The organism is Bradyrhizobium sp. UFLA05-112, assembly GCF_053572325.1.
In genome coordinates this window covers 1-57,068 of sequence record NZ_JBANBK010000012.1, presented here as the reverse complement: position 1 = coordinate 57,068, position 57,068 = coordinate 1, and the positions used below count along the sequence as shown (strand labels likewise).

At 62.6% G+C, this 57,068-nt stretch carries 54 protein-coding genes and 2 pseudogenes; 26 read left to right on the top strand and 30 right to left on the bottom strand.

The window, feature by feature from the left end; translation table 11 throughout:
- Nucleotides 1–11 precede the first annotated feature (11 nt).
- From SO180_RS09550 to SO180_RS09540, 3 genes are all read left to right on the top strand, one after another.
- Nucleotides 12–1,514 carry a leucyl aminopeptidase gene (locus SO180_RS09550; RefSeq protein WP_449378553.1) on the top strand — a complete coding sequence of 501 codons (1,503 nt, stop codon included), beginning with the start codon at nt 12–14 and terminating at the stop codon, nt 1,512–1,514.
- Nucleotides 1,511–1,963, top strand: coding sequence for a DNA polymerase III subunit chi (locus SO180_RS09545; RefSeq protein ID WP_449378552.1), 453 nt, complete (start codon nt 1,511–1,513; stop codon nt 1,961–1,963). Before SO180_RS09550 ends, SO180_RS09545 begins: the two co-directional genes overlap by 4 nt.
- A 170-nt stretch (nt 1,964–2,133) precedes the next feature.
- Nucleotides 2,134–2,628 (top strand): hypothetical protein, encoded by a 495-nt coding sequence (locus SO180_RS09540; protein ID WP_449378629.1) that lies wholly within the window; start codon nt 2,134–2,136, stop codon nt 2,626–2,628.
- A 9-nt stretch (nt 2,629–2,637) separates the two neighbouring features.
- On the opposite strand, the gene SO180_RS09535 is transcribed toward SO180_RS09540, so the two are convergent.
- A complete protein-coding gene (locus SO180_RS09535; protein WP_449378551.1) occupies nt 2,638–3,288 on the bottom strand; it encodes a glutathione S-transferase family protein in 651 nt (216 codons plus the stop codon).
- Between the two features lie 187 nt (nt 3,289–3,475).
- Nucleotides 3,476–3,844 carry an antibiotic biosynthesis monooxygenase family protein gene (locus SO180_RS09530; RefSeq protein ID WP_449378550.1) on the bottom strand — a complete coding sequence of 123 codons (369 nt, stop codon included), beginning with the start codon at nt 3,842–3,844 and terminating at the stop codon, nt 3,476–3,478.
- Nucleotides 3,845–3,934: 90 nt separating this feature from the next.
- Here SO180_RS09530 and SO180_RS09525 point away from each other — a divergent pair, with 90 nt between their 5' ends.
- Nucleotides 3,935–4,411 carry a MarR family winged helix-turn-helix transcriptional regulator gene (locus SO180_RS09525; protein ID WP_449378549.1) on the top strand — a complete coding sequence of 159 codons (477 nt, stop codon included), beginning with the start codon at nt 3,935–3,937 and terminating at the stop codon, nt 4,409–4,411.
- A gap of 162 nt (nt 4,412–4,573) precedes the next feature.
- Here the strand turns inward: SO180_RS09525 and SO180_RS09520 are convergent, their stop codons facing one another.
- From SO180_RS09520 to SO180_RS09510, 3 genes are all read right to left on the bottom strand, one after another.
- Complete coding sequence (locus tag SO180_RS09520; protein ID WP_449378548.1) at nt 4,574–5,332, bottom strand: sulfite exporter TauE/SafE family protein; 759 nt, start codon at nt 5,330–5,332, stop codon at nt 4,574–4,576.
- A 306-nt stretch (nt 5,333–5,638) separates the two neighbouring features.
- Nucleotides 5,639–6,322, bottom strand: a complete 684-nt coding sequence (locus SO180_RS09515; protein WP_449378547.1) for a response regulator — start codon at nt 6,320–6,322, stop codon at nt 5,639–5,641.
- A complete protein-coding gene (locus tag SO180_RS09510; protein WP_449378546.1) occupies nt 6,319–7,848 on the bottom strand; it encodes a HAMP domain-containing sensor histidine kinase in 1,530 nt (509 codons plus the stop codon). Before SO180_RS09510 ends, SO180_RS09515 begins: the two co-directional genes overlap by 4 nt.
- A 152-nt stretch (nt 7,849–8,000) precedes the next feature.
- On the opposite strand from SO180_RS09510, the gene SO180_RS09505 reads away from it, so the two are divergent.
- The 6 genes from SO180_RS09505 to SO180_RS09480 all read left to right on the top strand — a co-directional run bounded on the left by SO180_RS09505 (nt 8,001) and on the right by SO180_RS09480 (nt 14,036).
- Nucleotides 8,001–8,357 (top strand): hypothetical protein, encoded by a 357-nt coding sequence (locus tag SO180_RS09505; RefSeq protein WP_449378545.1) that lies wholly within the window; start codon nt 8,001–8,003, stop codon nt 8,355–8,357.
- 89 nt (nt 8,358–8,446) lie between these two features.
- Nucleotides 8,447–8,800 carry a hypothetical protein gene (locus tag SO180_RS09500; RefSeq protein WP_449378544.1) on the top strand — a complete coding sequence of 118 codons (354 nt, stop codon included), beginning with the start codon at nt 8,447–8,449 and terminating at the stop codon, nt 8,798–8,800.
- Between the two features lie 160 nt (nt 8,801–8,960).
- Entirely contained in the window at nt 8,961–10,208 is a 1,248-nt protein-coding gene (locus tag SO180_RS09495) for a serine hydrolase domain-containing protein (protein ID WP_449378543.1), read from the top strand.
- Nucleotides 10,209–10,327: 119 nt separating this feature from the next.
- Nucleotides 10,328–11,584, top strand: a complete 1,257-nt coding sequence (locus SO180_RS09490) for a tetratricopeptide repeat protein (RefSeq protein WP_449378542.1) — start codon at nt 10,328–10,330, stop codon at nt 11,582–11,584.
- Nucleotides 11,585–12,636: 1,052 nt separating this feature from the next.
- Nucleotides 12,637–13,116 carry a hypothetical protein gene (locus SO180_RS09485; RefSeq protein WP_449378541.1) on the top strand — a complete coding sequence of 160 codons (480 nt, stop codon included), beginning with the start codon at nt 12,637–12,639 and terminating at the stop codon, nt 13,114–13,116.
- A gap of 167 nt (nt 13,117–13,283) precedes the next feature.
- Complete coding sequence (locus tag SO180_RS09480) at nt 13,284–14,036, top strand: hotdog family protein (protein WP_449378540.1); 753 nt, start codon at nt 13,284–13,286, stop codon at nt 14,034–14,036.
- A gap of 102 nt (nt 14,037–14,138) precedes the next feature.
- On the opposite strand, the gene SO180_RS09475 is transcribed toward SO180_RS09480, so the two are convergent.
- The gene (locus tag SO180_RS09475) at nt 14,139–14,993 is read right to left on the bottom strand and encodes an arylamine N-acetyltransferase family protein (protein ID WP_449378539.1); all 855 of its coding nucleotides are present in this window, start codon (nt 14,991–14,993) and stop codon (nt 14,139–14,141) included.
- Nucleotides 14,994–15,401: 408 nt separating this feature from the next.
- Here SO180_RS09475 and SO180_RS09470 point away from each other — a divergent pair, with 408 nt between their 5' ends.
- Complete coding sequence (locus SO180_RS09470) at nt 15,402–15,980, top strand: cysteine dioxygenase family protein (RefSeq protein WP_449378538.1); 579 nt, start codon at nt 15,402–15,404, stop codon at nt 15,978–15,980.
- 102 nt (nt 15,981–16,082) lie between these two features.
- Here the strand turns inward: SO180_RS09470 and SO180_RS09465 are convergent, their stop codons facing one another.
- A complete protein-coding gene (locus tag SO180_RS09465; protein WP_449378537.1) occupies nt 16,083–16,589 on the bottom strand; it encodes a winged helix-turn-helix transcriptional regulator in 507 nt (168 codons plus the stop codon).
- 114 nt (nt 16,590–16,703) lie between these two features.
- Here SO180_RS09465 and SO180_RS09460 point away from each other — a divergent pair, with 114 nt between their 5' ends.
- The 3 genes and pseudogenes from SO180_RS09460 to SO180_RS09450 all read left to right on the top strand — a co-directional run bounded on the left by SO180_RS09460 (nt 16,704) and on the right by SO180_RS09450 (nt 19,372).
- A complete protein-coding gene (locus tag SO180_RS09460; RefSeq protein WP_449378536.1) occupies nt 16,704–17,312 on the top strand; it encodes a VOC family protein in 609 nt (202 codons plus the stop codon).
- Nucleotides 17,313–17,352: 40 nt separating this feature from the next.
- A complete protein-coding gene (locus SO180_RS09455) occupies nt 17,353–18,003 on the top strand; it encodes a cysteine hydrolase family protein (RefSeq protein ID WP_449378535.1) in 651 nt (216 codons plus the stop codon).
- Nucleotides 18,000–19,372 (top strand): annotated as a pseudogene (locus tag SO180_RS09450) (epoxide hydrolase family protein). The gene SO180_RS09455 and the pseudogene SO180_RS09450 overlap by 4 nt, the downstream one beginning before the upstream one ends.
- A gap of 19 nt (nt 19,373–19,391) precedes the next feature.
- Here SO180_RS09450 and SO180_RS09445 read toward each other — a convergent pair.
- The 11 genes from SO180_RS09445 to SO180_RS09395 all read right to left on the bottom strand — a co-directional run bounded on the left by SO180_RS09445 (nt 19,392) and on the right by SO180_RS09395 (nt 31,558).
- Nucleotides 19,392–21,476 carry an adenylate/guanylate cyclase domain-containing protein gene (locus tag SO180_RS09445; protein WP_449378534.1) on the bottom strand — a complete coding sequence of 695 codons (2,085 nt, stop codon included), beginning with the start codon at nt 21,474–21,476 and terminating at the stop codon, nt 19,392–19,394.
- Nucleotides 21,477–21,500: 24 nt separating this feature from the next.
- Nucleotides 21,501–21,890, bottom strand: a complete 390-nt coding sequence (locus SO180_RS09440; protein ID WP_449378533.1) for a cyclic nucleotide-binding domain-containing protein — start codon at nt 21,888–21,890, stop codon at nt 21,501–21,503.
- Between the two features lie 79 nt (nt 21,891–21,969).
- Entirely contained in the window at nt 21,970–23,001 is a 1,032-nt protein-coding gene (locus SO180_RS09435) for an HAD family hydrolase (protein ID WP_449378532.1), read from the bottom strand.
- A gap of 75 nt (nt 23,002–23,076) precedes the next feature.
- Nucleotides 23,077–24,720, bottom strand: a complete 1,644-nt coding sequence (locus tag SO180_RS09430; protein ID WP_449378531.1) for an arylsulfatase — start codon at nt 24,718–24,720, stop codon at nt 23,077–23,079.
- Between the two features lie 29 nt (nt 24,721–24,749).
- Nucleotides 24,750–25,697 carry a formylglycine-generating enzyme family protein gene (locus SO180_RS09425; RefSeq protein ID WP_449378530.1) on the bottom strand — a complete coding sequence of 316 codons (948 nt, stop codon included), beginning with the start codon at nt 25,695–25,697 and terminating at the stop codon, nt 24,750–24,752.
- Nucleotides 25,698–25,885: 188 nt separating this feature from the next.
- Complete coding sequence (locus SO180_RS09420; RefSeq protein WP_449378529.1) at nt 25,886–26,305, bottom strand: response regulator; 420 nt, start codon at nt 26,303–26,305, stop codon at nt 25,886–25,888.
- A 133-nt stretch (nt 26,306–26,438) separates the two neighbouring features.
- Nucleotides 26,439–27,056 carry a response regulator gene (locus SO180_RS09415; RefSeq protein ID WP_449378528.1) on the bottom strand — a complete coding sequence of 206 codons (618 nt, stop codon included), beginning with the start codon at nt 27,054–27,056 and terminating at the stop codon, nt 26,439–26,441.
- Nucleotides 27,057–27,064: 8 nt separating this feature from the next.
- Complete coding sequence (locus SO180_RS09410) at nt 27,065–28,168, bottom strand: sensor histidine kinase (protein ID WP_449378527.1); 1,104 nt, start codon at nt 28,166–28,168, stop codon at nt 27,065–27,067.
- 853 nt (nt 28,169–29,021) lie between these two features.
- A complete protein-coding gene (locus SO180_RS09405; RefSeq protein WP_449378526.1) occupies nt 29,022–30,884 on the bottom strand; it encodes an ABC-F family ATP-binding cassette domain-containing protein in 1,863 nt (620 codons plus the stop codon).
- A 48-nt stretch (nt 30,885–30,932) separates the two neighbouring features.
- Nucleotides 30,933–31,115, bottom strand: coding sequence for a hypothetical protein (locus tag SO180_RS09400; RefSeq protein WP_254094860.1), 183 nt, complete (start codon nt 31,113–31,115; stop codon nt 30,933–30,935).
- A gap of 194 nt (nt 31,116–31,309) precedes the next feature.
- Nucleotides 31,310–31,558 (bottom strand): sulfur globule protein precursor, encoded by a 249-nt coding sequence (locus SO180_RS09395; RefSeq protein WP_449378525.1) that lies wholly within the window; start codon nt 31,556–31,558, stop codon nt 31,310–31,312.
- Nucleotides 31,559–31,854: 296 nt separating this feature from the next.
- On the opposite strand from SO180_RS09395, the gene ndk reads away from it, so the two are divergent.
- Both ndk and SO180_RS09385 read left to right on the top strand, forming a co-directional pair.
- The gene (gene ndk, locus SO180_RS09390; RefSeq protein ID WP_027522612.1) at nt 31,855–32,277 is read left to right on the top strand and encodes a nucleoside-diphosphate kinase; all 423 of its coding nucleotides are present in this window, start codon (nt 31,855–31,857) and stop codon (nt 32,275–32,277) included.
- Nucleotides 32,278–32,292: 15 nt separating this feature from the next.
- The gene (locus tag SO180_RS09385; RefSeq protein ID WP_449378524.1) at nt 32,293–33,153 is read left to right on the top strand and encodes a TerC family protein; all 861 of its coding nucleotides are present in this window, start codon (nt 32,293–32,295) and stop codon (nt 33,151–33,153) included.
- Nucleotides 33,154–33,246: 93 nt separating this feature from the next.
- On the opposite strand, the gene ppx is transcribed toward SO180_RS09385, so the two are convergent.
- The 4 genes from ppx to SO180_RS09365 form a co-directional block, all read right to left on the bottom strand.
- Nucleotides 33,247–34,749, bottom strand: a complete 1,503-nt coding sequence (gene ppx / locus SO180_RS09380; RefSeq protein WP_449378523.1) for an exopolyphosphatase — start codon at nt 34,747–34,749, stop codon at nt 33,247–33,249.
- 15 nt (nt 34,750–34,764) lie between these two features.
- Entirely contained in the window at nt 34,765–36,954 is a 2,190-nt protein-coding gene (locus SO180_RS09375) for an RNA degradosome polyphosphate kinase (protein WP_449378628.1), read from the bottom strand.
- A gap of 161 nt (nt 36,955–37,115) precedes the next feature.
- Entirely contained in the window at nt 37,116–37,793 is a 678-nt protein-coding gene (locus SO180_RS09370; protein WP_449378522.1) for a P-loop NTPase family protein, read from the bottom strand.
- 92 nt (nt 37,794–37,885) lie between these two features.
- Entirely contained in the window at nt 37,886–38,428 is a 543-nt protein-coding gene (locus SO180_RS09365; protein WP_449378521.1) for a CDP-alcohol phosphatidyltransferase family protein, read from the bottom strand.
- A gap of 153 nt (nt 38,429–38,581) precedes the next feature.
- Between SO180_RS09365 and purM the strand changes: the two genes are divergently transcribed.
- Together purM and purN are read left to right on the top strand one after the other, a co-directional pair.
- Entirely contained in the window at nt 38,582–39,655 is a 1,074-nt protein-coding gene (gene purM, locus SO180_RS09360; RefSeq protein WP_449378520.1) for a phosphoribosylformylglycinamidine cyclo-ligase, read from the top strand.
- Nucleotides 39,656–39,660: 5 nt separating this feature from the next.
- The gene (gene purN, locus SO180_RS09355; protein WP_449378519.1) at nt 39,661–40,314 is read left to right on the top strand and encodes a phosphoribosylglycinamide formyltransferase; all 654 of its coding nucleotides are present in this window, start codon (nt 39,661–39,663) and stop codon (nt 40,312–40,314) included.
- Between the two features lie 87 nt (nt 40,315–40,401).
- Here purN and SO180_RS09350 read toward each other — a convergent pair whose 3' ends face one another.
- Nucleotides 40,402–40,605: a cold-shock protein gene (locus SO180_RS09350; RefSeq protein WP_027523877.1), complete on the bottom strand. Its 204-nt coding sequence runs from the start codon at nt 40,603–40,605 to the stop codon at nt 40,402–40,404.
- Between the two features lie 324 nt (nt 40,606–40,929).
- On the opposite strand from SO180_RS09350, the pseudogene SO180_RS09345 reads away from it, so the two are divergent.
- Nucleotides 40,930–42,160, top strand: a pseudogene (locus tag SO180_RS09345) (autotransporter outer membrane beta-barrel domain-containing protein).
- A 9-nt stretch (nt 42,161–42,169) separates the two neighbouring features.
- Here SO180_RS09345 and SO180_RS09340 read toward each other — a convergent pair.
- Complete coding sequence (locus SO180_RS09340; RefSeq protein ID WP_449378518.1) at nt 42,170–43,213, bottom strand: LysR family transcriptional regulator; 1,044 nt, start codon at nt 43,211–43,213, stop codon at nt 42,170–42,172.
- 65 nt (nt 43,214–43,278) lie between these two features.
- On the opposite strand from SO180_RS09340, the gene SO180_RS09335 reads away from it, so the two are divergent.
- The 5 genes from SO180_RS09335 (at nt 43,279) to SO180_RS09315 (ending at nt 46,831) form a co-directional block, all read left to right on the top strand.
- Entirely contained in the window at nt 43,279–43,896 is a 618-nt protein-coding gene (locus tag SO180_RS09335; protein ID WP_449378517.1) for a hypothetical protein, read from the top strand.
- Nucleotides 43,883–44,503, top strand: coding sequence for a GNAT family N-acetyltransferase (locus tag SO180_RS09330; protein WP_449378516.1), 621 nt, complete (start codon nt 43,883–43,885; stop codon nt 44,501–44,503). Before SO180_RS09335 ends, SO180_RS09330 begins: the two co-directional genes overlap by 14 nt.
- Before the next feature lie 26 nt (nt 44,504–44,529).
- The gene (locus SO180_RS09325; protein ID WP_449378515.1) at nt 44,530–45,093 is read left to right on the top strand and encodes a cysteine hydrolase family protein; all 564 of its coding nucleotides are present in this window, start codon (nt 44,530–44,532) and stop codon (nt 45,091–45,093) included.
- 26 nt (nt 45,094–45,119) lie between these two features.
- Nucleotides 45,120–45,302 (top strand): hypothetical protein, encoded by a 183-nt coding sequence (locus SO180_RS09320; protein WP_449378636.1) that lies wholly within the window; start codon nt 45,120–45,122, stop codon nt 45,300–45,302.
- Nucleotides 45,303–45,448: 146 nt separating this feature from the next.
- Nucleotides 45,449–46,831, top strand: a complete 1,383-nt coding sequence (locus SO180_RS09315; protein WP_449378514.1) for an aspartate aminotransferase family protein — start codon at nt 45,449–45,451, stop codon at nt 46,829–46,831.
- Between the two features lie 166 nt (nt 46,832–46,997).
- Here the strand turns inward: SO180_RS09315 and rnd are convergent, their stop codons facing one another.
- The 5 genes from rnd to SO180_RS09290 all read right to left on the bottom strand — a co-directional run bounded on the left by rnd (nt 46,998) and on the right by SO180_RS09290 (nt 52,543).
- A complete protein-coding gene (rnd, locus tag SO180_RS09310; protein WP_449378513.1) occupies nt 46,998–48,146 on the bottom strand; it encodes a ribonuclease D in 1,149 nt (382 codons plus the stop codon).
- Nucleotides 48,147–48,543: 397 nt separating this feature from the next.
- Nucleotides 48,544–49,863 (bottom strand): ABC transporter substrate-binding protein, encoded by a 1,320-nt coding sequence (locus SO180_RS09305; protein WP_449378512.1) that lies wholly within the window; start codon nt 49,861–49,863, stop codon nt 48,544–48,546.
- A gap of 10 nt (nt 49,864–49,873) precedes the next feature.
- Nucleotides 49,874–50,743: a carbohydrate ABC transporter permease gene (locus tag SO180_RS09300; protein WP_449378511.1), complete on the bottom strand. Its 870-nt coding sequence runs from the start codon at nt 50,741–50,743 to the stop codon at nt 49,874–49,876.
- Entirely contained in the window at nt 50,740–51,690 is a 951-nt protein-coding gene (locus SO180_RS09295; protein WP_449378510.1) for a carbohydrate ABC transporter permease, read from the bottom strand. Before SO180_RS09295 ends, SO180_RS09300 begins: the two co-directional genes overlap by 4 nt.
- Nucleotide 51,691: 1 nt before the next feature.
- The gene (locus SO180_RS09290; protein WP_449378509.1) at nt 51,692–52,543 is read right to left on the bottom strand and encodes a phosphodiesterase; all 852 of its coding nucleotides are present in this window, start codon (nt 52,541–52,543) and stop codon (nt 51,692–51,694) included.
- Nucleotides 52,544–52,791: 248 nt separating this feature from the next.
- On the opposite strand from SO180_RS09290, the gene SO180_RS09285 reads away from it, so the two are divergent.
- Nucleotides 52,792–53,301, top strand: coding sequence for an REP-associated tyrosine transposase (locus SO180_RS09285; RefSeq protein ID WP_449378508.1), 510 nt, complete (start codon nt 52,792–52,794; stop codon nt 53,299–53,301).
- A 122-nt stretch (nt 53,302–53,423) separates the two neighbouring features.
- Here SO180_RS09285 and SO180_RS09280 read toward each other — a convergent pair whose 3' ends face one another.
- Nucleotides 53,424–54,902 (bottom strand): protein adenylyltransferase SelO, encoded by a 1,479-nt coding sequence (locus tag SO180_RS09280; protein ID WP_449378507.1) that lies wholly within the window; start codon nt 54,900–54,902, stop codon nt 53,424–53,426.
- A 194-nt stretch (nt 54,903–55,096) separates the two neighbouring features.
- On the opposite strand from SO180_RS09280, the gene aspS reads away from it, so the two are divergent.
- Nucleotides 55,097–56,869 (top strand): aspartate--tRNA ligase, encoded by a 1,773-nt coding sequence (aspS, locus tag SO180_RS09275; protein ID WP_449378506.1) that lies wholly within the window; start codon nt 55,097–55,099, stop codon nt 56,867–56,869.
- Nucleotides 56,870–57,068 lie beyond the last annotated feature (199 nt).

Genomic DNA, 57,068 nt, shown 5'->3' with positions numbered 1-57,068 from the left:
AGGAGTTATCCATGTCCGACGCCGTCAAGGTCGGCTTCGTTCCGTTTTCCGCCGCCCCGCGCGGCACGCTGGTGGCATTTTGCGACGACGGCCTGCGATTCGGCCCAGCAACCGCCAAGGCGCTCGGATCGCCAGCGGACCTGGTGAAGCGGGCCGCCGAGGCGAGCCAGTTCAAGGGCAAGACGGGCGCCGCGCTCGACATCCTGGCTCCCGAGGGGCTGAAGGCCGACCGCCTGATTGTGATCGGCGCTGGCAAGGCTTCGGCCCTCAAGCTCAACGATTTTCTGAAGTTCGGTGGTGTGACGGCCGGCAAGCTGAAGGCTGGCGCGAGCGCCATGACCATCATGGCCGAACTGCCTGACGGCTCCATGACCGCGGAACAGACGGTCGCGATCGCCTCGGGCCTCCGGCTGCGCGCCTATAAGTTCGATCGTTACAAGACGAAGAAGAAGGACGGCGAGGAGGGCGGTGCTTTGCGCGCCGACGTCGCGTTCGCCGTCGCTGACCTGGCTGCTGCGAAAAAGGCCTTCACGCCGGCGGGCCATGTCGTCGACGGCGTGATCATCGCGCGCGATCTTGTCAACGAGCCGCCGAACGTGCTCTTCCCGGAGGAGTTCGCGCGGCGTGCGAGCCAGCTCCGCAAGCTCGGCGTCAAGGTGGAGGTGCTCGACGTCAAGGCGATGCACAAGCTCGGCATGGGCGCGCTGCTCGGCGTCGGACAGGGCTCGGCGCGGCCGAGCCGCACCGTGATCATGCGCTGGGACGGCGGGAAGAAGGGCGAGGCTCCGGTCGCCTTCGTCGGCAAGGGCGTCTGCTTCGACACCGGCGGCATCTCGATCAAGCCGGCCGGCAGCATGGAGGACATGAAGGGCGACATGGGGGGAGCGGCCTGCGTCGTCGGCCTGATGCACGCGCTCGCGGCGCGCAAGGCAAAGGTCAACGCGGTCGGCGCCATCGGTCTCGTCGAGAACATGCCCGACGGCAACGCGCAGCGTCCCGGCGACATCGTCACCTCGATGTCGGGCCAGACCATCGAGATCATCAACACGGACGCCGAGGGACGCCTCGTGCTGGCCGACGTGCTCTGGTACGTCGCCAAGAGAGTGAAGCCGAAATTCATGGTGGATCTCGCCACGCTCACCGGCGCGATCATGGTCGCGCTCGGCACCGAGCATGCCGGCATGTTCTCCAACAATGACGAGCTCGCCGAACGCCTCCTGACGGCCGGCATCGAGAGCGGCGAAAAAGTCTGGCGCATGCCGCTCGGGCCCGAATACGACAAGCTGATTGATTCACAGTTCGCCGACATGAAGAATACCGGCGGTCGCCACGGCGGCTCGATCACCGCCGCGCAGTTTCTGCAGCGCTTCGTCGACGGCACGCCCTGGGCGCATCTCGACATCGCCGGCACCGCCATGGGCGCGCCGAAAACCGACATCAACCAGAGCTGGGGCTCCGGCTACGGGGTGCGGCTCCTGGACCGTCTGGTCGCCGACCACTATGAGCGCAAATGACCGAAGTGCTCTTCTACCATCTGCAAAACATGACGGTGGAGAACGTGTTGCCGCCGCTGATCGAGAAATCACTCGAGCGCGGCTGGCGCGTCGTGGTGCAGTCGACCTCGGAGGAACGCGCCGATGCGCTCGACGCGCATTTATGGACCTATCGCGACGATTCCTTCCTGCCGCACGCGACATGGCGAGTCGGCGACGCCGCCGAGCAACCGATCGTGCTGGCGGTCGAAGAGGGCAATCCCAACGGCGCCAATGTCCGCTTCCTGATCGACAACGCCGCGCTGCCTCAGGATTCGGAACGCTATGAGCGCATGGTGCTCCTGTTCAATGGCGACGATCCCGATGCGCTCGCGCTTGCGCGCAGCGCCTGGACGGATTGCAAGACGCGCGGATTTGATGTCACCTATTGGCAGGCTGACGAGCGGGGCCGGTGGCAGCGGCGCAATTAGCGGTTGGCTGTCAAATTAATGATAATTTGCGGCTTTTGGGGTAATGCTGACCTCTAGCCACGGTCGTGCCGCAAAGTGATGTTGGGACAATCGTTTAGGGCTGGCCCTTAACGCGGGGATTCGAGTTTATCGTGCGACATCAAAAGCTTCCTTCGACGCTTGTGTTGGCGTTGTGCGCCGTTGCGCCGCTGATGGCGGCCTGCTCGAGCAGCTCGGAACTGCTGTCGAAGGATGCCGAGTGGTTCAACAAGCCGGCCCGGCTCTTCATCAAGAACATCTCGATCGAATCGCCGCCGCTGACCCCCGACAAGCCCGTGACGGCGGAGGATCTGGTCAGCGCAGATGGTGCTTGCCCGGGCATGGCGCCCGCGGGTGCGCCCACCGACGCCAATGCCTCGACCGCGCCTTCGGCGCAGCCGGGCGGCACAGTCGCGCTCGGTCACACCGAATGCGATGTGGTGCGCGGCATCGGGGCGCCGTCGGGCGTCAATCTCTCCAATGATGCCGCCGGCAGGCGCGTTGCCGTGATCACCTGGGCGACCGGTCCACGTGCCGGCATCTACACGTTTACCGCTGGCCGCCTGTCTTCGATCGAGGGCAGCCCAGAGCCGGCGCCGATGCCGAAGGCGGCCAAGCCGAAGCCGAAGAAGAAGCAGGCAGCCTGAGCGGCCTCATCAGCCAGTCGATGCGGCGTTGAACACCGCCAATTGAGCATCGAAAGCACGCCCGAAGGCCGGACGCGCTTCGCCGCGGGCCACATAGGCGGAGAGGTTCGGATATTCGTCCAGAATGTCCGATCCATTCAACCGGCGCAGCACGGTCACCATCAGAAGGTCGCCGGCGCTGAATGCACCATCGAGCCAATCGGAATTCCCCAGGCGACCGGAAAGTTCGGCAAGCCGGACACGGATGCGATCCTCGACGATAGGCAAGCGCTGCTCGTACCAGGTCTCGCCGCGCTCCACGAGTATGGTAATTGCCCGATCAACGATCGGCGGCTCCAGCGTGTTAAGCGCGGCAAACATCCATGTGATCGCGCGCGCTCGGCCATGCGCATCGTCTGGCAGCAGTCCACCATGGCGCTCCGCGATATGGAGCACGATCGCCCCCGACTCGAACAGGGCAAGACCGCCTTCTTCGTAGGTTGGAATCTGCCCGAACGGATGAAGCGCACGATGCACGGTCTCCTTCATCTCGCTGAACGAGACGAGACGAACGTCGTAAGGTTGGCCCACTTCTTCGAGCGCCCACCGAACACGCATGTCGCGTGCTTGTCCTCTGCCGCGGTCGGGTGACCTTTCGAAGGCGGTAATGACAGGGATCACGGGAAGTCTCCGTGCAATTGCGTGAAGCCGACGACAAGTTTCCGGTTCCTGCACTTTGTGGCCAGAGGACGAACGGGCGGGGCAGTTCCCGACACATACTTCTCTTCTTTGGAGGAGCTTCGCAGTGCGACTCCTCAGCCGTTCTTGAATCAAGGGGTCGTGGGCCTTCAGGCGTTTGCCGGGCGAGCTACGCGACGCAGATGCCGGGCACCGCGACCTTCTGGAACAGGTGCGGAGAAGCTACGGCGGAAGAGGGATAGGCCGAGATCTTGGATCGGAACTCGGGATGCGTGAAGGCAGCCCGGAAGTGGGCGGTCGATTCCCAGACGGCGTAGTTCAGATAGGTCGGGCTTTCACCGATCGCGCGATGAAGCTGGGTGGCGATGAAACCCGGCTGCCGCTTCATGAAGGCAGCATCGTCTTGCCAGACCTGGAGGAATGTTTCCTCATCGGCTTTGTCGAGCGTGAACAGATTCACGAGCACGACAGGGCTGGTATCGATGCCGAGCTGACGTTCAATCGGAAACGCGGGATCCAGTGTGCGCAGGTGCGACATGAAAGGTCTCCGTTCTGTGGTCGCATGATGCGGTATTGTACTTAGAGTGCTAATTTGGCATTATGATGTCAATAAAGATTATGGTGACGGATGTTGAGATCCCGACGAACGCCTGCTGGCGATGCCCTGAGCAACCTCATGCTTGACCTGTTCCGGCTGAATAGCCTGGTCCTGACCGCAGGTGACCGCCTGGTCGCCTCACTCGGGCTCACGAGTGCCCGTTGGCAGATCCTCGGCGCCATCGTGCACGCGGAGCGAGCGCAGCCGGTCGCATGGCTCGCCCGCGACCTCGGTGCCAACAGGCAAAACGTGCAGCGGATCGTCAACGATCTTCACGCTGAAGGGCTTTTGGCATTCGAGGCCAACCCGCATCACCGGCGCGCACAACTTGTGGTCCTGACTGACAAGGGAAGGCGCACTTTCGAGGCCGCGATGGCTTTGCAGGCCCCGTGGATCAACGACCTCTCGGAAGGGCTTTCGGTCAAGGACCTGCAAACGGTCCACCGCCTCGTCACGGCGCTGCGCAAGAAGCTCGAGGGCAATGACGAAACTGAAGATCGGACGTAGCGTCGGCGCCAGTGTCTTTGCACTCTGATCCTGACGCTGCTCGTCCACGATCCGCGGTCGGTCATTTTCGACTGCGCCAAATCCCGGCTAACCGGACGTCGAGGCCGCAAGCGGCTACAACGGGCCACCTCGATGATTCCGGGTTGAACGTCCTCTCTCGATTTACGCGAGATAGCCGGACACTCCGTCCCACAGCAGCTTCAATGCCGTGACGAGCAGCAATCCGTAGCAGGCCCGGTAAATTTGCTGCTGGTCCAGCTTGCCGTGGAGGCGCCAGCCCAGCCAGACGCCGCTGGGAATGGCGAGCAGGCATGCCGCCATCACGATCCAGACGTTGCCGCTCGGCCTTACCAGGAGCAGCCACGGCACTGCCTTGGTTGCGTTGCCAACCGTGAAGAAGAGGCTCGTCGTTCCGGCGTAGACTTCCTTGGTGAGGCCGAGCGGCAGCAGATACATCGCAAGCGGCGGACCGCCGGAATGCGCGACCATGGTGGTGACACCCGAGGCGAGACCGGCAGCAACCGCCTTCGGCGACGAACGAGGTTGACCAGTCACCTTCGACGCACTCAAAAGCCATAGGCCGACAAAGACCAAAGTCACGACCGCCATCACAATCGCGACGGCACGATGGTCCAGCACGCGGAACAGCAGATAGCCGAGCCCGATGCCCGTCACGAGGCCGGGTAGCAAAAGCGCAAGGTCCGGCTTCGACCAGGTCGAAGGTTTCCAGTAGCGAAGCGCGAACAAATCCATCGCGATGAACAGCGGTGCGAGTAGGCCTCCGGCGGTGACCGGGTCCATCACGAACGACAACAGCGGAATGCCCACGATGGAGAACCCGCCGCCGAAGGCGCCCTTCATGAAGCAGATCAGGAACACGCCGGCAAACGCGACGAGAAATGTAGTGACCGTCAGATCCATGTGCTCGTCTCCGCGATCGCCGTGTCATTGGCGCGTCCGGGCGACCGCAGGCCAATTGCAACGTGCAATCGAGTTTGTGTCGCTAGATTGATCCGAATAATGTCTCGGTGCAATAGTAACATTGTTCTCGGTGCAATTACATCGAGAGCCTGTGCAGCAAGAGTAGCCGCGCTGGCTGCGGTCCGCACGGGCATAGCTAAGCCTCAGTGCGCCACTGTTTCTTCAGTTTGGAGATTTCCGGAAAGGGATCATTCGCTGACGCCTGCGTGGCGTCTCTCATGAGTCTAAAACAGCGGCCATCCGCGGTTAGGCAGATCGGAAATTGTCCTCGTGCTCGCGTTCCTCGACTTGCGTTATCAATCCGCCTCGCAGGCCAAAAAGCACGAGCTCGACATCGGAAGAGACGCTGAGCTTCGATTTGATGGCGTAGTGGTAATTCGAGACGGTTTTCGGACTGAGATTGAATGCGGCGGCTATTTCCTCGGCCGACCGGCCGGCGAGCAGCATGCGCAGGATCTCGAATTCACGTGGGGACAAGGTATCAATGAGGCTTGCATCGTCCTGCAAGCGGCTTCTCGCCAGGGCTTCGCTGACCTCGGGGCAGATTGTCATACGGCCGGCAGCCGCGTCACGTACTGCGCTGACGAGCAACTCGGGCGGGCTGCTCTTTGTGACAAAGCCCTTTGCACCGGCCCTGAAGGCCTGGAGAGCGAATGTCGCGCTCAAATGCATGGTGAAAACCAGCAGGCGCGCTGCTGGATCCCACTGACGTATCTGGCGAATAGCATCGATACCGCCGCGACCTGGCAGCGACACGTCCATCACCACGACATCGGGCTTGCTGCTCTTGTAGGCTTGATAGGCGCTCGCCGCATCGGCGGCCTCGGCGACGACGGTAATGCCTTCATGCTTCTCGAGAAGCCGACGGTATCCCTCACGCACGACCGCGTGGTCATCGACGAGCAGGACACTGATGCTTCGCGGCGTCATGATGCTGCACCCTCGGTAGTCGCAACAGGAATGATGGCACTGAGGATGAGGCCCTTCTCGGGCCTCGACACGACTTTCATCTGCCCGCCCAGCGCGAGCGTTCTCTCGCGAATCCCGATCAGCCCGAGGCCAAAACCAGTCTCTCTCCTGATCTCAGGCGCTAATCCAGCACCGTCGTCTTCAACCGTAGCCTCGACTATGCCAGCGTCGGACCTTGGCGCACCGACTTGCGCAAGGTCGATGCGCACCACGGCGCGCACGTTGGCCGCCTGCGCATGCTTCGCCGCGTTTGTGAGACCCTCCTGAACGATATAGAAGACGTGAACGGTGATCGCCGGGGGGAGCGCATCGAGGTCGCCGTGCGTCTCGAGAGAGAATCGGGTCTTCCCGCAACCGCGGCGATTATGATCGCCGATTAGCCCTTCAAGGCTCGTGAGCAGGCCGACGTCGTCGATCTCCTGCAGTCTCAACTCCTGCACGGTCCTGCGAAGCCCCTTCATGATGTTGCCAGCAGTTTCCGTCAGGGCCTGAGCTTCGGCAACGAGAGATGGACAGTCAGTCGTGGCCGTGAACTTGATCGAGGCTGCCGTCGCACTCATGGCACTGAGGCTCTGGGCCAGCTCGTCATGAAGCACCCGTGCGAGGTGACGCCTTTCCTGCTCGCGGGCTTCCACCAGACGTCGCGCAAGCTCGGCGCGCTCGGAGGTCGCGACTTCCAGAGTGTTCGCCAGATCGTTGAAGACGCCGCGTATTCTTTGCAGCTCGGCAAGTCGAAATGGCGGGAGACGGCACTTCAGATCACCCGCAGCCAACCTGTTGAGGCCGCTAACGACATCTCTCGTCGGCCGCAGTGCGCGCTCGACGACGAAATACACCAGAATGCCAAGTGCGCCGATCGTCGCTGCGGAGAGGCCGAGCATTCGCGAGATATCGGACCAGGCACGCGCTGTCACGACTGATGGGTCCGAGCTGACGACGACCGTGCCAAGTACGGGACCCTGCTGCGCGACAGGACGGCTGTAAGTCATACGGCTGCCGACCGCCCACTGATAGACGGCCGAAAACCATGCCGGTGCCGCGCCCACCTGAGTCTGAAACCCCAGACAGCTGGAGATGACATCCTTCCCAACTTCCTTGAACTGTACGCACTGACCCGGGCTCATCGCCTGATCCAGAAAGCCATCCATGAAACGAAAGCGCTTTTGCAGATCAAGGCGTGTTCCGAAGAGAGTCCGCCGCTCGCGCTGGGCTAGAATCGGTACTTCCAGATATTTGCCAAGGGCATCGCCGACAGCCTGATTGGTCTTCAACGTCTCTTCTGCTGCTCGGTAGACGGAGATCGCCGCTCCGCCAAGAAAACAGAGTAGCGCCACAGCCGCTACTTGCCTCAATAGCGACCACTTGAGATCGATGACCGGCCGGCGCCGAAGAATCCTCATCTTCCGCATGGCGAGGGGTCCGTACTGCTTTCCGCAGATTACAGCATCCGGCTGCTGCTCGATACCGTTTGGTTCGACGTCGGGCAAATTTCCCAGGATCTCGCATGGAGTCCGCCGTTTCCCTGAATGACGGCGTATCAGATGCTGCGTCCGCGGCCCCATGAAGGGCCGGCGAATTGAACCAAGTCGATTTGGAAATCGTGGTGCGAATATCTCTGCTATCCAGGAGGGATGTCATCATGAAAAATCTATTTGTAATCACGATTGCCGTCGCCGCCATCGGAGGCGCATGGACCAACAAGGCTGGCGCGTGCAACTTGAACCTTCCGACTTTCGAACTCATGGGCTTTCCGATCTCCCCGCACCAGGTCGCGGTGATGGGATCGGCCCATGTCGAGGAGAGCTCAGCGACACCGAAGCTCGTGTTGGCCGGTATGCCCGCTTCGCCTCACCAGATTGCGGTGCTCACTCAGCGATCGAAGACTATGAAAATGGCTCAGGCAACGGTCGCTATTCGAGAACCAGCCACCGTTGGCTTAACGCCGCCCAGCTTGCCAACAGGCGCGACTGGCGCGGAGCTTTGCACCGCCGACTGAGCGCATGCGAGATCGAGCACACCACTTCAGGGCCACTCTATGGCCTCGAAGTCTTCCGTTGAGCCGAGACAGATCGCGGAGGCGAAGACATGCTGGCGATGAGGCGGACGACTGCTCCGATCTGTGTGCTGCTGCTGCTCACGACCGCGGCGCTCGCGCGAGACGACGGCCGCTACGCGAATTCCCCGCTAAAGCCCTGGTTCGAGAGCCTGGAGAGCGAATTCGGGAAGTGTTGCGAGGACTCCGACGCTTACGTGGTCTCCGAACCGGATTGGGAGTCCGATCGCGGGCGATATCGCGTTCGCATCGATGGCGAATGGGTTCTGGTGCCAGACGGCGCTCTCATCACGCAACCCAACCTCGCCGGACGGACGATGGTCTGGAAGCACTACATCGACGGCCACCCCCGTGTCCGCTGTTTCATACCGGGCAGCATGGGCTGATGCGTCCAGCGCCGGACCGACGCGAAAAAGCGGTCCTTTCCGGCTGGTCGCATTTTGACAATCTCGTAAGTCGTGCTCTTGATGGAAGGGCTGCGCTAATGCAGCGCAACACGCGGAGGCGGCGATGAACAGGGCAACGGGGCGGGTTTCGATCATCGCGATGGTTGTGCTCGCGACCTTCGGCATCACAAATGCGCAAGAAGCCACCAAGCGTGCCGCTGCCGGACCGGTCTTGTCGAACACCGGTCATGATGCGGCCGCTTACGGCGCTGACGAGGGATATCCCCTTGGCACATTGTCGACCGGCGCAGAGATGCGGCATCTCGTGGCGACCTATAGTCGTTTCGACGAACTGACGCCGGCGCGCATCGTTGCACGTGCGGCCACATCCTGGTCGTTTCAGCGCGCCAACGAGCCCGAGATTTACTACAGCTTCGACGGCGAGCGCCGCACGATCGCGGATTATCTTGCCCGGCAGCCGACGACCGGACTGCTGATCGCCAGGGACGACACGATCTTGTACGAACATTATCAATATGCGCGATCGGACCACGATCGCTTTCTCTCCCAGTCGATGGCGAAGACCATTACTGCGATGCTGATCGGCATCGCTGTGGCCGATGGTGTCATCAAATCGATCGACGACGTCGCCGCGACCTATGTGCCCGGACTTGCAGGTACTGAGTACGGTAAGACGTCGATCCGTGCGCTGTTGCACATGTCCTCTGGTGTCAACTTCGAAGAGCGGTATGACGGGCAGGACGATATTGCGCGCCTCGGGCGCGATCTGTTCGGTCGGCCCGGCAAGGACCCTGTGGTCAGCATCGCGCAGTTCAATACCCGCGTGGCGCCGCCAGATACGCGATGGCATTACGCCAGTTCCGAGACCGAGATCCTTGGCCTCATCCTGCGCTCTGTGACCGGCGCTCCAGTCGCAGACTACCTTAGAGAGAAGATATGGCAGCGGATCGGCACCGAAGCCGATGCCTCATGGGCGATCGACGGAACCGGCCAGGAGGTGACCTTTTGCTGCTTTAACGCCGTGTTGCGCGACTACGCCCGGTTCGGACGCCTGCTGGCGCATGACGGCGTGTGGAATGGGCGTGAGGTCATTCCACACCAATGGCTGATTGATGCGACGACGGTGAGTTCAACCGACGTCCATCTCGCACCTGGTGTGGCCACAAAGTACTACGGCTATGGCTATCAGGTCTGGCTACTGCCCGGCGCCGAACGCCGGTTCGTGTTGCTCGGCATCCGCGGCCAGATGATCTTTGTGGATCCTGGGACCAAGCTGGTGATGGTACATACAGCCGTGCGTCCCGAAGCGGCCGACAGGACTTCGTCAGCAGAGACCATAGCACTATGGCTGGCCGTGGTGGATCAGCTTGGTCGCACCACGCGATAAGCGTCCATCTCGTGGGCCCATAGCGGACATCGGTTGCCGATGGCGGATAGCCCGCCGTTGGGGTTAAAGTCCTCACGTCGGGACGTGTCGCGCCGGCGCGCCTGACGGAGGAGAACAGCATGGCAGCGCGTGGATCAGGTGGACTGCTCCTTTGCGCGGCGCTCCTGCCTGCGATGCCCGTGCAGGCCGCGACGCCGGTCGATCGGGACGGGTGCGCCGCCAGCGCCGACAAGCCCGAGATCGGGGAAACGGCATGCAGCCGCATCATCGACGATGCAAGCGAGTCGATGGCGGCACGCCTCGAGGCCTTCAGGAACCGGGGACGCGGTGCGTTCAACAGGAAGGATTACGACCGCGCGGTTGCCGACTACGGCGAGGCCATCAAGCTCAGCCCGAGGGATGCCTGGGCCTTTGCGCACCGGTGTGAGGCTTACGAGAGCAAAGAGGACCACGACGCGGCCATCGCGGATTGCACCGAGGCGATCAGGATCGATCCGAAGTATGGCTGGGACTACAACAACCGTGGCGTCGCCTATTACGGTCTGCATGAATATGACGCAGCTCTGGCCGACCACGCCGAGGCGATCAGCGGCGATCCCAAAGACGCGTGGGCCTATGCCCGTCACGGCATGGCCTGGATGGAAAAGGGTGAATTCGACCAGGCAGTCGCCGATCTCACCAAAGCGGTGACCATCGATCCGAAATACGCCTTTGGTTTTGGCCAACGGGGTCAAGCGCTCTTCAGAAAAAGGTTGATCACGAAAAAAGGCGGATGGGAGCCCGCGATCGCGGACTACAGCGAGGCCATCAGGCTCGATCCAAATCTGGTTTGGCTCTACAGCTCGCGTGGCGTCGCCTACAGCAACAATTTCCAGTACGATTTGGCCGTTCCGGATTGCAGCGAGGCCATCAATCGCGAACCCGGCAATTCCGGGGGATACAATTGTCTCGGCGTCGCTTACGAAGGCGCGAAACAATATGGCCGTGCGATCGCCGCCTACAATCAGTCGATCAGCATCAATCCAAGGAATGGTGTGGCTTATTGGAACCGCGGCAATGCTAAAGTGGGACTGCGCAAGATCGATGACGCGATCGCCGACTATGACCAGGCGATCGCGATCAATCCCAAGGACTTCAACGCTTTCAACTCCCGAGGCAAAGCCTACGTTTTAAAGAGCGACCGCAACCACGCGATTGCCGATTATACGCAGGCGATCCAGCTCAATCCGTCCTATGTCGAGGCCTACAACAACCGCGGCCTCACCTATGAAGCACAGCAGCGCCGCACTGATGCGATCGCAGATTTTCGCAAGGCGCAGTCGATCGACCCGGTCGACCAGGTCAGCAAACAACAGCTCCGCATGCTCGGTTTCTGACCGCGTGCGGCGAAGCCGCCTGCAGGGAGAATGTCTGCAAGTGGGCCGTCCCAGAACTCCGGCTTAGTCCAAACGTCCGCTCGGCGCAAAGAGCGGCCCCCCGTGAGGTCGCGATTTGACCCTGAGCGCGCATTGCGCATGGCTCGAAATCCCTCGAGCCATGCTATCCTATGCCTTCGGGCGCAGCCGGCGAGCGGCGTGGACTATCGGGTGCCCAATTGCTTGATTTCGGCGACTTGCTTTTCGCCGGCCAACTTGCCCCCGACCAGCAGGCTGGTGCAAATCCACCGAGATTCTCTGGGTTGCGCGCCAAGGAAAGCCTTGGTCTCTACGCACTGTGCGTAAGTCTTGTAGCTGAGCGTGTCTGTGCACGTTGGTGAGAACATGCTGCCATCAACTCCTCCCTGGCCAGCAAGGCTACATCCAACCCAGGGGGCGTTGCCGACCCTGAAACTTGTCTCGCAACCACCGTTGCAGCTGCGGGCTTCTCTCTCCAGCTTGGCAAGCCTCCCCAATGTTGTATTCGGCGCGAACACTGGCGTTTGAGCGGTTGAGGTGCCGGTTGTCCTGCGGGATGTCCCCGTGTTTGACGACCCCCGTTGCGGATGATGGGGCCTTGCCGCCTGGTCCGGCGCATTGACCGTGACACCGGGGAGCGTGCTGGTGGCCGAGCCTTGCGACGATGCCGGGCCACACAGGAAAACAGTTGCGAATATAGCGAGGATCGAAGGAGCGACAGCACTTGAAGACAATTTCATGATGATGCCTTTCCAGGACGGACAGGCCGTCCATTGGTCAAAATAACCACGCGCAATTCGTAGCGTGAATTCTGCAACCTGCCTAGCGGGCAGCTCGCCGAAAAGTTGTGCACGTCGGCGTTGCGGGCCACGGATACGCCCGAGCACACAGCTGGTGCGGCGCAACAATCACGTTGGAAGAGTACGGGCACCAGTGCTGTCTTCCGCGCATGGGCCCGAGGCCGACTTCGTCCTAAAGCCCAAATGTCCACTTTGCGTCAAAGGGCCATACACTCCGGGATCGCATTTGGCCCCATGGCAGACGTTGCCGCGTGTGCGCTATACGACCATCCAGTTAAACGGGGCTCGCATTCGAAAATGTTGAACGTTGCGCTGGCGGCGGTGCTTGTTGTTGCATTCGGTGGGATTTTGTTCGGTGTGAGGTACATGCGGCGCGAGGCATATTTGCCGTATCACGCCGTCGTGGCTGGAAAGCCCTTCGCTGAACTCGATCCCGGAGTTCAGGCAATCATTCTCGGTATGCTAAAAATCATTGGGGGCGGCTTCGCTACCCTTGGTGTTACCTTGCTGTGGTTGTGTTTTGCGCTCCATGAGGGCGAGCGCTGGGCACCGTGGGCAATCCTGACCATCTCGGCTGCCGCGCTCGTCCCGATGCTGTATGTCGCCACCACCCTGCGGACGTTTCGACCCGGGGCGCCTACACCTGTGCGGCCGACACTGGTCATGATGATCTTGATTGCGATCGGTGTCGCGCTGTCTCTGCTGGCACGCTAGCGCCGAAGGCGATTCTCGACAGCAGGCCGTCATAGTCGAACTGACGCCGATCATGGAATGTGCAACCGAGGAGATTTGAACCTCCGGCCGGCCTTCATGGACCTACGTCTGGGATAATAGCCTGTGCCCAATAGGGGAGAGGCGTGGTCCGGGAAAGTCGGCATGGCATGCAGACGATGATGATCCCGCGTCGCTTTCGTGGTCCGCCGAATTCCGGCAACGGCGGCTATGTCTGTGGGATGCTGGCGCGCCAAATCACCGGTGCCGCGGAAGTGACCTTGCGCGCTCCGCCACCCCTGGAGACGGTGCTTGATTGTGTTGAGGTCGAGACGGGGGCGTGGGAGCTTCGCCAGGGCACGGCGACAATAGCGATCGGCCGAGCCGTAACGCTGGAGGTCAGCCGCCTCGAGAGGGCGACCTACGCCGAGGCGGTTGAGGCCGAGAGACGAACCCCAGTCAAGCCGCACGAGCATCTGCTGCCGATGTGCTTCGTTTGCGGGCCTGACCGCGCGCCGGGCGATGGGCTGCGGCTTTTCGCCGGACCACTGGTCCGACAAAACGGCAGCAAGGCTTTTGCTGTACCCTGGACGCCCGACGCCTCTCTCGCCGCCGCCGATGGCCTGGTTGCGCCTGAGTTCGTGTGGTCTGCGCTGGATTGTCCGACTGGCTATGTATCGCAGTGCGACCCCGAGACCGGAAACTTTAGTACTTTGCCGATCTTGCTCGGGCGCCTTTCCGTGCGCATCGACGGGCGACCACGTCCGGGCGAGCGATGCGTGGTGACGTCCTGGAAAATCGCCAGCGAAGGCCGTCGTCTCATCGCGGAAGCTGCGTTGTTCGGTGATGAGGAGAACCTGCTGGCAGTCGGCCGTGCCATCTGGATTGTCGTTGATCGGCAGGTACAGCTCGGAACGACGTAGAGAGCCGCGGCTGCCGGAGGCCAGATTACGGAAGGCGGAGGATTACATGCGCGGTGCTCGGAGACAGGTCGCGGCGTGACCCGTTGCCGACGTGGAAGTGACCTAGGCGAAAAACGGGTGCGGGGCGTCTCCAGTGCCCTTGGCCTTCATGACGGCCACGCAGTCTTCGATCTCCTGATCGGACATGTCGAGCCCGAATTCTCCGCGCAGCACCTCTTTGAATTCGCTCTCGCTTGCGAGCCAGCGTTTCTCAGCGTGCCCATCCGCATCGCGTATCGTGACGCGTGTGTTGTACATCGTGATCCGGCTTCTGTTTGATCCCGGCTTTGCCACGATGATGTTGCCTTGGTAAGGCGTCTCCGGGTGCGTCGCCGTATACCAATTCGCGATCTCGTATTCGCCATCGTAGCGCGGGTAGGGGATCACGCGATAGATGTGCTGCCAGCCATCTTTGAGCCGTGCCTGGAGTGTCAGTTCGCCGTCAACATCGACAAACCGCATCAATTCGTGGGGTGTCTCTTGTTCGATCTGCGGTGCAAGCAGCAGCGCCGAGGTCGGCGCGAGATTTCCGAAGCCAACATCGGCAAGATAAGCTCCTTCGGGTAACTCTACTTTCAACAGCATATGAATTGCCGGGCGCGGCGCATCGATCGCCAGTCCACGTACGACGCGCCCCTGCAGACTCGTAATCCTGAATCCGAGCGACCGCAGTCCGGCCCGGAACAGCATGTTCTGTTCGAAGCAGTATCCGCCGCGCTTCTTGGCGATCATCTTTTGTTGGAGCGCAGGCACATCGAGCTTGGGCGGTCGTCCAAGCATGATATCCAATGTTTCGTAGGCGATTGAATGCGCGTGTGCGAAAATCAATCGATTGAGCGTTTCGAGCGTTGGTGTGACCGGCCCGGAATACCCAATACGCTGAAGCCAAGCGCTCTGATCGAATATGGTATCGGACATCTCGCCAAGCCCTCGCGAAGCTCAGTGTCGCAACAACGGCCAGACCGGGATATTCTACGAGCGCCGGATTTTGGGGGCAATCGGCAACGATACCTTGGTTCGAGCGATCGGTAGGCTGAAATTGTGACCATGCATTCACGCAATGCAAAACGCCGAATGCGCAATCGAAGCGCATGGCCGAACAGTTGCTGGTGATGTAAATTCCATCTCGCCGCGGTTGCGGAGTTGCGAATGCCGATCAAGCCGCCTTCTCCTGTTGCCTGCTACGAGGACCCGAAACGCGGTGACGACGTATCGAACGGGCGGGAGCCAATTACGGTCCACGAAGCATGAGCGAAGACGGCGCGCGCATACGCCGCGCGTTGGGCGATCCGGTTGACAGCCATTGGTCTCTAAAAGGAGATTGATATGTTCGAACCCGAGCAATTTATCGCCGACTGCCGCGCAGCTTTTGCGGCAGACCCCACCCACAAAGCAGTTCGCGAGGTTCTTGCGCGCGCGGTGTCTGAACCAGCGGCAGTCCTCAGGGGGCTTGGTGAGCCGAGGCGTCCCGAAAGCCGCAAGCTCTTCCATTCGGACACGCTAACGATCCTGAACGTGGTCTGGGCGCCAGGCATGATGGTGATGCCCCACGATCACCGCATGTGGGCCGTGATCGGGGTCTACTCGGGTCGAGAGGACAATATCTTCTGGCGGCGAATTCCAAGCACGCCCCATAAAGTCGAGGCCGCCGGCGCGAAGGCCCTATCGGAAAGAGACGCCGTGGCATTCGGCCCCGACATCATCCATTCGGTCATCAACCCGATCGATCGGCTGACCGGGGCAATCCACATCTACGGCGGCGATTTCTTCGCCGCCGAGCGCAGCGAATGGGACTCACTGACCCTCGACGAGCACCGCTTGGACCACGAGCAGAGGCGCCGCCTGTTCGAGGAGGCGAATGCACGTTACGAGGCGAGCCAACGTCAGCGCGAGCAGTCAAACTGACTCGACGGGTAACCACTCATGGCGAACCTTACGTGATGCTTCTTGTGAGTCCGAAGAGCGCGGGGCGGAATGACCGAACACCATCGCTCGGGTGCTGAATATCTAGCGGTTCGCCTTGAAAGCTTCCCACCGCGCCTCGCGCTCTCGTTGGTATTTGAGAGCCCGTTCGGCGACCAGATCCGCGCGATGAAGCGGCTTGCCGCAGGATTCGCAGGCCGGACCAAGGCCGGCCGGCTTGCCGCAGGTGAGATGCGTATAGCTCACTGCGCGGCCTTCCTTCGGCGACTTGCACCAGGTCTCTCCCCAGGCGCGTAACGCCAGGATCACGGGATAGAAGGCATCGCCTTTCTTCGTGAGTTGATATTCGTAACGCAGCGGCCGCTTGTTGTAGGCACGCCGCTTCACCATGCCGTCAGCTTCCAGCTTCTTCAGTCGCGCCGCGATCATTTGCGGTGTCGCGCCCGTCTGCGCCTGGATCTCCTCGAAGCGGTGCATCCGCATGAACAGCTCGCGTAGGATCAATACCGTCCAGCGATCGCCTACGACTGTCTCGGCGCGCGCCACGGGGCAGAGTGTTTGGTCAGCAGTATTGTCATTTACGGTCTTCATCACGTTTTCTTCATCGCGCTTGTGCCTATGACTTTCATAGCAAATATGGGGCGAGGTCGGTTCAAGTGCAACGGGCGGCCTTAGGCGCCCGGTTCGTCAACAGAGGAGCGAACCATGACTACCGAAAGGGAAGACCGGAAACCGGGCAAGGTCGACATGAAGCTGGAAGTCACGGTCATTCCCGTTTCCGACGTCGACCGCGCCAAGCGCTTTTATGAAAATCTGGGCTGGCGGCTCGATGCCGATTTCGTCAGGGCCGACGGATCCAGGGCTGTGCAATTCACCCCTCCGGGCTCGCCAGCCTCGATCCATCTCGGCTCCGGACCGGCGCTACCCCGCTTTCTCATCGTGAACGACATCGTGGCGGCCCGCGCCGAGCTCATCGCGCGCGGTATCGATGTGAGCGACGTGTTTCACCGCGGACCGCAAGGTCCTATCCCGGGTCCCGATCCGGAACGTCCCAGTTACGGCTCGTTGGCCACGTTCGACGATCCGGACGGGAATGTCTGGCTGCTTCAACAGGTCACGCAGCGTTTGCCGGGTCGCCTCAGCGGGGATCAGGCGACCTTCGCCTCGCCAGCCGATCTCGCCGCAGCCCTCCGTCGCGCGGCCCTCGCTCATGGCGAACACGAGAAGCGGGCAGGCGCACCCGATGCGAGCTGGCCGGACTGGTACGCCGAGTACATCGTCCGGGAGCAGACCGGCCAAAAGCTGCCCGACTGAACCCGATGCAACCGGCCGCACGCGGCCCGAGGAGGCGACAGTGACCGAGACCTTCTATTCACGCGGGAGAACCGCTCTGCTTTTCGTCGATCCCTACAATGATTTCTTGTCCGAGGGCGGAAAAGTCTATCCGCATATCAAGCCGATCGCCGATGAGGTCGGGCTGCTGGACAACCTGCGTCGGCTGGATGGCGCCGTCCGTACCGCGGGCGTTCAGGTCGTCATCGTTCCGCACCGACGGTGGGAGCCGGGCGACTATGAGCACTGGGACCATCCCAACCCCACGCAGCGGAAGGTCATGCATGTACACCACTTCGCGCGTGGCGAATGGGGCGGCGAGTGGCATCCTGACTTCGCGCCGAAACCAGGCGATATCGTCGCCAGCGAACATTGGGGTCAAAGCGGCTTCGCCAACACCAACCTGGATTTCCAGCTGAAGCAGAAGGGGATCACCCATGTGATCGTGGTCGGGTTGCTCGCCAACACCTGCATCGAGTCCACCGCCCGCTACGCCATGGAGCTCGGTTATCACGTCACGCTGGTGCGCGACGCCACGGCCGCTTTCACCCACGAAATGATGCATGCCGCTCACGAGCTGAACGGCCCAACCTACGCCCACTCGATCCTGACAACCAGCGACGTGATCGCGGCCTTGCCGGCCGTGTCCCATACTGAGGAGATCGTGAAATGACCACGCAATCTCGCAAGCCAATTGCAATCGCCGCAGTGCAGCCAAACCATGAGACTATCGATCATGAGAGGCGCAAGCTGCTCGTCGGAGCTGCCGCTGGACTTGCCGCTGCAGGCGTCGCCAACCTGTTTGCGATACGTTCGGCGCCGGCCGCAACGAATGACGAGATCCGTCCTTTCCACGTCGAAATTCCCGAAGCCGATCTCGTTGACCTACGCCGTCGCCTCGCGGCGACCCGGTGGCCTGAGAAAGAGACGGTCGACGACGACTCCCAGGGCGTGCCGCTCGCCATGCTGCAGGACCTCGTCCGCTACTGGCAAACCGATTACGACTGGCGAAAGGTCGAGGCGCGGCTCAATGCCCTGCCGCAGTTCATCACCGAGATCGATGGACTCGACATCCACTTCATTCACGTTCGTTCGAAACACGAAAACGCGTTGCCGATGATCGTGACGCATGGCTGGCCTGGTTCCGTCATCGAGCAGATGAAGATCATCGATCCGCTGACCGATCCGACCGCACACGGCGGTAGCGCTGAAGACGCCTTCCATCTGGTGATCCCTTCGATGCCGGGCTATGGGTTCTCCGGCAAGCCAACCGCGACCGGCTGGGATCCGCAGCGCATCGCGCGCGCGTGGGTCGTGCTGATGAAGCGGCTCGGCTACAAGAAGTTCGTCGCGCAGGGTGGCGACTGGGGCTCGCCCGTCTCCAACGAAATGGCAAAGCTGGGCGCGCCGGAGCTGCTCGCCATCCACGTCAACTTGCCCGGCGTGGTTCCGCCCGAGATATTCAAGGCGGTGGCATCGGGCAATCCTGCTCCGGACAATCTTGCTCCGGATGAGCAGCACGCCTTCGACCAGCTCAAGATTCAATTCGCGAAGCGGCGCGCCTATGCGCAGATCATGGGGACGCGTCCGCAAACGCTGGCAGCCCTGACGGATTCGCCGGCTGGCCTTGCGGCCTGGCTGCTCGACCACGGCGACGGCTTTGCGCAGCCGGCCTCGGCGATGCAATCGGCGGTGCTTGGGCGCGCCGTCAACGGACATTCCGCGGGCGCGCTGACCCGCGACGACGTGCTCGACAACATCACGCTGTACTGGGTGACCAACAGCGCGATTTCCTCGGCGCGGCTCTACTGGGAAAACAAGACAAATCTCTATTTGCCTGCCAACGTCTCGATCCCGGCCGCCGTGACGGCATTTCCCGGCGAGAGCTTCGTTGCGCCCCGGAGCTGGGCCGAGAAGGCCTATCACAAGCTGATTACTTCCATCAGGCCGAGGCCGGCGGTCACTTCGCCGCGTGGGAGCAACCTGGGATCTTCAGCAGGGAGGTCCGCAACGCGTTCCGGCCTCTTCGCAAGGCAACCTGAAGACTTCGGAGCCTGTCTCTTATACACATTCGAGGTAGATTCCAGCCAGCACGTCATCCGGACGCTCTCGGGCAAACGTATCCAGGGCCTCGAACGCGCGCATCCAGTCCCGGCTGGAGTATGCCTCGTAAGCATTGTGCCAATCGCCAGCGAGCCGCAGCATCGCTGGCGTGGCACGACAGTCCTCCGGACCTTCCAGGGCACCAAGTAGTTCGAACACATCAAACGAGTTTTCGGCTCCCTTCGGCTGAATCCTGTCGACGCGACGAAAGAGAAACTCGTCCGAGCAGGTTTCCGCGATTTGACCGCTCGCCAGAATTTCGGTCCCGTAATATTTGTTCAGTCCCTCGATTCGAGAGGCGACGTTCACTGTGTCGCCGATTGCAGTGTAGTCGATCCGGTCGGTCGAACCTACGTTGCCCAGAATCGCGTCACCCCCGTGAAGTCCGAAACGGGTGTGCCAGGGCACAAGGCCGAGTTCTTTCCAGCGCTCGCACAGGCGATGAGCGGCTGCTCGGCACCTGAGCGACGCGCGACAGGCCACATGCTGATGGCGAGCGACCGGCTGCGGTGCGTTCCAGAACGAGAAAATTGCGTCGCCTATGAACTTATCGACGGTGCCTTGCTCGCTGATGATCACGGAGGCGAGCTCTTCAAAATACGTCGATAGATTCATCATCAGATCCTTGGCGGGAGTGACGCCGGCCATCGACGTGAAATCCTGAACATCAGTGAACATGATGCTGATGTTGCGAGTCTCTCCGCCGACCGCGACCACGCTCTCGCTTTGCAGGATGTCCCTCACGAGTGCCTTCGGCACGAACTTCGACACCTCGCGGATCGTGCTCTTCATCCCGGACATCGACCTGATCAGGACGTTGATTTCGCGGACGCGCGAGTCGAACCCGATCGGATCGTCCAGCCTGAACGATCGGATCAGGTCGGCCTCGCCCGCCAGTCTCATGACGGGCCTTGAAATCGAATGCGCCAGATAGGCAATCGCCGGCAGAGATAGGACGAAAATGAGAAGCGCGGCAGGAATGCTTCGCGCAGCCGCACCTGCCAATGTTCCCAGGAAATCCGAAAGCGGAGCCGAATAGAGCACGAAGAACACACCTCCGTCGCGTGCAACCTGGCGAACGACGGTTGCGAGGTAGTCCGCACCGGCAGCACGGAAGCGAACCAGGGAATAGGGACCGTCCTGATCGAATATCCGCATAGCCTCCCGGACGACCGGATCGGAAAGATCTCCGACTCTGGCAACGTTGATCGCTTCGGCTTTCCCCGTGCCGGACGACCTGAACATCTGGCTGGGATCGGAATGAGCCAGGACCCGCTTCTCCTCGTCGAATGCCACGAAGCGATGTTGTTCATTGAGCGTGGCGGACCGGACGTAGGCCATCAATCGGTCAAGCGTGATGTCAACGCCGACCGCGCCGCCCTCAAAGGCCTTCGCGAGCGTCATTCCAGCTTGTGACGTGGTGGCGAAGATGTACGGCACATTCCGGATAATCTTCTGGGGATGCGCCCTGGCGTCGCGATACCAATCGCGACGGCGGGGATCGTAGTCGGCGTCGTTGCTCCGCGTGCCCAACTGATGCCGGCCGGCATCGAGAAATCGCCAAGTCTCCGTGCGCGTGCCCGCGACATTGTGACGGATTTCCTGTATCGCGAAGCGCGTCGCCGGCGGCCCGCCGATCCCGGCAACGAAAGCAACCTCCGTCTCCGAAATCGACAGGATCTGGAAGTAGTCTCCATCTTCGTAGCCGACGTAAGCTGCCGATATCTGCGGGTTCAGCGTCAAACTGGTCAGGATAAGGGCCTGAATCGAGGTCTTCAGCCCGTCAAACTCCTTGACGGATGGATCCTCGCTGAGCTGTGCCGCTATCAAAAAGGCAGGGGCAAAAAATCCCAACCGCCGCTCGTTGATCCGGTCGATCGTTGCCTTGAAGGTGTCCGTGGCTGCCTTGATGGCCGTTCTGCGCGTTTCGACGTAGTTGGTGATTGTCAGTGCAGTTCCGAGGAGCAGCGCTGCCAGCACAAACAACGTGAGCACCGTCACGAAGATCGGGATATGGGGGCTACGAGCTGATGCAGAGCGCATGGTTTTGAGCTCCACTCAGAACGACTACGTGGACAGATCAATGATGCGCTTAGACAGATAGTCGACCCAGTACCGGAGGAACGGATCGGCCTCCGCCAGTTTCTGCTTGAGCCGGCTCTCGCTGATGGCCAAGAGCTCGCATCCATTTCTTGTGTAGGCCGATGCGGCGCGCTGCGCTCCTGCCATCAATGCGTGCACGCCAAACATCTGGCCGGGCTTCAGCTCGGTCACGGCACGCTCCTGATCGGTTCCAAACCGGAGAAAAATGGTCACATCGCCCCGAAGCAAGACATACGCGATCGTTCCGGTTTCGCCTTCCGCGAAGATCGTCGAACCTCCAGGATAGGTCCTTCGAGCCAAGCCTTCCCGAATCGATGCGATCGGAGCGTCCGTCGTTTTGGGTTCGATGATCATGGCAGGCCACCCGTTTCTACCAAGCTCTAACGACAGGCCAACAGCGCTCGGAAGAGCATCCCGATTGAAGTTGGATCGTTTACTTCCCTGCGCCTTCCGCCGGAAAGATCTGCTTCCAGTCCTCCTTCATGTCGACGATGGTCCATCCTCGCCGCTTAGCCTCGTCCCATACCTCGTCGAGTTTTCCAACTTTGGATTGCCGGTCATAGGCGTACTCCCGCGCGCCGTCCGTGTGGTGCACGATGCCGGCAAAACGGGGACCTTGCCCGGCCATCGTCCATTGCAGCATTTGAAGATCACCGTCAGAGTTGCCGAAGGCGAGGATCGGCCGGTGGCCGATGAAGCGGTTGATACCGACCGGCTTTCCGGGGCCATCGTCGACGAATTCGACCTTGGGCTGCTTGATTAGCTCGGGAGTGCCGCTGGGTCCGAGTTGGAACTTCACCACGCCGGACGAACCGACGACCTGTTCGGGAGGAATACCGTAGGTCCGCTCGGCGAATACCCGCATGAACTCGACGCCACCGCCCGATACTATAAACGTCTTGAAGCCGTTTTGACGGAGGTAGGCGAGGAGCTCGAGCTGCGGCTGGTAGACCAGCTTGTCATAGGGCTGATTGAAACGCGGGTGGCGCGCCGTCGCTAACCAATCAGCAACCGTTCCGGAGAAGGCATCGGTTGTCATCTCAGCGTGGCTGACCGCCACGATTTCGAGCAGCCCCTTCTCGCCGGCGGCCTCCAGTCCCTTCGCGTCGTCCTCGATCGCCGCCTTGAATGGCTGCATGTCCTTCCATTCCGGATGCTGCGGCATCATCGCTTTGATGCGATCAAGTGCGAACGCGAGCTGAAAATAGACCGGCTGCTCAGACCAAAGCGTCCCATCATTATCGAAGACCGCGATGCGCTCGGCGGGGCGCACAAAATCCGCGCTGCCTGGCGTAACCACGCGTGCGACGAAATCGGTGATTGATCTCTTCGCCGCACCGTCGTGCCAGGACGGCAGCGGGTCGGATTGCGCTGACGCATCGTGGCTTGCAAGCAGGCAAGACGTGGCTCCAAGCAACGCGACGAGAATCAAGCGTCGGGTCGCTTGCTGCATGCTGGCGGTCATGGCGATCTCCCGTTGACCGGAATCCCTTGGAGCGCCGGCCAGCCTAAACGCAGGTCGGCGCTCCGTTTGCGGCTTTCAACCGCCGTGCGCGCTCTCCAATTGACTCATGATCTGATCGACGCTGAAGCTTGACGGCTTTTGCCGTGGCGGGAAGTCCTTGAATGTCGCGACAAACTGCGCCACGAAGGCTTGCGCCGGAACAAACAAGAATGCCCGCTGCATCGTCCAGTCGTAGTAGGTATTTGATGTGATATCCGCGCGCTCGTAGGGATCCGTTCGCAAGTTGAACAACTTGGGCAACCGCCGGCAGACAAACGGTTCTCCCCAAAGATCGAGGGTACCGGGCGTCTTCTGCTCACAGAACACGACCTTCCAGTTTTGATAACGTATCGCTACGAGCTCGGCGTCGTCGTTGATATAGAAGAACTCCTTGCGCTCGGATTTATCCTGCTGGCCAGTGAGGAACGGCAACTGATTGTAGCCGTCGAGATGGACCTTGAACGTCTTGCCCATCGAGCTGTAGCCGGTCAGCAACTTGCTCTTTATTTCGGGCTCGCCGACCGCGGCCAGCAACGTCGGGAACCAGTCGAGTGCGGCGAAGACTTCGTTGCTGACCTGTCCCGGCTTGATGCGGCCTGGCCAGCGGATCATCGCAGGAACGCGGTAGGCGCCCTCCCAGTTGGTGTTCTTCTCACTGCGGAACGGCGTCATCCCGCCGTCGGGCCACGAGTTCATGTGTACGCCGTTGTCCGTCCCATAAATCACGATAGTGTTGTTGCCGATGCCGAGATCGTCGAGTGCGTTGAGCAGGCTCCCGACGTCCCCATCGTGTTCGAGCATGCCGTCGATGTATTCACTCAGACCGCTGCGCCCCCTGTATTCCGGCCGCACATGCGTGTAGAGGTGCATGCGCGTGGCATTCCACCAGCAGAAAAACGGTTTGTTGGCCTGTACCTGCCGCTTGATGAAGTCGATCGCGGCGTTGGTCGTCTCGTCGTCGACCGTTTCCATTCGTTTCCTGGAAAGCGGGCCAGTGTCTTCGATGGTCTGCGTGCCGACCTTGCCGAACCGCGGATCGACGGTTGGGTCGTCGCGGTCGGTGGCCCTGCATTTGAGCACGCCGCGCGGACCGAATTTGGCCTTGAACGAGGGGTCCTTCGGATAGTCCTCGCGCTCGGGCTCTTCCTCGGCATTGAGATGATAGAGGTTGCCGAAGAATTCATCGAAGCCGTGCACTGTCGGCAGGAATTCGTTGCGATCGCCGAGGTGGTTCTTGCCGAATTGGCCGGTGGCGTAGCCGAACGGTTTGAGCGCCCCGGCAATGGTGATGTCCTCGGAACGCAGGCCGAGCGCGGCGCCAGGCAGGCCAACTTTGGTCATTCCGGTGCGCAGACCGGATTGGCCCGTGATAAACGATGCGCGTCCCGCAGTGCAGCTCTGCTCGGCGTAGTAGTCGGTGAACATCAAGCCTTCATGGGCGATACGGTCGATGTTCGGCGTCCTATATCCCATCAGGCCGAACGAATAGGCACTGACGTTGGCCAATCCGACATCGTCGCCCCAGATGACGAGGATATTCGGCCGCTGTCCGGACGGAGCGGGTTGTTGCGCCTGTGCCTCGCCCACCTGGAGCTGCCCGGCAGCGGCAAGCGCGGAGGTCGCTGCAAACGCGGTGCTACCCAGCAGAATGCGGCGTCGGTTCAGGGTTGCGTCCTTCATTTTGATTGCGTCTTGATCGCTATTCGCACTCATGCTTCGCTCCTTTTGCGGATGACACAACGAAAGCCGACGTGAGTCGTGGAGGTATCGACCGGCTCAGCGTGGCGAGCGGCCGGGCGGTAGCGGCGGCAGTAGTTCGGGGCGCAGAGGTGCGAGCCGCCCTTCAGAGCTTTTCGCGGGATCTTGATATTGGGCTGGCAGGGATCGTAGCTCTGCTGTTGACATCCACCGCGTGGGTTCTCTGGAACGCAACAGGCCTTCGGCGCATCGGCTTCGTGGCTTGGCGTGTACCAGTCGCTGGTCCATTCCCAGACGTTGCCGATCATGTCGTAGACGCCATAGGCGTTGGGCGGAAAAGCGATCACCGGCGAGGTGAGTGCGAAGCCATCATCGCAGCGATTCTGATGCGGGAAGCTGCCCTGCCAGGTGTTGGCCATGTGCTTGCCTCCTGGCGTGAGCTCGTCACCCCAGGCGAACTCCGCGCCATCCAGGCCCCCTCGCGCAGCGAATTCCCATTCAGCCTCGGTTGGTAGGTCTTTGTCGACCCAGTGCGCGTAAGCGAGCGCATCGGAGTAGGCGACGTGCACCACAGGATAATCGTCGAGATTGGCGATACTGCTCTTCGGACCGTAAGGGTGGCGCCAATCGGCACCTTTCATGAAGGTCCACCATTGGCTCCAGTCGTGGAGGTCAACCGGTCGCTGGGGAGGCACAAAAACAAGCGAGCCGGCATAGAGCATATGGGGCAATGCACCCGGATAGTCCTTCGGATCGGGCGGGATTTCAGCAAACGTGACGTGGCCCGTCGCCTTCACGAATGCCTTGAACTGACGGTTCGTGACCGGCGTACAGTCGATCCAGTACGGATCAATTGCGACACGGTGCACAGGAGCTTCCTCCGGATAGTGCTGGTTCGAACCCATTCTGAACGTGCCACCGGGGATAAGGGTCATGCCCTTGTGGTCAGTCGTCAACATCGGCGTTGTCCTCGCATCTCGAAGTGCCGGCTCCGGTGGCGGGCAACGGGGCTCGTGCGCGGTCATCCGGGCGAGACCGCGGAGCCGCGACCGTTGCAAAAAGGGAATTGATCATTCACCGTGCCTCTCGATCTGCTCCACCGCCTTATCGGCAGCCTTCTTTTTGTCGACTTGAATCTCTTTTGCTCTCAGTCGCTCCTCAGCCCGCCGCCGAGCGCGGTTCGCGCGGAAGATGAAACGTATTTCCCCCCTGCAAGAACGGTTTCGACCGCGTCCACCAACTCGTCGCCTGCATCGGATTTCACGACATAGCCCCGCGCACCTTCCGCGAGCGCTCGCAGGATGATTGCGGGTTCGTGCAGAACAGTCGCGAAGAGGATGAGGGACTGCGGACGCGTGTCCAGGATTCGGCGCGCTGCCGTCAATCCGCTGATGCCGGGCATCGCGATATCGCTGATGATGAGGTCGGGAGCCTCGAGACGCGCGGCCGCGATCAGGGCCTGTCCATCGGGCACGACGTGGACGTCGTAACGGGAGTCGAGCAGGGCTTGCAGGCGCTGAGCCATCTCGGGGTGATCCTCTGCCAAGATGACACGTATTCGCCTCATGTCCGTCTCGGCGGTTGGCGGTGCCTTGAGTTCGCGCCAAACCTACGCGTCCAAGCAAACGAACACATCGGGGAAAGTCGAAACTTCGAGCGTGGATATCACGGGGCAGGGGCACCCGGATTTCCCGGTCATCTCACTCGGGAATGAGACCTTGTTTGATGGCAAATTTTACCAAATCGGCAGTGCTCTTGACGCCGAGTGCTGCAAGTAACTGGCTCTTGTGATCTTCCACTGTTCTCACGGAGATCCCAAGCTGGGCGGCGATCTCTTTCATGCGATTGCCCTGCGCGATCAGCCGCAGCACTTCCAGCTGGCGCGACGAGAGCGAGGATCTACCGGCATCGGCGGAGCGTGACATCGTCTCCAGCACGTCCTTGGTGATATGTGGCGTTAGATAGATACGGTCTGCCATGACTGCTCGGATCGCGTCGAGCAATTCCTCTCCGGCGGCTGCCTTGAGAAGGTAACCGCATGCGCCGTCGCGTATCGCCTGCGTTGCGAGTTGTGGTTCGGTGTGAACCGTCAGGAAGATGAAACGAGCCTTCGAGCCTCCTGCCTTGAGCTGGCGAAGGGCCTCCAGTCCGCTCATGACGGGCATGGTGACATCGGACACGACGATGTCGGGTTTCAATCGCTGCACGGCCTCGACGAGCTGTTTTCCATTGTCGACTTGCGCAACGAGGTCGGCGACTTCGCCGACCAGCCGGCCGAGCCCTTCCGCGACCATCACATGGTCATCAGCGAGGATCACGCGCGGTCTCAATGCAATCCCCCGGCCGGAATGCAGATGGTGGCAACGGTGCCTGCCTTCGGTGCCGACTTGATCTCGAACGTGCCGCCCAGCATCCTCACGCGCTCGCGCATGCTCAGAAGCCCGAGGCCGCACTGGCTGCCGGAGGCGTCAGCGTCGAAACCGTCCCCGTCGTCGGCAATCCTCATCACGATTTGACCGTCCTCGCGCGCGACCGAAATACGCCCGGTCCGGGCATGGGCGTGCTTGGCGATGTTGCGCAGTGCTTCCTGCGCAACCCTGTACAGGCACAGCTTGACGTCGTCCCTGACCGCCGTACAGCCTTCGGCGACATCGAGATCGATCGATGTGTTCGAGTCACGGGCGATCTCTTCGCAGCGTTCGCGCAACGCCTCTGGCAAACCTGCATGTTCGAGCACACCCTGATGCAGACCATGCGAGAGGTCGCGCATATCTTCCGCCAGATCGACTGTCAGCCGCTGAAGCTGCGACAGTTCGGCCCTGATCGGCTCCTGCGATCCCGGGAGACGGCGTCTCAGGCTGCTCAATCCGATTGACAGCGAGGCGACGCGCTGGCCGACATCGTCGTGCAATTCTCGTGCGATCCTCCGACGCTCTTCGTCTTGCGCATGAATCAGTCGGCCGGCAAGGTAGCGCAGTTGCTCATAGCTGGTCCGCAGCGCGCTCTCCTTCGAGCGATTGTCTTGCTCCGCCGCCCAGCGGCGCGATCGCTGCGCGATGAGGGCGGCTATGAGGAGCGACTGGAGGACGATGAGGGAGCCCGCTCCGATGATGTAGCGATGATAGAGCTCCCAAGCGCCGGGCGCCTTGAAGAGAACCACCGAGCCGGGCGGAAGATTGCTCTCGCTCAGGCCCCAACGTTGCATGGCCTGGTAGTCGACCCGGTAAGCCGCTTCGGAGCTGGTTCGAGGAGGAATCGAGGTTGGGTCCTTGCCTGCAAGAATTTCGCGCGCGATGTCGCCAGCGGTGCGGCCCATTGCTTCGTAGCTTTCGCTGAACCCGCCGATAAAGCCTCTCACCGGATAGGGATAGGGTGCATAAATCGGTGCCGACGAAGACTTGATGAGCTGGGCCGCGACCTCGGACGGCATCAGTGCCCTCCCGGCGCCGTCGCGAAACATCGAAAGGAGAATGACGATCGAGTCGCTAGGGATCTCGGCGACCTTGGCGATGACTTCGTCGTAGCGCAGATCGAACAGATAGGTCGTCTCGAGCTTACGATCTCGCGCCTCGACGGCTCTCCGAGCGATCGGTTGCCATCGGCGGTCGACAAGACCGCTACCTGCAATGACGAAGAGGCGACGCGTATCCGGTTGAAGGCGCTCGGCCAGAGCGATGGTTCCATTCAGATTTGCGTCGAGGTCGACAATGTGGCCGGTCACGTCAGACGGCGGCTTTGCAGCCGAGTAGCCCTGCCGTGAGACACCGAGAAACACGACGGGAACATGAGGCGCGAAATCATCCCGGTGCTGTATGACAACTGTCTCTTATACACATTTCTGCGGCGACCGCTCCAGTATACGGCTGCGCGCGGCGTCTGAGGCCATGGACGTGGCTGGAAATGTGTAGTTGTAGGAATGCAAGATCAGAATGTGCTTCGCTGTCTCGTCCGCGTGGCTTGGCGATCCGAAATACAGCAAGCTGCACAGAAGAAGTCTTCTCGTTTTGTGGAGCCCAATAGGGGCACGCAAGCGCCAGAAACTGTGAGGCTTCGCGCGGCACATCGAGAAAACCTCGGCTTTCATCGATCCGGCAAGGCTATCGCGTAGCAAAGGCGGTGAGATGTGCGATCTGTGCCATCAACCAATTTGTCGCGGTCGATGACCGGCTCGGCGGATCAGATACTCATCGCCGACGGTTTTAGAGGTTGAGGTATTATTACACCTCTACTTTGCATGGGGTTGTTTTTCAGATTTTTGGTGACGGCCTAGCAGCCGCGGAGCTCTAACCCGCCGCCTCGTCATATTGCGCGCTGGCCTCGAGCCATTGCTCCTCAGCCCGCGTGAGCGCGTCGGCGGCGTTGGCGCGTGCTTTGGAGAGCTGCGCGGCCTGCTTGGGGTCGCGGGTGAAGATGTCGGGGAGGGCGAGTGCGGTATCGATCTTGGCGATGATCTCGCTGACGCGCGCGATCTCGGCCTCGGCCTCTGCGATGCGCTTCTTCAGCGGGCCACGATTGTCCGATCGCGCCCGCTGCGGCTTCTCGCTTGCGCCATTGCGCTCGCGTGGGCCGTTATCCACGCTTGCCGCCGACAGCACCACGCGCCGGTAGTCGTCGAGATCGCCGTCATAGTTCGTCACCGTGCGGTCCGCGACCAGCCAAAGCCGCTCGGCACAGGCCTCGATCAGGTAGCGGTCGTGCGAGACCATGATGACGGCGCCGGGAAAGTCGTTGATCGCCTCCGCAAGCGCGGCGCGGCTGTCGATGTCGAGATGGTTGGTCGGCTCGTCCAGGATGATCATGTTGGGGCCGAAGAAGGTCGCAAGGCCCAGCAGCAGCCGCGCCTTCTCGCCGCCGGACAGCTTGCCGGCCTTGGTGTCGGCCGCCTTGCCGGAAAAGCCGATCGCGCCGGCGCGCGCGCGTACCTTGGCCTCGGGCGCATCGCCCATCAGCTTGCGGACGTGGTCGTAGGCGGAGGCATCCTCGTTCAACTCGTCGAGCTGGTGCTGCGCGAAATAGGCGATCGACAGTTTGTCGGCGCGTGTGACCCTGCCGGAGAACGGCGTGAGCTTGCCTGCGAGCAGCTTCACCAGCGTCGACTTGCCGTTTCCGTTGGCGCCCAAGAGCGCGATGCGGTCGTCATTGTCGATGCGCAAGGTGACGCGGCTCAGCACGGGGGTCGCAGGATCATAGCCGACCGAGACGTTGTCGACGGCGATGATCGGTGGCGACAGCGTCTTCTCCGGCGGCGGGAAGCTGATCTCGTGCACGTCCTGCGTCACCAGCGCCGTGATCGGCTTCAGCCGCTCCAGCATCTTGACGCGCGACTGGGCCTGACGCGCTTTGGAGGCTTTGGCCTTGAAGCGGTCGACGAAGGCTTGCAGGCGTGCCCGCTCGGCCTCCTGGCGCTTGACCTGCTTGGCATCCAGCATTTCCCGCGCGGCGCGCTGCTCCTCGAATGACGAGTAGCTGCCGCGATAGAGCGTCAGCTTGCCGCGATCCAGGTGCAGGATCTGGTCGACCGAGCTTTCGAGGAGATCGCGGTCGTGGCTGATCACGATCACGGTGCGGGGATAATGGGCGAGGTGGTCCTCCAGCCACAGCGTGCCTTCGAGATCGAGATAGTTGGTGGGCTCGTCAAGCAGCAGGAGGTCGGGCGCTGCAAACAGCGTCGCGGCAAGCGCCACGCGCATCCGCCAGCCACCGGAGAACTCCGAGCAGGCGCGCAACTGGTTCGCGGCCGAGAAGCCGAGGCCGCTGAGAATCGCAGCCGCGCGGGCAGGGGCCGAATGCGCATCGATGTCGACGAGCCGGGTCTGGATCTCCGCGATGCGATGCGGGTCGTGCGCGGTGTCGGCCTCGCGCAGCAGCGCGTCGCGCTCGAGATCGGCCTTGAGCACGACCTCGATCAGGCTTTCCGGGCCGTCAGGCGCCTCCTGTGCCAGGCTGCCGATGTGCCAGCGCGGCGGCAGCGCGACCGAGCCATGCTCGGCGGCGAGCTCGCTGCGGATCACTTTGAACAGCGTCGACTTGCCGGTACCATTGCGTCCCACCAGGCCGACGCGCGAACCGGGCGTGATCTGCACGGAGCTCTGGTCGATCAGGAGGCGTCCGGCGAGGCGGACCGAAAGGTCGGTGATGGTGAGCATGCGGCCTTGTCACCGCAGCGCGAGGCAAACGCAACCCCGTTGTTACGCCTAGTTCTGCGGATCGCGGTCGCGATCCCGCTTGCGCAGCTCGTTCACGAGGTGCTCGAGATATGTCGGAAGCCGCGGCTCGGGCCGTAGGCTCTGCTGGAGCCGTTCGCCGATGGCGTCGCAGATCGATCGGCTGGTCCGCCGGTCCATCTGTTCGCTGTCGTTGGCGGATTGGCGAGGCATCGCGGGTTCCATCGTGAAAAGCAAGGACACCCTACCAAGTCACTGTCCGCGAAATAGTTTCGGTCCCGATGGGGACCGCCTTTCATTCTCGTAAAAATTGTATGAGCGCGGCAATGTGCGCTCAAGGCAAAGCCCCGGCGGGTGGGGGACGCCGGGGCTTCTTCTGGAAGTTCTCTTGGAAGGTGCTGACGGGCTCAGTAGCAGCGGTTCACCAGCCGCCAGCGGGGTCCCCAGGGGGTCGGGACCAGCTGGCGCACATAGCAGCCGCCATAGCCGTAGGAGACGGGGCCGCCGGCATAGAAACGCGGTGCGCCCCAGCCCCAGCCATGGTGCCAGCCGCCATGCCAACCGCCGCCATACCAATGGGCGGAGGCAGAGGTCGGAGCCAGCGCGGCACCCAGCCCGACCGCGGCGACTGCAGCAAGCGAAAGTTTCCTCAACATCGTGATCTCCTCAAAACTGCCGGCGCGGGCCTGCGCGTCGATGGAATGGCCGCCGAAACGCCTCTTGAAGGGCAGAACGCGTCTCGATGGCCCCGACATTAAGCCGGTGATCCTGAACCGGGGCCTGAATGGACGTTGCAGATTGGGTTCATCTCGATGAAATAATAGTAATTAAGGAATCCGGCCCCCGCGGCGATCCGCCTGTGAGGCCCTTTTGGCCGGTCGCTTGCCGTTCGCCGATCGCGCCGATATAAGCCCGGCAACTCCAAATCACCCCCCTTCTCAAGGACAGAACCATGGCGATTGAACGCACCTTCTCGATCATCAAGCCCGACGCGACCGAGCGTAACCTGACCGGTGCGGTCAACGCCGTGATCGAGAAGGCCGGCCTGCGCATCGTCGCCCAGAAGCGCATCCGTATGACCAAGGGCCAGGCCGAGACCTTCTATGCCGTGCACAAGGCCCGTCCGTTCTTCGGCGAGCTCGTCGAGTTCATGACCTCCGGCCCCGTGGTCGTGCAGGTGCTGGAAGGCGAGGGCGCGATCGCCAAGTACCGCGAGGCGATGGGCGCGACCGACCCGTCGAAGGCGGCCGATGGCACCATCCGCAAGCTCTACGCCAAGTCGATCGGCGAGAACTCGGTGCATGGCTCCGACGCCCCCGAGACGGCCGTGATCGAGATCGCCCAGTTCTTCTCGGGCAACGAGATCGTCGGCTGATCGGAAGGACGCATTGTGAACTGGCTCTGGCAGATCTTCGACCCCGCCACGCTCGGGTCGTTCTTCACCCAGTTCCGCAATGAAATGGCCGAGCCGGCGTTCTGGGTCGCGGTCGGCAAGATCATCTGGATCAATATCCTGCTCTCCGGCGACAATGCGCTGGTGATCGCGCTTGCATGCCGCGGGCTGAAGCCGCGGCATCGGTTGTGGGGCATGGTGCTAGGTGCGGGGGCCGCTGTGCTGCTGCGCATCGTCTTCACCGGCATCGTCGCGAGCCTGATGGCGCTGCCATACCTCAAGCTGGTCGGCGGTCTCGCTTTGATCGTGATCGCCGCCAAGCTTTTGGTGCCGGAGAACGAGGACGAGGACGACGTCGCCTCGGCCTCGCATCTGTGGCAGGCGGTGCAGATCGTCGTTGTCGCCGACATCATCATGAGTCTGGACAACGTGATCGCGGTTGCGGCCGCCGCCAATGGCAGCGTGCCGCTCCTGGTCCTCGGCCTTGCGATCAGCGTTCCCCTGATCGTGGCCGGCGCCGCGCTGATTATGGCGCTGCTGTCAAAACTGCCGATCCTGGTCTGGGCCGGCGCGGCTTTGCTCGGCTGGATCGCCGGCGAGGTGATCGCGACCGATCCGGGCGTCGAGCCGAAGCTGCATGCGCTGTCCGACGGTCCGGTCGGCGTATCGCTGGACACGCTGCTTGCGGGCTTGCGCATCCCGCCGCAATTTGCCCATGGCGGCGCGGGTGCCGAATATCTCTGCGCCGTGCTCGGCGTCATCGTCGTGCTGGTCGTCGGCTATATCTGGCGCCGGCGCAGCCTGCATGTAGCTGCGCTCGAAGCTTCCGAACGCCACGCCAAGGTGTCGGCTGAATAAACTTTATCGTTTGAGCATGATCTCCGCGCAAACGCGTTCCGCGTTTGTCGCGAGGGGAAAACCGCTGCACACTTTTCCGGATCGTGCTCTAGTCTAACGCCTTACGATCGACCCCGAGCGGCCGACCAGACGGGCGAGCTGCTTGAAGCGGCCGCCGACGCGATCGGCGACGAGATCGCCGAGGCGGTGCTCGAACACCAGCATCAGCTTGCGGCCAGTGCTGCGGAAATGGGTGGCGGGCAGCACGCCGGGCCGGGCCGCCGAGATCAGATGCGCAACGCGGAACGCGGCGCCCAAGAGCCGCGCGCGCTCGAGATGCGCAGGCGTGAGCAGCTCCTGCATCGTCAGCGGCGGCTGGTTCTCTTCGCTCAAGCCTGCATAGCGATAGAACACCGACAGGCCGACGAAGGCGCGGCCTTCGTGGCTGATCGCGCCGAAATTGCCGTTTACCACGAGGCTCAGCGTCTGCTCGCCGCGGTGGTCGGGATGGACGCGCCAGCCGATGTCGGAGAGCAGACACGCGGTGTGGCGAAGCCTGCGGTCCTCTTCCGTCTCGCGCAGCTTCACCACGCGCACGAAGCGGTCGGTCCACTCGATCAGCTCGCGGGCATGGCGCGCCGAGCGCGACATCAGTTGGTTCAGCTCTTCCGCAGCGCAGATCAATCCGTCCTTGGCACGTTCGGCTTCCGACAGCTTCTCGTGCAGCAGGCCTTCGCGCACGCCGAAGGTCGAGAACGCGATCGTCTTCGGCCGGGCGACGCGGATGATGTGCTCGAGCACCAGCGCGGCATAGGTGAGGAGCGGCCGCCGCGCGTCGGCGACTACTTCGATGTCGGCGAGCATGTTGGACGCAACCAGGCGCCGCAGGCGTCGCGCAAAATCCAGCGCATCCGCCGCCGGTATCGAATAGCCGTGCATCACCTGGAGCGGATAGCCGCTCTGGATGATGTGGATGCGGGCGAGTGCGCGCCATGTGCCGCCGACCGCATAGAAGGTGCGGCCATGCCCGGCCTTGAGCTGCGCCACGGCGTCGAGTTCCTCGCGCACGATACGGTCGGCGCGCTTCAGCGATTTATGCGCGAGATCCTGCAGGGCGAGCCCGCCCAGCGGCAGCGTCACGCCGCTGCGCACGCTGTTGCGGTGGACCTCGACGAGCTCCAGCGAGCCGCCGCCGAGATCACCGACGATGCCGTCGGGGTGGTGGATGCCGGAGACGACGCCGAGCGCCGAGAGCCGTGCCTCGCGCGGGCCCGACAGGATCTCGATCTTCACCGCGCAGATACGCTCGGCCTTGGCGATGAAGTCGGGGCCGTTGGAGGCGTCCCGGCACGCGGCAGTCGCGATCGCAAAGACGCGGCCGACCTGCATCACGCGGCAGAGTGCCCGAAATCGCTTCAGCGAGGTCAGCGCCTTGTCGACCGCGTCGGGCGCGAGCAGACCGGTGCTCTGCACCTCGCGGCCGAGGCCGCAGAGCGTCTTCTCGTTGAAGATCGGAATGAGGCTCCGCGCCAACGCCTCGTAGACGACGAGACGAACCGAGTTGGAGCCGATATCGATCACCGCGACGCTTGCGCCACGTTTGCGCGGCCGTGTCACGGCAACAATCCCCAATCAGGACTGATGACGTTCGTTCCGGCGCGTGAGACGCCGCGGCGAGGATTCCTTGAGCGACTTTCCACGGCCAGACAGACTCGGATTTGTCATGAAGTAGTTGTGCACGTTGAAAGGCTCCTCGCCCTTCGCGGCTTTCATACGCGTTGACGATCCATCGGGCAACAATTGCCAGCTCTGCTCGTTGTCCTTCAGATTCGCGACCATGATCTGTTCGAGAACCTGCTGATGTACCGTTGGATTTTGCAGCGGGCACAGCACTTCGACACGGCGATCGAGATTGCGCGGCATCATGTCGGCTGACGAGATATACACAGCCGCTTTCGCGCTCGGCAGGCCCTGGCCCATGCCGAAACAGTAGATTCGACCGTGCTCGAGGAAGCGCCCGATGATCGACTTGACGCGGATGTTCTCTGACAGGCCGGGGATACCCGGCCGCAGGCAGCAGATACCGCGCACCACGAGCTCGACCTGGACGCCGGCTTGAGACGCCTCGTAGAGCGCGTCGATGATGTCGGGGTCGACCAGGGCATTCATCTTCATCCAGACCGCGCCAGGCTTGCCGTGCCGTGCATACTCGATCTCGCCCTGGATGTGCTCGAGGATGCGCTTGCGCAGCGTCAGCGGCGATACCGCCATCTTGTCGAGATCGCTCGGTGCCGCGTAGCCGGTGATGAAGTTGAACACGCGCGCAGCGTCGCGGCCGATGGTCGGGTCCGAGGTGAAGTAGGAGAGATCGGTGTAGATGCGCGCGGTCACCGGATGGTAGTTGCCGGTGCCGGTGTGAACATAGGTGGTGAGGCTGCCGCCCTCGCGGCGCACGACCATCGAGAGTTTTGCATGCGTCTTCAGCTCGAGGAAGCCGTAGACGACCTGCACGCCGGCGCGCTCGAGGTCGCGCGCCCAGCGGATATTCGCTTCCTCGTCGAAGCGCGCCTTGAGCTCGATCAGCGCGGTGACGGACTTGCCCGCCTCGGCGGCCTCGGCCAGCGCGCGCACGATCGGCGAATTGTTGGAGGTGCGGTAGAGCGTCTGCTTGATCGCGACGACGTCGGGGTCGCGCGTGGCTTGCTGGAGAAACTGCACCACGACATCGAAGGATTCATAGGGATGGTGGACGATGAGGTCCTTTTGCCGGATCGCAGCGAAGATGTCGCCGCCATGCTCGCGCACGCGCTCGGGATGACGGGGCACGTACGGGGTGAATTCGAGGTCGGGGCGATCGAGGCGGGTGAGCTGCGACAGCTCGTTCATGGCGAGCACGCCGTCGACCAGGAACACTTCGTCATCGGCAGCTGAAAGCGCGTGCTGCACGAAGTTGCGCAGTTGCTCAGGCGTCTTGGCATCGACCTCGAGCCGGATCACCGATCCACGGCGGCGGCGCTTCAGCGCCGTCTCGAACACGCGAACGAGGTCTTCGGCCTCTTCCTCGATTTCCATTTCGGAGTCGCGGATGATGCGGAAGGCGCCCTGGCCGTGCACGGTATAGCCGGGGAACAGACGGTTGATGAAGAGTGCGGTAGCCTGCTCGAGCGGGATCAGCCGCGTCACGCCATCAACGGGCAGTTTGATGAAGCGGTCGATCTTGCCGGGCATGCGGATCAGCGCGTTCATCTGCCTGCCGTCGGCGGCGCGCGTGAGCTGCAGGGCGATGGTGAAGCCGAGGCTCGGAATGAACGGGAAGGGGTGGGCGGGATCGATCGCAAGCGGGGTGAGCAGCGGGAATACGTTGTGGAGAAAGTAGTCCTCCAGCCACGTCCGCTCTGCCTTGGTGACATCCTTGCCGTCCACCAGCACGATGCCGACCTCGGCAAGCGTGCCGCGCAGATCGCGCCAGATCGCCTGCTGGTCGCTTGCGAGTTGCGAGACGGTCCGGTTGATCAGGGCGAGTTGCTCGGACGGGGTCAGGCCGTCGGGGCTGCGCTCGGGGATACCCTCTCGGACCTGCGCCTTGATGCCGGCGACGCGGACCATGAAGAACTCATCAAGGTTATTCGCCGAAATCGACAGGAATCGCACCCGCTCCAGCACCGGGTGGTGGGAGTTGACGGATTCCTCCAGGACCCGGCGGTTGAAATGTAGCCAGGAGAGCTCGCGATTGATGAATCGCTCGGGGCTCGTGGCGATCGCCGGCAGACCCGTCGCTTCTAGTTCTTTTTCTTTGATTTCAATAGCTTGCGCGGAGTCCATGAGAAGTCGGTCCATATTGTCTCGCCTTACTTTGCGACTTACGCGCAAAACCGGCGGGAGCATGTGTTAATGCGATGACGTTTCGATGACATTGATGTTCCGCCGCTCGGCCGCGTCAAGCGGTCGAGGTGGGCGGGGGCCTGCAAAAGGGACTGGAAATGTCAGGCGTCGCGGAGCAGCTCGGCCGCCAGTGCGCGGGTCACGGGCCGGCCGAGCCGCAGGGCTTCGCCGTCGAGCAACTCCACGGCCCGCCGCGCGGCGGCGGAGGAGCGCTCCAGGCGGGTCGCGAGATAGCTGACCACGCTCTCATCCACGCTCAGTTGGCGGTCTGCGCAGAACTTGACGATCAGGCCGCGGAAAAGCTGGTCGTCCGGCGGCAGGAGCGACACCACCGGCACGGCGCGCAGGCGCGAGCGGAGGTCGCGCAGCTCGATATCCAGTGCCGCCGGTACCTCGCGGCCTGTGAGCAGGACGTAGGCGCCGTCCTCGCGCGCGAGGTTCAACAGATGGAAGAGCGCGCGCTCATCCAAATCCTTCGCTTTCAGGTCCTCGACGACCAGTGCGCCCGTGGCGAGCGCTCCAGGCACGGCGGCCGCAGTCAATGCATTGGCGGTAGTGGAGCGGGCGCCCGCCTCTTCGGCCCAGATGGCGGCGAGGTGGCTCTTACCTGAGCCTTCGGGCCCCGCCAGCCACATGATCCGGTTTGGCCATTCGGGCCAACCGGTGATCAGGGCGAGACCGGCGGCGTTGGCGGGGCCTTCGAGAAAATTGTCCCGGCTCAGGCTTTCCGCATGCGGAAGCGAAAACGCCAGTTGTCGGGGATGAACGCGGCCTGCCACGCTTGCTTTGCTCCATGCCGGACGGGCCGGCTTTGTTCGAAGAGATTCGACCTATCGGGCGGGAGTTGGCCTTTTGCGGGGCCGCATCCCCCTCATTTCGCCTCGATCGTGCTCATGTGTCGCAGCCACTCGACGAGATAGAGCGACACGGAGGAGAGCGTGAAGACCGTGACGAGGCCCATCAGGATTATATCATAGGGTCCGGGGTTGAAGCCGAAGGCAAGGGAGGCCAGCACCAACGCCGCATACGCCACCTGGGCTGCAGTGTTGAGCTTCGACACTTTCGACGGCTTCATCTCGACCGGCTTGTCGAACAGCCAGGAGACGATCACGGCGGCGACGATCATGATGTCGCGGGAGACCACCAGAATCACGATCCAGCGCGGGATGTCGCCCCAGATGCCGAGTGCCAGATAGATCGAGACCAGCAGCGCCTTGTCGGCGAGCGGATCGAGCAGGGCGCCGAGCTCGCTCCTCATGTTGAAGCGCTTGGCCAGGAAGCCGTCGACGGCGTCGCTGATGCCGGCGATCAGGAAGACGGCGAACGCCACCTCCATTTGGCTCGACACAATCGCCCAGACGATGATCGGGACCAGCATAATGCGGCCCAGGGTAATGATGTTCGGAATACTCACGCGGCGCTTCCCGGCACCCGGTGTGACCTCGAATCCGGCCCTTTGGAGGCTGAACCGGTTGATATCTACATAGTATAGCCTCAGGCCTCTTGCGAGCCATTGCGCAACCCTCGAATTCGACGTAACCAGCCGCAAATCCACTGGAAATCCGGCATGACCGACCGCAAAAACGGCCTTACCTACGCCGATTCAGGCGTCGACATCGATGCGGGCAATCGCTTGGTCGACCTGATCAAGCCGATGGTGCGCGCCACCGCGCGTGCCGGCGCCGATGCCGAGATCGGCGGTTTTGGTGGCCTGTTCGATCTCAAGGCAGCCGGGTTCAAGGACCCGGTCCTGGTCGCCGCCACCGACGGTGTCGGCACCAAGGTCAAAATCGCTATCGAGACCGGCCTGCATGGCGGGATCGGCATCGACCTCGTCGCGATGAGCGTCAACGACCTCGTGGTGCAGGGGGCTGAGCCGCTGTTCTTCCTCGACTATTTCGCCTGCGGCAAGCTCGACCCCGAGGCTGCTGCGTCGATCGTCGCGGGCGTTGCCGAAGGCTGCCGCGAGTCAGGTTGCGCATTGATCGGCGGCGAGACCGCCGAGATGCCGGGCCTCTACAAGGACGGCGACTATGATCTCGCCGGTTTCGCGGTTGGTGCTGCCGAGCGCGGGACGCTACTGCCGCGCAAGGATATCGCCGCGGGCGATGCAGTGATCGGGCTCGCGTCCTCGGGCGTGCATTCCAACGGCTTCTCGCTGGTGCGCAAGATCGTCGAGCAGTCCGGCCTGGGCTTCGAGGCCCAGGCGCCGTTTGCGCCGGTCATGACGCTCGGGGGGGCGCTGCTCGCGCCGACCCGGCTCTATGTCAAATCCTGCCTGCGCGCGATCCGCGAGACCGGCGCGGTGAAGGGCCTTGCCCACATCACCGGCGGCGGCTTCACCGACAACATCCCGCGCGTGCTGCCGAAACATCTCGGTGTCGGCATCGATCTCGCCCGCTTGCCGGTGCTGCCGGTGTTCAAATGGCTGGCGGCGCAAGGCGGCATCGCCGAGCTCGAAATGCTGCGCACCTTCAACTGCGGCATCGGCATGATCGCGATCGTCGAGCCGGATGCCGCCGACAAGGTGATCGAGGTCTTCACCGATGCCGGCGAGACGGCGGCGCAACTCGGCACTGTGATCCCGGCCGAGGGCGAGCATCGCGTCGTTTATAACGGCCAACTCGATCTGTCGCTGTAAAACCCATGAAGCGCCGTGTCGCCATCCTGATCTCAGGCCGAGGCTCCAACATGGCGGCGCTGATCAAGGCCGCCGCCGCACCGGATTTTCCGGCGGAGATCTCGCTCGTCATTTCGAACAAGGCCGCCGCACTGGGCCTGGAGAAGGCGAGGGCGAGCGGCGTAAAGACGCTGGTGATCGAGAGCAAGCCGTTCGGTAAGGACCGCGCCGGCTTCGAGGCGGCGCTGCATGCCGCGCTCGACCAGCACGGCATCGAGCTGATCTGTCTCGGCGGCTTCATGCGGCTGTTCACGGCAGAGTTCACGCAAAGCTGGTACGGACGAATGCTCAACATCCATCCCTCGCTGCTGCCGTCCTTCCCCGGTCTTGATCCGCACGGCCAGGCTTTGCGCGCGGGCGTCAAGCTGTCCGGCGCGACGGTGCACTTCGTGATCCCCGCGACCGATGCCGGCCCAATCGTGATGCAGGGCGCGGTTCCCGTCAGCGACAACGACACGGCGGATACGCTCTCCGAACGTATCCTCGAAGTCGAGCACCGCATCTATCCCGAAGCGCTGCGCCTGCTTGCGACCGGCAAGGTCCGAATCGACGGCGATGTCTGCAAGACGGGGGGGAGCGGCGGCTCGGAGAATTTCTTGATCTCGCCGGTGGTGAGCTGAAGCGCCATGCAGGCTTGAGCCACAAACGAAATCCCCCGGGCGGAGCCCGGGGGAATTCATGCGTGTCAGTCGATCGTGGGCAGAAAGTCAGTGAACCCTGAGGTTCTCCGCCGAGGTCTTGCCGCGGTTCTCCACGAGATCGTATTCAACCACCTGATTTTCATTAAGGGTGGTCAGCCCAGCGCGCTCGACTGCGGAGATATGGACGAACACGTCCTTGTCGCCGCCATTCGGCTTGATGAAGCCATAGCCCTTTGTCGGGTTGAACCATTTGACGGTGCCCTTTTGCATCGCCAGTCTCCTCCTTCAGACATAAAAAAGACGCGGTCACGTCTTTGCGCGTGCCACGCCACAAACGGGCTTCCGGAAGTCTGTTCGAGTCTTGAGTCTCAATGTCGCGAAACGCACAGTCGAGCGGCCAAATCCGATTGTGCCGGATATTGCAACATGAAAATCGCGCGCTAGCAAGCAGCGTGCAAAATTCAAGTCCCGATCCGGCGCGCGACGGCAGAGTTCGTGACCTGTGGCAGCGGTACCACAGGGCGGGGTAATCACCCCGTTCGATGCCGCCCAAGCGATTGACCCTTCACGCCGGTTCAGCGCAAATCGTCGCAGATGCCGCGATGCGTGTTGCATTTTTGCGCGCCGCCATTTGCTTCGGGAATTGTGTCGTCATGCGCCGCCTATCGCAGCCTTCAGGGACTAGGCGGACGAGCCGGCGGGTTTTGTCCGGCGGGCCGCGAGCATCACCGCGATCGCCCTTGCGCTCTCCCTGATGATCCTGGTCGCGCCGGCCCATGCGCAGACGCCGACACCAACGCCCACAGCGACCCCAACGCCCACCCCGACACCTACGCCGACACCTACGCCGTCACCGACGCCAACCGCGATGAACTACGGCCAGTCGGCGGGCAACACAACGCTCAACCTCGGCTCCAGTTTCCTGGAGCGGCTGGGCAACCAGGCCTCGAACGGCTTCGACCGGACCTCCCGCACCAATCCCGGCGGCGGCGGTGCTGCGGAGGCGGCGGAAGGGCCGCGCTACCGGACCTGGTTTGAGGGTTACGGCATTTCAACGCGAACCGACGCGCAGGGTGACTTCGTCGGCGACAAGCGCACGACCATCGGCGGAGTCGCGGGCTTCGGCGCGCGGCTTGCGCCGGGAGTCAATCTCGGCTTCTCCGTCGATCAGAGCCATACCGACATCGACGTGCCTCTGGCGCTGCAATCGGCGACGCTGGATCTGACCCAGCTCGGCGTCAACGGCTCGGTCGACAAGGGACCCTGGACCTGGGCTTTTGCGCTCGTGCACGGCTTCGGCAACGTCCATTCCAGCCGGGACACCGGCTTCGGCTTTGCGACCGCGGGCTATCGCGCCACCATCGACGGCGCGCTGACCGAGATGAGCTACTACTGGACCCAGGACCAGGCCCGCTTCGTCCCGAAAGGTGCGCTGGAATATGTCCGCGCCACCAGCGCCTCGTTTCAGGAGACGGGCAGCCTCTTTCCCCTGACCGTCGGCTCGTCCGCACTCGCTCGCGCGCGCCTCATGCTCGGCGCCGAGGTCGGGCGCTACTTCATATTCGACCAGAAGATCCTGGACCTCTCCGCCTACGGCAAGTTCGTCGACAATTTCTATCAGGACCTGGGATCGATCCAGGTCAGCCTCGGCACGCAGGGCCTCGTAGTGCCCGGCATCGGCGAGAGCCGCTACGGCCTCGACACCGGCGCGTCCGCTTCGCTCAGCCTGACCAACACTGCGCGCCTCTACGTCAATTATGACGGTAAGTTCCGCAACGAGTTGCGGTCACACCAGGGCACGGTCGGCTTCGAGTACAGATGGTAGCGCCGCCGATCAGGTTGGCGCCGCCGCAACATAGCCCATCAGGCCAAAGCTCTCCCGGACCGCCGCCATCATCGGCACCAGCGCGTTCGGGTGGATGAACTCGTCGCGGAAGCAGGGATAGGTGCGCGGATCGAAGATCTTCTTCAGCCACTCGACCACGATCTTGTGCCGTTCGGAGGCGCGGAATTCCTTGTGATAGGTGAGCCAGAGATCGGCGTGGTGACTGACGCCGAGATCGACGGCGACGAGCGGCGCGCCGAGTGCGATCGACACCGTGGGCAGAAAGCCGATGCCGGCGCCGCGTTCCACTGCATAGAGCACGCCGACCGACGAGTTGGTCTTGATTCCGACGATGCCCTCGAGCGACTTGAGCCCCAGGATGCGGGCATAAGCCGTGTCGTCGACCTGCGGTGCATTCTGCTTGATGATCCGATGGTTCGGCAACTCGGCAAGCGTGCCAGGCACGCCGTGCAGGCTCTCGTAATCCTTCGAGACGAAAGGATAGATGTGCAGCCGGCCAAGCTTGGCCACGATCAGATCCGGATTGGTGGGCGGCTCCAGCTGGATCGCAATATCGGACTCCAGGCGCGCAACATCGGCCTGCTCCATCGCGCAGCGCAGGTCGACGGTGATCTTGCGATAGGTCTTCTGGAAGTCGATCAGCCGCGGCAGTATCCAGAAATTGCCGGGCCCTTCCGTGACTGCGACGCGCACGGTGCCCGTTGCGTCGCTCGAGCTACGCGAGGCGCGGCGAAATACATTGAAGGCGTAACGCTCCATCAACGTGACATCGGAGATCATCGCCGTGCCTTCGTCGCTCAGCGTCAATCCGCTCTGGTCGCGCAGGAACAGCTTGCAGCCGATGCTCTCTTCGAGCCGGTCGATCCGGCGCATCAGCGTCGTTGACGTGAGGCCGAGCTCCTCAGCGGCGTTGCGGAAACTTTTATATTTCGCGCAAGCTAAAAACAGCTTCAAATCGTCCCAGGATGCATCCAGGGGCTCATCGCTGCGGTGCTGCGTCATCGCAGCACCCCGGTGCAATAGTTGCTGCATACACCTGTTCCTTACCCGCTAAGCTCCTCACCCTAACGGGACGAACCAAACGATAGAGGGGTGGGATGGGTATGGAAAGGGGCTCCTTCGCCGCAAGGCATGAATTTGACGCGCTGCCGCTCAGCCCAGACATCGATGTCCATTGTGCGCAATTTTCCGAAATTGCTGCACTTGCCGACATGGCGCACCGGTTAGTCCCCGGCGTGCGGATCGGCGAGCAGGAACTAGCACGCTATTTCACCTTCGATTCTCAATGTCTTCTGACGTTCACGCGGAACGGCGCGCTGGTCGGAGGCATGGCCTTCCTGTTTCTCAATGAGCGCGGCCATGACGCGCTGCTGCTCGACGAGATCTGCCTGACCAGGCCCGACATCCGGCATCTCGCATCTGGCGACGAGGAGGTCTCGGCCACCTACATCTGGGCTATCGCGACCACCGGCCGCGGGATTGCCGGTCTAGGCAAGGCGGCTGCGCATCTGCGGCAGCCGCGGTTACGAAGCGCCGATTGTTTCGCGCAGCCGTCGACGGCGGCAGGACGCGACATCATGAAAGCGACGGGTTTTGAGCCTATCGCGAGCTTTCAGCCCGACCTCTGGTGTTACGAGCGGCCATGGAATCGACTGCCCATACGCAGGCGGGGCGTGATGATTGAAGCAGGGAGTCTTGCAGATGCACGGCACTAGAATTCCTTTAGCCAAACCCGACTCGCGCGCCATCACGATCCGCATCGCGCGTGATCCCAGCGATCTCATGCTGGTCACTGCCATCCGATCGGCGGTCTATCTCGCCGAGCAGGATTGTCCTTTCGAGGAAGAGTTCGACGGCAACGATTTGGTCGCCGCACATTTCATCGGCTTCATCGGCAACGAGCCCGCCGGCTGCCTGCGGGTTCGCTTCTTCGGCGAGTTCGCCAAGGTCGAGCGGCTCGCGGTGCGCCACCAGTACCGTCGCTCGCGCGTGTCGTTCAAGCTCGTGCAGGCGAGCGTCGACTATGTGAAGCGCAAGGGCTTCCGCAAGATCTATGGGCAGGCGCAGGACCGGCTGGTGGACTTCTGGGCCCATTTCGGCGCCAAGCCGCTGGGCCACAATCGCAAGATCACCTTCTCGGATTTTTCCTATACCGAGATGGTGCTCGAGATCGAGCCGGGACCGGACGCGATCACGCTGGACAGTGATCCTTACGTGATCATCCGCCCCGAGGGCGATTGGGATCGGCCGGGAGTGCTCGATGCCTCGGCGGGACGGGCGGTGACATCGCCACTGCGTAACGTCTCGATGACCCAGCGCTAAAAATTGGTGCAGCTACGAACAGAAAAATGCCGGACTCCATTCACGACGATCCGCCGATCCTGGTTTGCGCCGATCTGCAGGTCGAATATCTGACACCCGGGCGTCGCCATGTCATTCTCGACGGCGACGCCACGACCTCGCGCTGCCTGGAGTTGTTGACGCTGTGGCGCGACAATCTCTGGCCGGTGATGCACATCAAGCGCATTGCGCAGGCCGCCTGGTTCAATCCGGCATCCAAGCTGACCGATTGGATTGTTGAGCTGAGGCCGCGCCCCGGGGAGATGACGTTTGAGCATCCTCTGCCGTCAGCCTACAGTTCCGCGCGGTTCGCGGACTACAGCGCGAACATCCGAAATATCCGCTGCGTGTTGCTCGGCTTTTCGCTCGACGAGACGATTTTGGCGACAGTGGTCGACGGGTTTCACCGGAGCCATCGTTACCAGGTTGTCACTGACGCGGTCGCCTGCCGCCATCCGGGCCATGGCGACGCAGCCGACTACAAGCAGTCGGTGGTGAACGTGATCAGTAATTTTGCTACTCTTCGCCCCAGCGCCGAGCTCATCAGGACCACCGGCGCCATCGCGGTATAGACGGGCGCGGCCCGCGACGAGGGTGATTGACGACATTGTCCCGGGGGCAAGAGCTGGAAGGTCTGGTTGGCGATCTGTCGCGCGCCCTTGAAGTCGCGCGCCGGCTCGGCCTGTCGACGACCGTCTATCTGCTCTCAATGGCGCTTGTCGAGGCGCGCGAGGCGGCCGAGGCTGCCTCGGATGGCAGCGACGATGACGGAGCTGCCTGAACCGGCACTTTACTGTTTCCTGCAACGCAGCCGTGCTGCCGACGAATTGACGTTGCAAGTTGTGACGTGTCGCAATAGCCAAGTGACGACGCCGTCGACAGACGAGCTCCGTTTTGACGCGAGCCGAAGGCTGAAGGAATGATATGATGACCATGCTGCCCAATTCGCAAGAAGCCCGCGATGTGGCCTTCCAGCTTCATCCCTATACCAACGCGCGCACCCATCAGCAGAATGGCCCGCTGGTGATCGAGCGCGGCGAGGGGCCCTATGTCTTCGACGCCGCGGGCAAGCGCTATTTCGAGGCGATGGCCGGCCTGTGGAGCGTCGGGCTCGGCTTCAACGAGAAGCGGCTGGTCGAGGCTGCGTACCGGCAGATGCAGGCCCTGCCATTCTACCACGTGTTCTCCGCGAAATCGCATGGGCCCTCGATCGATCTCGCCGAGAAGCTCGTTGCCCTCGCGCCGGTACCGATGAGCAAGGTGTTCTTCACCAACTCCGGCTCAGAGGCCAATGACACGGTGCTGAAGCTGATCGCTTATCGTTCGAACGCCCTCGGACAGTCGCAGCGCAAGAAGGTGATCAGCCGCATGCGCGCCTATCACGGCGTCACGATCGCCTCCGCAAGCCTCACCGGCCTGCCGAACAATCACCGCTCCTTCGATCTTCCGTTGCCGAATATCCTGCATACGGGCTCACCGCATTTCTACAAGGACGGCCAGCCCGGCGAGAGCGAGGAAGCCTTTGCGACGCGGCGCGCCGAGGAGCTGGAAGCGCTGATCGTGAGGGAAGGTCCGGACACCATCGCGGCCTTTTTCGGCGAGCCGGTGATGGGGGCAGGCGGCGTGATCGTTCCTCCCGCGACCTATTGGGACAAGGTCCAACAGGTCCTGAAGAAGTATGACATCCTGCTCGTCGCCGACGAGGTCATTTGCGGCTTCGGCCGCACCGGCAAGATGTTCGGCTGCGACACCTACAACATCAAGCCAGATGCGATCGTCCTCTCCAAGCAGATCACCTCGAGTTATTTCCCGTTCTCGGCGGTACTGATGAATGACCGGATGTTCGAGCCGATCGCGGACGAGAGCAACAAGATCGGCGTCCTCGGCCACGGCTTCACGGCAGGCGGTCATCCGGTCGGCGCGGCGGTCGCGCTGGAAAACCTCAAGATCATCGAGGAGCGCGGCCTGGTCGCGTATGCTGCGGAGGCGGGAGCCCATCTGCAGGCGCGGCTGGGTGAGCTTTCGAGCCATCCGCTGGTCGGCGAAATCCGCGGCGTCGGCATGATCGCCGCGATCGAACTCGTGCTCGACAAGCAGCGCAAGACGGCAGCAAGCACGCCGGGCGCCGTCGGCGGCATCGCGGCGCGCATGCTCCAGGAGCGCGGCGTCATCTCGCGCAACATGCTCGACGCCATCGCCATCTGCCCGCCGCTGATCGTCACCAAGGCCCAGATCGACGAGCTGGTCGGCACCATCGCGGGCGTGCTGGACGACATGAAGGCGGAGGCTGCAAAGCTGACGCCGGCTTGAGGGGCGCTTGTCACACTTTCGGTGTCGTCCTGGCGAAAGCCAGGACCCATACCGCGTGACGATAGCGGGTGGCACGAGTATCGAACGACGAGTCTTCGTCAAACTCCTCCCTGGGTAATGGGTCCTGGCTTTCGCCAGGACGACCCTGGGGAGAGATTGCGGGCTATTACGCCCGGCTGACACCGACCACGCGGCCCTTGTCGATCGCAAGCGCGAGCTGGCCGTGCTTCAACTTCAGGGCGGCGTCGCCGAACAGCTCGCGGCGCCAGCCGCGCAGCGCGGGCACGTCGGCCTCGTCATCGGCTGCGATCTCTTCGAGATCGTCGACGGTCGCAATTACCTTGCTCGCCACAGCATGGCGCTCCGCGGTCATGCGCAGCAACACCTTCAGCAGCTCGACGATCGCCGCGCCGTTGGAATTGTTGCGCGGCTTCTCCAGCTTCGGCAGCTTCGAGAGGTCGCGCGCCAGCCCGCGCTCGACCGCGGCGATGATGTCCGCGCCCCACCTGGATTTTTCAAAACCCTTCGGCACCGAGCGCAGATGGGCAAGCTTTTCCAGCGTGGTCGGCGCGTGGGTCGCGATGTCGCTGATCGCGTCGTCACGCAGCACGCGGCCGCGCGGCACGTCGCGGCTTTGCGCTTCCTGCTCGCGCCAGGCCGCGACCTCCATTAGCACCGCCAGATCCTTCGGCTTGCGCACCCGCGTCTTGAGCCGCTCCCAGGCGCGCTCGGGATGGAAGTCGTAGGTGCGGGGTGAGGTCAGGATCTCCATCTCGATGGAGACCCATTCGCTGCGGCGGCGCTTCTTCAGGTCGGCATCGAGCGCGGCGAACACCTCGCGCAGGTGTGTGACGTCGGAGACCGCATAGTGCATCTGCTCCTTCGTCAGCGGCCGGCGCGACCAGTCGGTGAAGCGATGGGTCTTGTCCGGCCGATGGCCGGTGACCTTCTCGACGAGCTGGTCATAGGCGATGCTGTCGCCATAGCCGAGCACCATGGCCGCGACCTGGGTGTCGAACACTGGATGCGGGATGATGTTGGCCTGGTGCCAGATGATCTCGATGTCCTGGCGGGCGGCGTGGAAGACCTTCAGGACCTTCTCGTTGCCCATCAGCTCGAAGAAGGGTTTGAGGTCGATGCCCTCGGCGAGGGCATCGATGACCACGGCCTCCTTGGGGCTCGCCATCTGCACCACGCACAGGAGCGGGTAGTAGGTGGTCTCGCGCAGGAACTCGGTATCGACGGTAATGACGGGATGCTCGGCCAGCCGGCTGCAGGCAGCGGCTAGGTCAGCGGTGGTGGTAATCAGATCCATGAACGGCCCATGACACGTACATCAGCCGTTCTGCCGAAAGTGCTGTGATGTCAAGGGGGTTGGAACGAATTCGGAGCTTGATTTCGGCCGGAATCGCCCCTGCCGACCGCGGACGGGCCAATCCGCAGGTCGCGGACGCGAAATCCTACTCGTACCGGATCCGTTGCGACGGCTTTCGCCCGCAGGGCAGTGCCACCACGACCACGCACATGGCGAGCATCGCCAGTCCCAGAAACTCGAAAACCAACAGATCCACGGCCAACTCCCCGAAAGATCCGTAGATTTGTCGGGGCCGAATTGACGGTCTGTTAATTGTCGTGGTTACCGGCGCCGGGGCGGGCCGAATGGTGGACGGGAGGTTAACGGGCGCTCCGTTTGCCGGAGCGCCCGTTTGACCTTACGGCAGCTTCAACGCCGTCTCGGCGTTGTAGGGCTTGAGCAGCTCGTCGGCGGCCTTCTGGGCGGCGGCGAGCGCATCCTTCGGCTGCTTCTTGCCGTTCAGGACCAGCATCACCTCGTCCTCGAGGGTCTTGCGGACCGGCACGGTCTTGTAGGTCGCGAACCAGGGCTTTGCGACGTCGAGCTGGTCGACCGCCGTCTTCGCGTCCGGATTCTTGCCGAGGAAGTCGAGCATCTCCGGCGTCTTGTAGGCGGCCATGTTCGGGGCGAAATAGCCCGTGGCACGGCTCCACCAGCCGCTCTTCTCCGGCGAGGTCATCCACTTGATCAGCGTCCAGGCCGCCTTCTGCTTGTCGGCTTCGAGGCCCGCCGGGATGATCAGCGAGGCACCGCCGATCGGCACGGCGTTGCGGACGTTGCGCGGGATGAACGCGACCTTGTAGGGGAATTTGGCGTTGTCGCGCACGTAAGTGAGCGAGCCCGTCGAGAGCATCATCATCGAGGCGTTCCCGGAGATGAAGGCAGTGCTCACGGCCGGGCCTGGCGTTGCGCCCGGCGGATGCACCTTGTGCTTGGCGATGAGGTCGTTCCACCAGGAGAGCGCGCCGAGCATCGACGGCGTGTCGTAATAGACTTCGCCGCCGAACTCCTCGTTGTAGTAACGCCCGCCATTGGACATGGTGAGCGTCTCCATCATCCAGCCGCAATAGTCATAGGCGCAGGGAATCTCGATGCCCCAGCGCGTGACCTTGTCGCCCTCGCGCTTGGTGAGCTTCTTGGCCCAGTCGGTGACCTCGGCCCAAGTCTGCGGTGGCTTGTCGGGATCGAGCCCCGCTTCCTTGGCGTGCTCGGCGTTCATGTAGAGCAGCGGCGTCGAGTTGTGGAACGGCACGCCATAGACCGAGCGGTTGATCACGGCGTTGCCGTGCAGTGCGGGGAAGAACTGGCCGAGGAATTGCGCCTTGGTGGTGCCGTCGGCGGCGATCAGGGAATCGAGATTGGTGAGCTCGTTCTCGATCTGCATGTCCAGGAGGAAGTTCGCCGACATGATCACGGCCGCCGGCGGCTTGCCGGCCTTGATCGCGGCGCGCGTCTTGATCAGCGTGTCGTCATAGGAGCCGGTATAGACCGCGGTCGCCTTGACCTCGGGATGGGTCTCGTTGAACTCCTTGATCATGGTGCCCATGTCGCGGGCGAGCTTGCCGTCGACGGGGACGGGGAAGAACAAGTCGATCTCGGTCGGGCCTTCGGCAAAGGCTGGAAAGGCGAGGGCGCCTGCGATGGTGAGGCCGAGCGCAAGCCGGCGGGAGAGCAGCATCGAAAATCTCCTATTTGATGCCTGAGGTGACGAAAGAGCTGATGAAGCGCTTCTGGAAGATCAGGAAGGTGACGAGCAGCGGCGCGATCACGATCAGGGTGCCGGCGGCAATGGTGCCCCAGGCCTGAGTGCCTTCGGCGGTCTTGGTGAAGACGGAAAGCCCGACGGTCAGCGGGCGCTTGTCCGGCGAGTTGATCACCATCAGCGGCCAGAGGAAGTCGTTCCAATGGCTCGTTACGGAGACGATGGCGAAGGCCGAAAAGCTCGGCAGCGACAGCGGCACGTAGATGTGGCGGATGCGCGCGAACACGCCGGCGCCGTCGATCAGGGCTGCATCCTCAAGCTCGGTCGGGATGGCCTCGAAGGCCTGTCGCATCAGGAAGGTGCCGAAGGCCGAGGCGAAGAACGGCATCATCACACCGGTCAAGGTGTCGTAGAGGCCGAGCTTTGCCACCAGCGTCAGGTTCGGCACGATGAGCAGCACCGGCACCAGCATGAGCTGGAGCAGGAAGAGATAGAAGATCAGCGACTTTCCGGCAAAGGAAAGTCGCGCAAAAGCAAAGCCCGCCAGAGTCACGGTCACGAACTGCACCAGCAGGATGCCGGTGCAGATGATTGTGGTGTTGAGGAAGTAGCGCGGGAAATCGCCGATGTCCCAGGCATCCTTGATATTGTCGAGCGTGGGTTTCAGGCTCGGCATCAGCTCGGCCATCGCGTTGATGCCGTCGGAGGCGGGGCGGAGCGTTGCCACTGCCATCCACAGGAACGGGATCAGCCAGACCAGCGCGAGCAGCACCACCAGCGCAAATCCGAGCTTTGGCGTGATCTCGTTGCGGGTCGCGAGCGGCGCGTGCGTGAACAATCCCTTGAACGGGTTCATGGCCCGCCCTCGCGGTTCGCAAGAGTCCGGAAGGACAGCGCCGTCAGGCCCATCAGCACGCCGAGCGAGAGCAGCGTTGCTGCCGAGGCCTTCCCGACGTCGTAATGCTCGACCGCCTGCTCGTAGATGTAGAACAGCACGAGATTGGTCGCGTTCGATGGCCCGCCCTGGGTCATGACGAAGACATGGTCGACCTGCGTCACGGCATTGAGGCCGGCGATCACGGTGACGAACAGGAAGGTGGGCTTAAGCTCCGGCAGGATGATGTAGCGCAGGCGCTGCCAAGGCCCCGCGCCGTCGAGATAGGAGGCTTCCATCGCGTCCTCCGGCACCGCCTGGAGGCCTGCGAGGAAGAACAGCATGTAGTAGCCGGCGTTTTTCCAGATCGTGATTACCATGATCACGATCAGCGCGACGTCGGGATCGCCGAGCCAGTTGGGCAGCACCGGAACCAGGCGGCCGACATAGTAGTCGAGCAGTCCGACGTTGGGCAGGAAGATGAACAGGAACAGCGCGGAGGCGGCGACCATCGGGATCAGCACTGGCAGGAACAGCGCGGCGCGCAGCGCGCTCGTCACCGCATTGGTACGCGACAGCGCCAGCGCAAAGAGGCAGGCGAGCGCCATGCTCGGCACCACGGTGCCGACCGCATAGATGAGATTGTTGACGACGGCGCCTGTGAAAGCGGGGTCGGCGAGCACCGCCGCCAAATTGTCCAGCCCGACGAAGCGGCTCGGCGCCCGCGGCGTGGCACGCTGATAGAGCGCATCGACGATCACCCGTCCGACCGCGCCGTAGGTGAAGGCTGCGAGGAAGATGAGCGAGGGCAACAGCAGCAGATAGGCCGGAAGCGAGGCCTTGAAGCCGGCGGTGAACCTTTGGAGGACGTTGAGGCGCGGCGGTGCTGATCGGGTAACGGCGAGCGGTGCTGGTTCGGCCAGGCTCATCTCACCGCGCCGGGAAGTTGAGCGCATAGTCGCGATCGTCCATTCCCTCTGGCGGAGAGAAGGGGAAACGCAGGTTGGTGTCGAGGAAGTCGTGGCTGTGCACGACCAGGTTCTCCTGGTCGATCAGCACCACGCCATAGGCCGGCGGCTCATGGCTTGCGAGATGATTGGTGGCCTTCGGATCGAGCTCGAACCAGACCTGGTGGTTGGTGCCGCGCAGGGTGGAGAAGGGGATCTTGCCGTAGCTGCCCGAGATCGGCCGGTGCACATGGCCGAAGAAGAGGTGGCGGATACGCGCGCGATAGGGCGCGATCACCTCGGCAAATTCAGCGCTCTGCTTCAGCGCGATCTCGTCCATCGCGTGGACGCCGACCGGGAACGGCGGATGATGCATGAAGATGAGGAACGGCATCGCTGCGGGCGCGGCGGCAAGCGTGTCCGCAAGCCAGCCGAGACGCTTTGTGCACATCTCGCCGGCGTCGCTGGTCTCGTCCAGCGTGTCGAGGAAGACGAACAGGCCGTGCTCTGTCGTGCGCGTGCCCTGCACGAAACCATTGGGATCGCGGGGCGCCGCCTTGAGCCCGTCAAGGCAGGCGACGCGGCGGTCATGATTGCCGACCATGGCGATGTGGGGAATCCCAAGCGGGGCCATCGCAGCGGCGAAATCCGCGTAAGCCGCGGCATCACCCCAATGGGTGAGATCGCCGGTCACGACCGCAAAGGCGGCATCGGCATGGTGCGTGTTGATGTCATCGATGGCGGCGTCGAGGCGGGCGCGCGGATCGAGGCCGTAGAGTTTCAGGCCCGGGCCCGCAAGATGCGTGTCGGTGAGGTGGATGAATTTGAAAGGCATGGCGCGCGTATCAGGTCTCTGGGAGGATGGTCGCCTCCGGCAAGACGGCCCGCCAGCCGGTTAGAGTGCGAGTGTTTCAGTTTGATGACGATGATTGCCGATGCGACAAATTGTTGGGCAGAACGGCAGACGGGGTCAACCGGGTCGTCTCGCGGTGCGGTATTTGAACGACGCACTGCGTAGGGTGGATTAGCCGAAGGCGTAATCCACCCCTGTTCGCCAACTTCAAGTTGTGCTACTTGCCGCAGATGTCTGACTACCGCCGCGCATTCGTCCCCGGAGGTTGCTGGTTCTTCACGGTGAACCTACTTGATCGACGCAAGGCTATTTTAATCGAGCAGATCGAAACTTTGCGAGAGGCTGTCGCCGCAACGTGTCGGAGCCATCCGTTCGGCATCAATGCGTTCGTGGTCCTGAAGCTGCCGTCGGGCGATTCCGACTTCTCGGTGCGCTGGCGGTTGATCAAGACCCGGTTTGCGAAAGCGCTGCCAGCGAACGAACGGTTGAGCGCTATCCGTGCAGCTCGAAACGAGCGTGGCATCTGGCAGCGCCGTTTTTGGGAGCACCTGATCCGCGATGAAGCGGACTACGCGCGCCATGTCGAATACTGCTATTACAACCCCGTAAAGCACGGGCACGTCTCCAGGGTGCGCGATTGGCCGTACTCGTCGTTTCACCGCGATGTTCGCGCCGGATTGTTTCCGGAAGATTGGGGCGGGGACTCCGAGGCTATCGGAGGGTTCGGAGAGCGGATGTGATGGCTGCGTCAGTTCGTAGGGTGGGTTAGCGAAGCGTAACCCACCTCTTTAGTTTCCACGTAGTGAGAAAGGTGGTGGATTACGCCTTTGGCTAATCCACCCTACGAAGTTGCAATCGCCTCTCACGTCCCGCAAAACGTCCGCAGCACGCGCTGGTCCGGTAGCGGCGGGTCCTGATAGGCCGCATACTCCGGCTGATCCTCGTACGGCTTGGCCAGCACCTTCACCAGTTCCTCGAACGGTGCGTAGTTGTCGTCATCCACCGCAGCCCGGATCACCGCTTCGACGCGATGGTTGCGCGGGATGAGGGCGGGATTGACGGCGTGCATGGTGGCTTGCCGCTCTGCGGCCGATTGCGGCTCCGAAGCGAGACGCTCGCGCCAGCGTTTGGCCCACTCGTCGAACGCGCTCGGATCCATGAACTGCGCGCGGACATGCTCGTCGGCGGCGGCATCGCCCGCTACGTCGCCCAGCTTGCGGAAGGTGAGGGCAAAGTCGGCAGCGTTCTTCGCCATCGCATCCAGCAGGTCCTGGATTAGCGCCTCGTCGCCGTCACGCTCCGTGAACAGTCCAACCTTCCTGCGCAGGCCTGCCTGATAGGCCTTGCTGAACGCGTCTGGAAACGCGCCAAGAATGTCCTGCGCCTGTTCGATCGCCTTCTCCTGATCGTCGGAGAACAGCGGCAAGAGGCATTCGGCGAGCCGCGTCAGATTCCACAGTGCGATGCGCGGCTGGTTGGCATAGGCGTAGCGACCCATCTCGTCGATCGACGAGAACACCTGCGCGGGATCGTAGGAGTCCATGAAAGCGCAGGGGCCGTAATCGATGGTCTCGCCCGAGATCGAGGTGTTGTCGGTGTTCATCACGCCATGGATGAAGCCGACCAGCAGCCAGCGCGCGACGAGGTCGGCCTGCCGTGCCACGACGCCGGCGAGCAGCGCGTGATAGGGGCGCTCTGCACCACGCAGCTCCGGATAGTGCCTGTCGATGACGTGGTCGGCGAGGGCGCGGATCGCATCGGTGTCGCGGCGCGCTGCAAAATATTGGAAGGTGCCGACGCGGATGTGGCTCGACGCCACGCGGGTCAGGACTGCGCCCGGCAGCGCCGTCTCGCGGATCACGTGCTCGCCGGTGACGACGGCGGCAAGCGAGCGCGTGGTCGGGATGCCCAGGGCGTACATCGCTTCGCTGACCACATACTCGCGCAGCACTGGCCCGAGCGCGGCACGGCCGTCGCCGCGGCGGGAGAACGGGGTGGGGCCCGAGCCCTTGAGCTGGATGTCGCGGCGGACGCCGTCCTTGTCGATGACCTCGCCGAGCAGGATCGCCCGGCCATCCCCGAGCTGGGGCACGAACTGCCCGAACTGGTGCCCGGCATAGGCCATGGCGATGGGGTCCGCGCCGGCGGGAACCGTCTTGCCGGCCAGGATCTCGGCGCCCTCCGGCGTCTCCAGCAGGTCCGGATCAAGCCCAAGATGGATGGCAAGCGGCCGGTTCAGCTTGATCAGCCGGGGCGCGGCGACCGGGGTCGGTGCCACGCGGGCGAAGAAGGTGTCCGGCAGCGCCGAATAGGAGTTCTGGAACGGGAAATGGACGGTCATGGTCGTAAATGTAGGGCTGGAACGCCCGTCAGCAAAGGCTCAGGCCAGGCTCGTATAAAAATGGGCATTCCGGGCCCAAAACAGGCCGTTCCCTTGGTTGCCGCACCGGGCCTCGTCGGGTAAACCCAGCCACAACTTCGGATCGGCCTTTTGGGCCGTCCGATTCGATCCTCCGACATCATTTTGGGACTACCATGCATCGCTACCGGTCACATACATGCGGCGCGCTCCGCGAGAGCCACATCGGCGAGACGGTCCGCCTTTCCGGCTGGGTCCATCGCGTCCGCGACCATGGCGGCGTGCTGTTCATCGACCTGCGCGACCATTACGGCCTGACCCAGTGCGTGGTGGACCCGGACTCGCCGGCGTTCTCGCTGGCCGAGAAGCTGCGCTCGGAATACGTGGTGCGTATGGACGGCAAGGCCCGCCGCCGCCCGGAAGGCACCGACAATGACGACCTGCCGACCGGCAAGGTCGAGGTCTACGTCAGCGAGATCGAGGTGCTGGGCCCGGCCGGCGACCTGCCGCTGCCGGTGTTCGGCGACCAGGAATACCCTGAAGACATTCGCCTGAAATACCGCTTCCTCGACCTGCGCCGCGAGAAGCTGCACCAGAACATCATGACGCGCGTCGCGATCATCGATTCCATGCGCCAGCGGATGAAGGCGCAGGGCTTCTTCGAGTTCAACACGCCGATCCTGACCGCGTCCTCGCCGGAAGGCGCGCGCGACTTCCTGGTGCCGTCGCGCATCCATCCCGGCAAGTTCTACGCGCTGCCGCAGGCGCCGCAGCAATACAAGCAGCTGCTGATGATGTCGGGCTTCGACCGCTACTTCCAGATCGCGCCCTGCTTCCGCGACGAGGACCCGCGCGCCGACCGTCTGCCCGGCGAGTTCTACCAGCTCGACGTCGAGATGAGTTTTGTCACGCAGGACGACGTCTTCGCGGCGATGGAGCCTGTCATCACCGGCGTGTTCGAGGAGTTCGCCAAGGGCAAGCCGGTGACGAAGGGCTGGCGGCGGATTCCGTTCGCCGAGGCCTTGCGCAAATACGGCAGCGACAAGCCGGACCTGCGCAACCCCATCGAGATGCAGGACGTCTCCGAGCACTTCCGCGGCTCCGGCTTCAAGGTATTCGCGCGCATGCTCGAAGACCCCAAGAACCAGGTCTGGGCGATCCCGGCCGCAGGCGGCGGCAGCCGCGCCTTCTGCGACCGCATGAACTCCTGGGCGCAGGGCGAGGGCCAGCCCGGCCTCGGCTACATCATGTGGCGTGAGGGCGGCGAGGGCGCAGGTCCGCTGGCAAACAACATCGGGCCGGAACGCACGGCTGCGATCCGCGCGCAGCTCGGCGTGAAGGAGGGCGATGCCGCCTTCTTCGTCGCCGGTGATCCCGACAAGTTCTGGAAGTTTTCGGGGCTCGCCCGCAACAGGGTCGGCGAGGAGTTGAACCTCACCGACAAGGAGCGGTTCGAGCTCGCCTGGATCGTCGACTTCCCGATGTACGAGTACAACGAGGACGACAAGAAGGTCGACTTCTCGCACAACCCGTTCTCGATGCCGCAGGGCGGCCTGGAAGCGTTGAAGGGCCAGGATCCTCTGACCATCAAGGCCTTCCAGTACGACATCACCTGCAACGGCTACGAGATTGCCTCGGGCGGCATCCGCAACCATGTGCCCGAAGCGATGGTGAAGGCGTTCGAGATCGCCGGCTATGGCGAGCAGGAAGTGGTCGAGCGTTTTGGCGGAATGTACCGCGCCTTCCAGTACGGCGCGCCGCCGCATGGCGGCATGGCCGCGGGCGTCGACCGCATCGTGATGCTGCTCTGCGGCACGACGAACCTGCGCGAGATCTCGCTGTTCCCGATGAACCAGCAGGCCATGGACCTCCTGATGGGCGCGCCATCGGAAGCCACGACCAAGCAGCTCCGCGAGCTCCACGTTCGGGTGAACCTGCCGCAGAAGTGATGCTTCGCCTCTTCCCGCGCTTGTCCCGCCGAAGCGTCAGCGAAGGCGGATGCGGGGAGAGGCTGCATCCACATCGTCATTGCGAGCGCAGCGAAGCAATCCAGAGTCCCACCGCGGGAATATTCTGGATTGCTCACATGGGGAGTTGGTGTGTCAAGGTGGTTGGTCAGCTCTTTGTTCGATTGCAGGCCAGCTCTTC

Coding starts and splice junctions, on each gene's coding strand:
- SO180_RS09550 (WP_449378553.1), top strand. CDS start 12: ATGTCCGACGCCGTCAAGGTCGGCTTCGTTCCGTTTTCCGCCGCCCCG.
- SO180_RS09545 (WP_449378552.1), top strand. CDS start 1,511: ATGACCGAAGTGCTCTTCTACCATCTGCAAAACATGACGGTGGAGAAC.
- SO180_RS09530 (WP_449378550.1), bottom strand. CDS start 3,844: ATGTCGCACCTGCGCACACTGGATCCCGCGTTTCCGATTGAACGTCAG.
- SO180_RS09525 (WP_449378549.1), top strand. CDS start 3,935: ATGTTGAGATCCCGACGAACGCCTGCTGGCGATGCCCTGAGCAACCTC.
- SO180_RS09520 (WP_449378548.1), bottom strand. CDS start 5,332: ATGGATCTGACGGTCACTACATTTCTCGTCGCGTTTGCCGGCGTGTTC.
- SO180_RS09515 (WP_449378547.1), bottom strand. CDS start 6,322: ATGACGCCGCGAAGCATCAGTGTCCTGCTCGTCGATGACCACGCGGTC.
- SO180_RS09505 (WP_449378545.1), top strand. CDS start 8,001: ATGAAAAATCTATTTGTAATCACGATTGCCGTCGCCGCCATCGGAGGC.
- SO180_RS09500 (WP_449378544.1), top strand. CDS start 8,447: ATGCTGGCGATGAGGCGGACGACTGCTCCGATCTGTGTGCTGCTGCTG.
- SO180_RS09495 (WP_449378543.1), top strand. CDS start 8,961: ATGGTTGTGCTCGCGACCTTCGGCATCACAAATGCGCAAGAAGCCACC.
- SO180_RS09490 (WP_449378542.1), top strand. CDS start 10,328: ATGGCAGCGCGTGGATCAGGTGGACTGCTCCTTTGCGCGGCGCTCCTG.
- SO180_RS09485 (WP_449378541.1), top strand. CDS start 12,637: ATGGCAGACGTTGCCGCGTGTGCGCTATACGACCATCCAGTTAAACGG.
- SO180_RS09480 (WP_449378540.1), top strand. CDS start 13,284: ATGCAGACGATGATGATCCCGCGTCGCTTTCGTGGTCCGCCGAATTCC.
- SO180_RS09475 (WP_449378539.1), bottom strand. CDS start 14,993: ATGTCCGATACCATATTCGATCAGAGCGCTTGGCTTCAGCGTATTGGG.
- SO180_RS09470 (WP_449378538.1), top strand. CDS start 15,402: ATGTTCGAACCCGAGCAATTTATCGCCGACTGCCGCGCAGCTTTTGCG.
- SO180_RS09465 (WP_449378537.1), bottom strand. CDS start 16,589: ATGAAGACCGTAAATGACAATACTGCTGACCAAACACTCTGCCCCGTG.
- SO180_RS09460 (WP_449378536.1), top strand. CDS start 16,704: ATGACTACCGAAAGGGAAGACCGGAAACCGGGCAAGGTCGACATGAAG.
- SO180_RS09445 (WP_449378534.1), bottom strand. CDS start 21,476: ATGCGCTCTGCATCAGCTCGTAGCCCCCATATCCCGATCTTCGTGACG.
- SO180_RS09440 (WP_449378533.1), bottom strand. CDS start 21,890: ATGATCATCGAACCCAAAACGACGGACGCTCCGATCGCATCGATTCGG.
- SO180_RS09435 (WP_449378532.1), bottom strand. CDS start 23,001: ATGACCGCCAGCATGCAGCAAGCGACCCGACGCTTGATTCTCGTCGCG.
- SO180_RS09430 (WP_449378531.1), bottom strand. CDS start 24,720: ATGAAGGACGCAACCCTGAACCGACGCCGCATTCTGCTGGGTAGCACC.
- SO180_RS09425 (WP_449378530.1), bottom strand. CDS start 25,697: ATGTTGACGACTGACCACAAGGGCATGACCCTTATCCCCGGTGGCACG.
- SO180_RS09420 (WP_449378529.1), bottom strand. CDS start 26,305: ATGAGGCGAATACGTGTCATCTTGGCAGAGGATCACCCCGAGATGGCT.
- SO180_RS09410 (WP_449378527.1), bottom strand. CDS start 28,168: ATGCCGTCCGAGGTCGCGGCCCAGCTCATCAAGTCTTCGTCGGCACCG.
- SO180_RS09405 (WP_449378526.1), bottom strand. CDS start 30,884: ATGCTCACCATCACCGACCTTTCGGTCCGCCTCGCCGGACGCCTCCTG.
- SO180_RS09400 (WP_254094860.1), bottom strand. CDS start 31,115: ATGCCTCGCCAATCCGCCAACGACAGCGAACAGATGGACCGGCGGACC.
- SO180_RS09395 (WP_449378525.1), bottom strand. CDS start 31,558: ATGTTGAGGAAACTTTCGCTTGCTGCAGTCGCCGCGGTCGGGCTGGGT.
- ndk (WP_027522612.1), top strand. CDS start 31,855: ATGGCGATTGAACGCACCTTCTCGATCATCAAGCCCGACGCGACCGAG.
- SO180_RS09375 (WP_449378628.1), bottom strand. CDS start 36,954: ATGGACTCCGCGCAAGCTATTGAAATCAAAGAAAAAGAACTAGAAGCG.
- purM (WP_449378520.1), top strand. CDS start 38,582: ATGACCGACCGCAAAAACGGCCTTACCTACGCCGATTCAGGCGTCGAC.
- purN (WP_449378519.1), top strand. CDS start 39,661: ATGAAGCGCCGTGTCGCCATCCTGATCTCAGGCCGAGGCTCCAACATG.
- SO180_RS09350 (WP_027523877.1), bottom strand. CDS start 40,605: ATGCAAAAGGGCACCGTCAAATGGTTCAACCCGACAAAGGGCTATGGC.
- SO180_RS09340 (WP_449378518.1), bottom strand. CDS start 43,213: ATGCAGCAACTATTGCACCGGGGTGCTGCGATGACGCAGCACCGCAGC.
- SO180_RS09335 (WP_449378517.1), top strand. CDS start 43,279: ATGGGTATGGAAAGGGGCTCCTTCGCCGCAAGGCATGAATTTGACGCG.
- SO180_RS09330 (WP_449378516.1), top strand. CDS start 43,883: ATGCACGGCACTAGAATTCCTTTAGCCAAACCCGACTCGCGCGCCATC.
- SO180_RS09325 (WP_449378515.1), top strand. CDS start 44,530: ATGCCGGACTCCATTCACGACGATCCGCCGATCCTGGTTTGCGCCGAT.
- SO180_RS09315 (WP_449378514.1), top strand. CDS start 45,449: ATGACCATGCTGCCCAATTCGCAAGAAGCCCGCGATGTGGCCTTCCAG.
- rnd (WP_449378513.1), bottom strand. CDS start 48,146: ATGGATCTGATTACCACCACCGCTGACCTAGCCGCTGCCTGCAGCCGG.
- SO180_RS09305 (WP_449378512.1), bottom strand. CDS start 49,863: ATGCTGCTCTCCCGCCGGCTTGCGCTCGGCCTCACCATCGCAGGCGCC.
- SO180_RS09300 (WP_449378511.1), bottom strand. CDS start 50,743: ATGAACCCGTTCAAGGGATTGTTCACGCACGCGCCGCTCGCGACCCGC.
- SO180_RS09295 (WP_449378510.1), bottom strand. CDS start 51,690: ATGAGCCTGGCCGAACCAGCACCGCTCGCCGTTACCCGATCAGCACCG.
- SO180_RS09290 (WP_449378509.1), bottom strand. CDS start 52,543: ATGCCTTTCAAATTCATCCACCTCACCGACACGCATCTTGCGGGCCCG.
- SO180_RS09285 (WP_449378508.1), top strand. CDS start 52,792: ATGTCTGACTACCGCCGCGCATTCGTCCCCGGAGGTTGCTGGTTCTTC.
- SO180_RS09280 (WP_449378507.1), bottom strand. CDS start 54,902: ATGACCGTCCATTTCCCGTTCCAGAACTCCTATTCGGCGCTGCCGGAC.
- aspS (WP_449378506.1), top strand. CDS start 55,097: ATGCATCGCTACCGGTCACATACATGCGGCGCGCTCCGCGAGAGCCAC.